Source organism: Tenacibaculum sp. (assembly GCF_050290165.1).
Lineage (GTDB): Bacteria > Bacteroidota > Bacteroidia > Flavobacteriales > Flavobacteriaceae > Polaribacter.
Window position 1 is genome coordinate 1 of record NZ_JBNKHD010000016.1, and the last position, 57,671, is coordinate 57,671.

General features: G+C 32.8%; 59 protein-coding genes and 2 riboswitches (1 of these 61 running past the window's edge). Of the genes, 25 read left to right on the forward strand and 34 right to left on the reverse strand.

All coding sequences use genetic code 11. The annotated features are described in order from the left end of the window. Positions 1-285 precede the first annotated feature (285 nt). From dsrP to ACQY6M_RS14105, 6 genes are read right to left on the reverse strand one after another with little or no spacing between them, the layout of a single operon-like run. Positions 286-1,503 carry a sulfate reduction electron transfer complex DsrMKJOP subunit DsrP gene (dsrP, locus tag ACQY6M_RS14080; protein WP_428741180.1) on the reverse strand — a complete coding sequence of 406 codons (1,218 nt, stop codon included), beginning with the start codon at positions 1,501-1,503 and terminating at the stop codon, positions 286-288. Between the two features lie 10 nt (positions 1,504-1,513). After that, positions 1,514-2,641, reverse strand: coding sequence for a 4Fe-4S dicluster domain-containing protein (locus tag ACQY6M_RS14085; protein ID WP_428741179.1), 1,128 nt, complete (start codon positions 2,639-2,641; stop codon positions 1,514-1,516). A gap of 6 nt (positions 2,642-2,647) precedes the next feature. Beyond that, a complete protein-coding gene (locus ACQY6M_RS14090) occupies positions 2,648-3,274 on the reverse strand; it encodes a cytochrome c3 family protein (RefSeq protein ID WP_428741178.1) in 627 nt (208 codons plus the stop codon). Further along, positions 3,274-3,963 carry a nitrate reductase cytochrome c-type subunit gene (locus ACQY6M_RS14095; protein ID WP_428741177.1) on the reverse strand — a complete coding sequence of 230 codons (690 nt, stop codon included), beginning with the start codon at positions 3,961-3,963 and terminating at the stop codon, positions 3,274-3,276. Before ACQY6M_RS14095 ends, ACQY6M_RS14090 begins: the two co-directional genes overlap by 1 nt. A gap of 3 nt (positions 3,964-3,966) precedes the next feature. Next, positions 3,967-6,252, reverse strand: a complete 2,286-nt coding sequence (locus ACQY6M_RS14100; RefSeq protein WP_428741176.1) for a molybdopterin-dependent oxidoreductase — start codon at positions 6,250-6,252, stop codon at positions 3,967-3,969. A gap of 45 nt (positions 6,253-6,297) precedes the next feature. Beyond that, entirely contained in the window at positions 6,298-6,612 is a 315-nt protein-coding gene (locus ACQY6M_RS14105; RefSeq protein WP_428744966.1) for a hypothetical protein, read from the reverse strand. A 200-nt stretch (positions 6,613-6,812) separates the two neighbouring features. Here ACQY6M_RS14105 and ACQY6M_RS14110 point away from each other — a divergent pair, with 200 nt between their 5' ends. The 4 genes from ACQY6M_RS14110 to nadB all read left to right on the forward strand — a co-directional run bounded on the left by ACQY6M_RS14110 (position 6,813) and on the right by nadB (position 11,206). Next, positions 6,813-7,163 (forward strand): winged helix-turn-helix domain-containing protein, encoded by a 351-nt coding sequence (locus ACQY6M_RS14110; RefSeq protein ID WP_428741174.1) that lies wholly within the window; start codon positions 6,813-6,815, stop codon positions 7,161-7,163. Between the two features lie 91 nt (positions 7,164-7,254). Next, on the forward strand, positions 7,255-8,520 hold the full coding sequence (locus ACQY6M_RS14115; protein WP_428741183.1) for an acetyl-CoA hydrolase/transferase family protein: 1,266 nt from the start codon (positions 7,255-7,257) through the stop codon (positions 8,518-8,520). Positions 8,521-8,694: 174 nt separating this feature from the next. After that, positions 8,695-9,621, forward strand: a complete 927-nt coding sequence (gene nadA, locus ACQY6M_RS14120) for a quinolinate synthase NadA (RefSeq protein WP_428741173.1) — start codon at positions 8,695-8,697, stop codon at positions 9,619-9,621. A 1-nt stretch (position 9,622) separates the two neighbouring features. Then, a complete protein-coding gene (gene nadB / locus ACQY6M_RS14125) occupies positions 9,623-11,206 on the forward strand; it encodes an L-aspartate oxidase (RefSeq protein ID WP_428741172.1) in 1,584 nt (527 codons plus the stop codon). 100 nt (positions 11,207-11,306) lie between these two features. Here nadB and ric read toward each other — a convergent pair whose 3' ends face one another. After that, positions 11,307-12,026, reverse strand: a complete 720-nt coding sequence (gene ric, locus ACQY6M_RS14130) for an iron-sulfur cluster repair di-iron protein (protein WP_428741171.1) — start codon at positions 12,024-12,026, stop codon at positions 11,307-11,309. A 6-nt stretch (positions 12,027-12,032) separates the two neighbouring features. Beyond that, entirely contained in the window at positions 12,033-13,268 is a 1,236-nt protein-coding gene (locus ACQY6M_RS14135) for an alginate export family protein (RefSeq protein ID WP_428741170.1), read from the reverse strand. 165 nt (positions 13,269-13,433) lie between these two features. Between ACQY6M_RS14135 and msrB the strand changes: the two genes are divergently transcribed. The 19 genes from msrB (at position 13,434) to cysM (ending at position 33,261) form a co-directional block, all read left to right on the forward strand. Beyond that, positions 13,434-13,880 (forward strand): peptide-methionine (R)-S-oxide reductase MsrB, encoded by a 447-nt coding sequence (gene msrB, locus ACQY6M_RS14140; protein WP_428741182.1) that lies wholly within the window; start codon positions 13,434-13,436, stop codon positions 13,878-13,880. Positions 13,881-13,894: 14 nt separating this feature from the next. Beyond that, on the forward strand, positions 13,895-14,443 hold the full coding sequence (msrA, locus tag ACQY6M_RS14145) for a peptide-methionine (S)-S-oxide reductase MsrA (protein ID WP_428741169.1): 549 nt from the start codon (positions 13,895-13,897) through the stop codon (positions 14,441-14,443). 8 nt (positions 14,444-14,451) lie between these two features. Beyond that, positions 14,452-16,020, forward strand: coding sequence for a protein adenylyltransferase SelO (locus ACQY6M_RS14150; RefSeq protein ID WP_428741168.1), 1,569 nt, complete (start codon positions 14,452-14,454; stop codon positions 16,018-16,020). Between the two features lie 184 nt (positions 16,021-16,204). After that, positions 16,205-16,317, forward strand: a riboswitch (SAM riboswitch). 130 nt (positions 16,318-16,447) lie between these two features. After that, complete coding sequence (locus ACQY6M_RS14155; protein ID WP_428741167.1) at positions 16,448-17,740, forward strand: O-acetylhomoserine aminocarboxypropyltransferase/cysteine synthase family protein; 1,293 nt, start codon at positions 16,448-16,450, stop codon at positions 17,738-17,740. 56 nt (positions 17,741-17,796) lie between these two features. Further along, complete coding sequence (gene thrA, locus ACQY6M_RS14160) at positions 17,797-21,195, forward strand: bifunctional aspartate kinase/homoserine dehydrogenase I (protein ID WP_428741166.1); 3,399 nt, start codon at positions 17,797-17,799, stop codon at positions 21,193-21,195. A gap of 110 nt (positions 21,196-21,305) precedes the next feature. After that, positions 21,306-22,472, forward strand: a complete 1,167-nt coding sequence (locus ACQY6M_RS14165; protein WP_428741165.1) for a trans-sulfuration enzyme family protein — start codon at positions 21,306-21,308, stop codon at positions 22,470-22,472. A 23-nt stretch (positions 22,473-22,495) separates the two neighbouring features. Further along, positions 22,496-22,903 (forward strand): RrF2 family transcriptional regulator, encoded by a 408-nt coding sequence (locus ACQY6M_RS14170; protein ID WP_428741164.1) that lies wholly within the window; start codon positions 22,496-22,498, stop codon positions 22,901-22,903. A 116-nt stretch (positions 22,904-23,019) separates the two neighbouring features. Then, positions 23,020-23,274, forward strand: coding sequence for a DUF2061 domain-containing protein (locus tag ACQY6M_RS14175; RefSeq protein WP_428741163.1), 255 nt, complete (start codon positions 23,020-23,022; stop codon positions 23,272-23,274). An 11-nt stretch (positions 23,275-23,285) separates the two neighbouring features. Beyond that, positions 23,286-23,894: a phosphoadenosine phosphosulfate reductase family protein gene (locus ACQY6M_RS14180; RefSeq protein WP_428741181.1), complete on the forward strand. Its 609-nt coding sequence runs from the start codon at positions 23,286-23,288 to the stop codon at positions 23,892-23,894. An 11-nt stretch (positions 23,895-23,905) separates the two neighbouring features. After that, positions 23,906-24,811 (forward strand): sulfate adenylyltransferase subunit CysD, encoded by a 906-nt coding sequence (cysD, locus tag ACQY6M_RS14185; RefSeq protein ID WP_428741162.1) that lies wholly within the window; start codon positions 23,906-23,908, stop codon positions 24,809-24,811. A 38-nt stretch (positions 24,812-24,849) separates the two neighbouring features. Next, a complete protein-coding gene (locus tag ACQY6M_RS14190) occupies positions 24,850-26,100 on the forward strand; it encodes a sulfate adenylyltransferase subunit 1 (protein WP_428741161.1) in 1,251 nt (416 codons plus the stop codon). 12 nt (positions 26,101-26,112) lie between these two features. Further along, positions 26,113-26,463, forward strand: a complete 351-nt coding sequence (locus ACQY6M_RS14195) for a 4Fe-4S dicluster domain-containing protein (protein ID WP_428741160.1) — start codon at positions 26,113-26,115, stop codon at positions 26,461-26,463. Between the two features lie 37 nt (positions 26,464-26,500). After that, positions 26,501-28,603, forward strand: coding sequence for a nitrite reductase (locus ACQY6M_RS14200; RefSeq protein ID WP_428741159.1), 2,103 nt, complete (start codon positions 26,501-26,503; stop codon positions 28,601-28,603). Between the two features lie 13 nt (positions 28,604-28,616). Further along, positions 28,617-29,384 carry a uroporphyrinogen-III C-methyltransferase gene (cobA, locus tag ACQY6M_RS14205; protein ID WP_428741158.1) on the forward strand — a complete coding sequence of 256 codons (768 nt, stop codon included), beginning with the start codon at positions 28,617-28,619 and terminating at the stop codon, positions 29,382-29,384. Next, positions 29,384-29,959, forward strand: coding sequence for a precorrin-2 dehydrogenase/sirohydrochlorin ferrochelatase family protein (locus tag ACQY6M_RS14210; RefSeq protein ID WP_428741157.1), 576 nt, complete (start codon positions 29,384-29,386; stop codon positions 29,957-29,959). The genes cobA and ACQY6M_RS14210 overlap by 1 nt, the downstream gene beginning before the upstream one ends. 98 nt (positions 29,960-30,057) lie before the next feature. Further along, positions 30,058-31,113, forward strand: coding sequence for an NAD(P)/FAD-dependent oxidoreductase (locus ACQY6M_RS14215; RefSeq protein WP_428741156.1), 1,056 nt, complete (start codon positions 30,058-30,060; stop codon positions 31,111-31,113). Between the two features lie 136 nt (positions 31,114-31,249). Then, positions 31,250-31,585 (forward strand): ferredoxin, encoded by a 336-nt coding sequence (locus ACQY6M_RS14220; protein ID WP_428741155.1) that lies wholly within the window; start codon positions 31,250-31,252, stop codon positions 31,583-31,585. Positions 31,586-31,610: 25 nt separating this feature from the next. Beyond that, on the forward strand, positions 31,611-32,354 hold the full coding sequence (gene epsC, locus ACQY6M_RS14225; protein ID WP_428741153.1) for a serine O-acetyltransferase EpsC: 744 nt from the start codon (positions 31,611-31,613) through the stop codon (positions 32,352-32,354). A 19-nt stretch (positions 32,355-32,373) separates the two neighbouring features. Next, positions 32,374-33,261 (forward strand): cysteine synthase CysM, encoded by an 888-nt coding sequence (cysM, locus tag ACQY6M_RS14230; RefSeq protein ID WP_428741152.1) that lies wholly within the window; start codon positions 32,374-32,376, stop codon positions 33,259-33,261. Positions 33,262-33,483: 222 nt separating this feature from the next. Here the strand turns inward: cysM and ACQY6M_RS14235 are convergent, their stop codons facing one another. The 26 genes from ACQY6M_RS14235 to ACQY6M_RS14360 all read right to left on the reverse strand — a co-directional run bounded on the left by ACQY6M_RS14235 (position 33,484) and on the right by ACQY6M_RS14360 (position 54,004). After that, positions 33,484-34,077 carry an NAD(P)H-dependent oxidoreductase gene (locus tag ACQY6M_RS14235; RefSeq protein ID WP_428741151.1) on the reverse strand — a complete coding sequence of 198 codons (594 nt, stop codon included), beginning with the start codon at positions 34,075-34,077 and terminating at the stop codon, positions 33,484-33,486. A gap of 78 nt (positions 34,078-34,155) precedes the next feature. Beyond that, positions 34,156-34,695 (reverse strand): Crp/Fnr family transcriptional regulator, encoded by a 540-nt coding sequence (locus ACQY6M_RS14240; protein WP_428741150.1) that lies wholly within the window; start codon positions 34,693-34,695, stop codon positions 34,156-34,158. Positions 34,696-34,884: 189 nt separating this feature from the next. Then, positions 34,885-35,592 (reverse strand): SDR family oxidoreductase, encoded by a 708-nt coding sequence (locus ACQY6M_RS14245; RefSeq protein ID WP_428741149.1) that lies wholly within the window; start codon positions 35,590-35,592, stop codon positions 34,885-34,887. Positions 35,593-35,609: 17 nt separating this feature from the next. After that, positions 35,610-36,692 carry a bestrophin family protein gene (locus ACQY6M_RS14250; RefSeq protein WP_428741148.1) on the reverse strand — a complete coding sequence of 361 codons (1,083 nt, stop codon included), beginning with the start codon at positions 36,690-36,692 and terminating at the stop codon, positions 35,610-35,612. A gap of 23 nt (positions 36,693-36,715) precedes the next feature. After that, positions 36,716-37,462, reverse strand: coding sequence for an SDR family NAD(P)-dependent oxidoreductase (locus ACQY6M_RS14255; protein WP_428741147.1), 747 nt, complete (start codon positions 37,460-37,462; stop codon positions 36,716-36,718). A 3-nt stretch (positions 37,463-37,465) separates the two neighbouring features. Then, complete coding sequence (locus ACQY6M_RS14260) at positions 37,466-38,059, reverse strand: NAD(P)H-dependent oxidoreductase (RefSeq protein WP_428741146.1); 594 nt, start codon at positions 38,057-38,059, stop codon at positions 37,466-37,468. An 85-nt stretch (positions 38,060-38,144) separates the two neighbouring features. Further along, positions 38,145-39,005: a helix-turn-helix domain-containing protein gene (locus ACQY6M_RS14265; protein ID WP_428741145.1), complete on the reverse strand. Its 861-nt coding sequence runs from the start codon at positions 39,003-39,005 to the stop codon at positions 38,145-38,147. Between the two features lie 258 nt (positions 39,006-39,263). Beyond that, a complete protein-coding gene (locus ACQY6M_RS14270; RefSeq protein WP_428741144.1) occupies positions 39,264-39,608 on the reverse strand; it encodes a hypothetical protein in 345 nt (114 codons plus the stop codon). 16 nt (positions 39,609-39,624) lie between these two features. Beyond that, positions 39,625-40,074: an SRPBCC domain-containing protein gene (locus tag ACQY6M_RS14275; RefSeq protein ID WP_428741143.1), complete on the reverse strand. Its 450-nt coding sequence runs from the start codon at positions 40,072-40,074 to the stop codon at positions 39,625-39,627. A gap of 57 nt (positions 40,075-40,131) precedes the next feature. Continuing rightward, entirely contained in the window at positions 40,132-40,965 is an 834-nt protein-coding gene (locus ACQY6M_RS14280) for an RHS repeat domain-containing protein (RefSeq protein ID WP_428741142.1), read from the reverse strand. A gap of 53 nt (positions 40,966-41,018) precedes the next feature. After that, on the reverse strand, positions 41,019-41,387 hold the full coding sequence (locus ACQY6M_RS14285; RefSeq protein WP_428741141.1) for a hypothetical protein: 369 nt from the start codon (positions 41,385-41,387) through the stop codon (positions 41,019-41,021). Positions 41,388-41,470: 83 nt separating this feature from the next. After that, positions 41,471-42,604: an ankyrin repeat domain-containing protein gene (locus ACQY6M_RS14290; protein ID WP_428741140.1), complete on the reverse strand. Its 1,134-nt coding sequence runs from the start codon at positions 42,602-42,604 to the stop codon at positions 41,471-41,473. A 99-nt stretch (positions 42,605-42,703) separates the two neighbouring features. Continuing rightward, entirely contained in the window at positions 42,704-43,333 is a 630-nt protein-coding gene (locus tag ACQY6M_RS14295; RefSeq protein WP_428741139.1) for a LysE family translocator, read from the reverse strand. 119 nt (positions 43,334-43,452) lie between these two features. Further along, positions 43,453-43,938, reverse strand: coding sequence for a cupin domain-containing protein (locus tag ACQY6M_RS14300; RefSeq protein WP_428741138.1), 486 nt, complete (start codon positions 43,936-43,938; stop codon positions 43,453-43,455). 133 nt (positions 43,939-44,071) lie between these two features. Then, entirely contained in the window at positions 44,072-44,506 is a 435-nt protein-coding gene (locus tag ACQY6M_RS14305) for an N-acetyltransferase family protein (RefSeq protein ID WP_428741137.1), read from the reverse strand. A 41-nt stretch (positions 44,507-44,547) separates the two neighbouring features. Continuing rightward, entirely contained in the window at positions 44,548-45,396 is an 849-nt protein-coding gene (locus tag ACQY6M_RS14310; protein WP_428741136.1) for a DUF6896 domain-containing protein, read from the reverse strand. 157 nt (positions 45,397-45,553) lie between these two features. Next, entirely contained in the window at positions 45,554-46,174 is a 621-nt protein-coding gene (locus tag ACQY6M_RS14315; RefSeq protein WP_428741135.1) for a Type 1 glutamine amidotransferase-like domain-containing protein, read from the reverse strand. 193 nt (positions 46,175-46,367) lie between these two features. Then, a complete protein-coding gene (locus tag ACQY6M_RS14320) occupies positions 46,368-46,925 on the reverse strand; it encodes a hypothetical protein (RefSeq protein ID WP_428741134.1) in 558 nt (185 codons plus the stop codon). 232 nt (positions 46,926-47,157) lie between these two features. Then, complete coding sequence (locus ACQY6M_RS14325) at positions 47,158-47,568, reverse strand: hypothetical protein (protein WP_428741133.1); 411 nt, start codon at positions 47,566-47,568, stop codon at positions 47,158-47,160. Between the two features lie 182 nt (positions 47,569-47,750). Beyond that, entirely contained in the window at positions 47,751-48,383 is a 633-nt protein-coding gene (locus ACQY6M_RS14330; RefSeq protein WP_428741132.1) for an NAD(P)H-dependent oxidoreductase, read from the reverse strand. Positions 48,384-48,522: 139 nt separating this feature from the next. After that, a complete protein-coding gene (rsgA, locus tag ACQY6M_RS14335) occupies positions 48,523-49,590 on the reverse strand; it encodes a ribosome small subunit-dependent GTPase A (RefSeq protein ID WP_428741131.1) in 1,068 nt (355 codons plus the stop codon). 434 nt (positions 49,591-50,024) lie between these two features. Next, the gene (locus ACQY6M_RS14340) at positions 50,025-50,393 is read right to left on the reverse strand and encodes a hypothetical protein (RefSeq protein WP_428741130.1); all 369 of its coding nucleotides are present in this window, start codon (positions 50,391-50,393) and stop codon (positions 50,025-50,027) included. 190 nt (positions 50,394-50,583) lie between these two features. Beyond that, on the reverse strand, positions 50,584-51,000 hold the full coding sequence (locus ACQY6M_RS14345; protein WP_428741129.1) for a hypothetical protein: 417 nt from the start codon (positions 50,998-51,000) through the stop codon (positions 50,584-50,586). Positions 51,001-51,088: 88 nt separating this feature from the next. Next, entirely contained in the window at positions 51,089-52,123 is a 1,035-nt protein-coding gene (locus ACQY6M_RS14350; RefSeq protein WP_428741128.1) for a hypothetical protein, read from the reverse strand. A gap of 161 nt (positions 52,124-52,284) precedes the next feature. Further along, entirely contained in the window at positions 52,285-53,043 is a 759-nt protein-coding gene (locus tag ACQY6M_RS14355) for a hypothetical protein (RefSeq protein ID WP_428741127.1), read from the reverse strand. 502 nt (positions 53,044-53,545) lie between these two features. Next, a complete protein-coding gene (locus ACQY6M_RS14360; protein WP_428741126.1) occupies positions 53,546-54,004 on the reverse strand; it encodes a hypothetical protein in 459 nt (152 codons plus the stop codon). A gap of 263 nt (positions 54,005-54,267) precedes the next feature. Further along, a riboswitch (SAM riboswitch) is annotated at positions 54,268-54,372 on the forward strand. Positions 54,373-54,425: 53 nt separating this feature from the next. On the opposite strand from ACQY6M_RS14360, the gene ACQY6M_RS14365 reads away from it, so the two are divergent. Then, positions 54,426-55,442, forward strand: coding sequence for a homocysteine S-methyltransferase family protein (locus ACQY6M_RS14365; RefSeq protein WP_428741125.1), 1,017 nt, complete (start codon positions 54,426-54,428; stop codon positions 55,440-55,442). Positions 55,443-55,445: 3 nt separating this feature from the next. Next, on the forward strand, positions 55,446-57,671 hold the 5' portion of the coding sequence (gene metH / locus ACQY6M_RS14370) for a methionine synthase (RefSeq protein WP_428741124.1). Its footprint extends 450 nt past the window's final position; only the first 2,226 of its 2,676 coding nucleotides appear in the window; it begins with the start codon at positions 55,446-55,448; its stop codon lies beyond the right edge, outside the window.

Genomic DNA, 57,671 nt, shown 5'->3' on the forward strand with positions numbered 1-57,671 from the left:
TCAGAGATGTCTCATCGTAGGTTTTAATCTTCTTTTAGCTACAGAATTTTAAGAGCTACTTAATAGTTAAGAATACATTGATACAACACGTTTAAAGTGTTTACCATACTCTTCAGCTAATGAGAGAGTATAAGCTTTATACATAGTTTTACTTTAAAGTTACTACTAATTATAGAAGATAATTACTTTATAATAGAGAAGATGTATTAAAAAGGAAGCATAAAAAAACTACAAAAGACTTGTCGTACAAGTTTTTGTAGTTTTACAATATAATATAGTAGTTGTCTATTTCTTATATCTCAATTTACCTGTTTCAATAGCAATAGCTGTTCTAGCTAACATAGTGAAAATTATTGCTCCCAATGCCCAAATACCTAAAGTTACTCCAATTTCAATACTAGTAGGAGTATATTCAGCAATTTTGCCATAAGGACCAGGAATGAATCCAGGAACAATTAATCCAAAACCTTTTTCTATCCAAATTGCAATAAATAATATGAAACAAGAAAAATACAGTACTTTGAGATTGTTTCTCAATTTATGGAAGGTTAACATAACCGTTGCTAATATATTTAAAGAAATAGCTGTCCATATCCAAGGTAATAAGGCTGTTTTACCATCCAATCCAAAAAATAAATAATAGGCACTTTCACTGTGATGTGTCGGGGCATAAAACTCTTTAAACAATTCAGAAACTAACATAATTATATTAATTTGAGCAGCTACAGTAACTACTAAGGCAATTTTCTTAATTGTTTTATCTTCTATTTTAAAGTCGGTAAACGTTCTAATAATAGCAAGAACTAGAATAATTAATGCAGGGCCCGCTGCGAATGCTGAAGCTAAAAATCTAGGCCCTAAAAGTGCATTATTCCAGAAAGGACGTGCTTGTAAACCTTGGTAAAGAAATGCTGTTACTAAGTGAATTCCTACAGCCCAAAATACTGATAAGAGTGCACCAGGTACGTAAACATTTTTTTTAGATTCTTTTCCTTGATAATGCCTAAAAAGTATATAAAAAGGTATGCTAATATTCAAAAAAAGGTAGCCATTTAACACAATAACATCCCAAGTAAGCATTGAATTAGGAAAGTTAAAAACTCCAAAACCGGGTATCATATGCCATAATACAGAAGGGCCTCCCATATCAGCTATCACAAATGCTAAACACATAATTAAGGCAGCAACGGCTAATCCTTCACCTATTAAAACAGCTTGCTGAAAATCTATATCTTTTAAAACATAGGTGGGCATTACTAACATAACGGCAGCAGCAGCAACTCCAACTAAAAAGGTGAAATTGGATATATACAATCCCCAACTTACTCTATCGGTCATACCCGTTACACTTAAACCGTGTTCTAGTTGAATAGAATAACAGTACATTCCAATTAACATTATCAGAGTTAAAAAAGCCATCCACAGATGATATTTTTTTGAACCTTTGGTGATAATATCTAAGCTGTCTTTAACTAAACTGGTAAAAACTTTAAGTCTTCTCATCGTATACGTTTTAATCCATAAAGTACCAGAATTTTGGTTCGGTACCTAAATCTTCTTTTAATCTGAATACTTTTTTATTTTCTAATACCCAACGAATGGTACTATTAGGATCTAATAGGTTTCCAAAAATACGAGCACCTGTAGGGCAGGCTTCTACACATGCTGGATTTTTACCAGCCCTAGAGCGCTGTACGCAAAAAGTACATTTTTCCATAACTCCTTTTTTACGCATTCGGTTTCCTAAATAATGTTGATTTTTGTTAATTTCTTCTTCAGGAACTTCTGGTTTACTCCAGTTGAAGCGCCTTCCATCATATGGACATGCAGCCATACAATAACGACAACCTACACACCAATCATAGTCTACTACAACCAATCCATCTTTTTCTCTCCAAGTTGCTTGTACAGGACATACCTCTACACATGGCGGATTATCACAATGAAAACATTGTGTTCCCATATAAAAGTGCCCTTCAGCTGGTACTTCGTGGTAATAATTATCATCTGCCTCATTGAAATTAAAACCTTTTCCGTCTTTCATTTCATGAATTCTGATGTATTGCATTTGCGAATTACGGTCTTGGTTATTTTCTTTTACACAAGCACTTACACAATCCATATAACCTTGACATTTAGATATGTTAAATGCATATCCAAAAAGAACATCTTCTTCAGCATTTTTAGAAGACATATTTATAGTTTTTCCTGTACGTAATTGATAGGAACGGACTAATCTATTAACAGTAGCTTCTTTTTCTTCATTGGTCATAAGTTTATAGTTCCCTTTAAACTGTTCTTCCCAATCTATCTGCGCTTTTTCTTTTGATTCATCGCTAGAAGTGATACTAGTACAAGAAGACATAGCTCCTGCACCAATAAGTAAGCTAGCAGTTAGTTTTTTAAAGGCAGATCTACGATCCATTTTTACATCAAATACTTGATCAAATCCATCTTTATATTTTTCTTCACCAATACTAGCATCTACAGCAGCTTCAAAGAATTCATTTTCAGATAATTCGTTTTTTGAATTATGAGAATCACACCCTCCAGAAGTTTTACCACATCCACAAGAACCAGATGTTTGTTTATGCCTACTGTTTAAGTTGAGTGTAAACCACTTTTTATTTTTATTATTCATGCCTGATTATTTTCGTTCTTTAATTTTCTGAGTATTAAATCGCGCTGGCCATTTAGTATCGAAGCTTGGAGAATGAGGGTTGTGACAGTTTACACATGTCATCGAAGCTCTAGGAGAGGCCCAACTTTTAATACGTTTACCATGGGCACCTCCTGTCCAATCTTTATACTGGTTTTGATGGCATTGACTGCATAATTTATAACTCATGTTAAAGTCAATAGAGTTGTTTGTAAGACTTCTTAAATTATCAGTATTATTACCATCATGACAGGTTGTACAGTTCATGGTGTTTTCATCAGCATGATTTATTTTGATATTCCAATGTGCCTTTTTTTTGTCGTCATTTTGCATTTGGTGTAGCGGTTTGTTATGACATTCGGTACAGGCATAGGATTTAATTTCTCCTTTTCTTTCAGGAATTAAAAAAGTTTGACCATTCTCGATAACTTCAACGGTTTTGATACCTTCAAGATATTTTTCTGAAGAAATAGAAATACCATGATAGTTTTTACTTTCTGCTTCTATTTTATCTGTAATGCTATGATACTCATCTTCTTTATGTTTACAAGAAACAATTAAAAAAGAGATCAAAAAGAAGTAGCTTATTAGTTTTATATGCTGATAGTAATTCATTAGTTTTCAATTTTTCGGATAAAACTTCCAATATCTTCAGTTACTTTATTATTAGGAATATGACATTGGCGACAATTCACTCGCTCTGGGTGTGTAACTCTAATTTCTTTAGGAGCACTTGGTCCTGCATGACAAGCCAAACAATTTTCTCGTAATTGTAATTGATGTGGAATTACAGGAGGACTACCAGCTAAAGCATTATTGATTCCTACAGTTGGAATAGTCCCTCTTTTAAAGTTAGTTTCTTTAAATAAGGTTTGTGTTTTTTGAGGCACATGACATTGGCGGCAGTTTACCATTTCTGGATGCGGTGTTACCGGAGCATATGCTTCAAATTTATCTACATAGCCACCATTTTCATGGCACTTTAAACAAGTATTTTCTCCCATACTACGCTCACTAGTAACTTCGTGAGGAATACTAGGAGGAGCTCCATAAAAAGCTCTATTATCGTAATACGTTTTCATGCTTCGTTGATGGTTTTCATCAATAGGCATGTTAGCATAATCTAAGGCAAACTCTGAACGTTGAAAGACACCTGTTTCAGAAGGGATTATAGGTATGGGGCGGTTATTTTCAATAGGAATATAAGCTTCCTCCTGTCCTTGATAATAACTATAATTCCAAATAGCAATAAATGCAATGCATAAGATTATAAATAATGATATGATACCTAAACGTTTCCTCATAATTTATGCTTTTTCTACTTTAACGGCACATTTTTTATAATCAGGCTCCTTAGAAATAGGACAGAAGGAGTCTAACGTAATATCATTAATGAGCATGTTTTCATCAAAGAAAGGAACAAATACTTGCATAGGCGCAGGTACACCTCTTTGATTTACAGATGCTGGTAAAACTATTTCACCTCTACGTGTTGTTAGTTTTACTTTATCTCCATTTTTTATTTGCATTCGTTTAGCATCTTCTGGGTTTAGTTCTACATACGAATGAGGCATAGCTTTGTGTAATACAGGGATGCGCCTTGTCATAGAACCAGTATGCCAATGTTCCACTACACGACCTGTATTTAACCAATATGGATATTCTGCATCAGGCTCTTCAGCAGCTGGTTCATATGGTCGTTGCCAAATCACAGCTTTTCCGTCAGGTTTCCCATAAAAATGAAAATCTTCTCCATTAGAACAAGCAGGATCGTATTTTGAATTAAATCGCCATTGTGTTGACTTTCCTTCTACGTATGGCCATTGCATTCCAGGATTTTCTTTAAGTACTTCTAATGGAGCCATATTGTGCTTTTTATTATCGTGATGTTTACGATATTCTGCATAAATTTCTTCAATATGTGTACCCTCATCATAGTAGAATTGCTTTTCATACCCTAATCTTTTCGCTACTTCTATCAATTGCCAAGTATCGCTCATAGCTTCACCAGGAGGTTGCACCATTTGTTCAAAATATTGGGTTCTTCTTTCTGAATTTCCATACATACCCTCACGTTCAATCCACATAGCAGAAGGTAAAATTACATCGGCGATATCAGTAGTTGGAGTAGGATAGATATCAGAAACCACAATAAAGCGCCCTTCTTTCTTAGCTCCATCTCTATAGCGTTTTAATTTAGGCATGGTTACCATTGGGTTGGTTACTTGAATCCACATAAAACGAATATCTCCTCTATCTAAAGCTCTAAACATTTCAACTGTATGATACGTTGGTTTAGGATCTATATTTTCCACAGGAACATTCCAAATTTTTGCAGCAAATTCACGATGTTCTTTATTTGTAACCACACCATGAGGTAATTTATGAGTTAAGGTTCCTACTTCCCTTACAGTCCCACAGGCAGAAGGTTGCCCCGTTAAAGAGAAAGGACTATTTCCCGGTGTAGATATTTTTCCAGTTAATAAGTGAATGTTATAAATTAAATTATTCATCCAGGTACCTCTACTATGCTGATTGGGACCCATACACCAAAGAGACATCACTTTTTTATTAGGATTACCATAATATGAAGCCATGTACTTGATATCTTTTGCTGAAACTCCTGAAATTTTTTCAACTTTTTCTGGTGTGTAATCATCTAAGAATTTTTTATAGTCTTGAAAACTAATTTTTTCAGGTTTGTCTTTAAACTTGTATTTATCTTCTAGACCATACCCCATATTAGTTAGTCCTTTACTGAAATTACAGTGTTTTTCAATAAATGATTTGTTAACCCAACCATTCTTTATTATTTCATAACATATTGCGTTGGCAACTGCTAAATCGGTTTGAGGTAAAAATAAAATAGATTTATCTGCAGCCATACTAGTACGTGTTGTACGAGTGGCAAAATCAATAATTTTCACACCTCTTTTTAGGCGTTGATCTAACAATCTAGAAAATAGCACAGGGTGCATCTCAGCCATATTGTTTCCCCATAAGACAAACACATCAGCATGATCGATATCTTCATAACATCCCATAGGTTCGTCAATTCCGAAAGAAGTTAAGAAACCAGTTACAGCACTAGCCATACATAAACGAGCATTGGCCTCAACATTATTAGTACCTATGCATCCTTTAAAAAGTTTTGAAGCTACGTATCCGTCAGGAATAGTCCATTGCCCTGACCCATAAATAGATACTGCATCTTTCCCGTAGTCTTTAATGGTTTCCTTCATTTTAGAAGCGATTAAGTCTAAAGCTTCTTTCATTGAGGTTTCTACATATTTACCATTCTTTTTAACTAGAGGTTTTGTTAAACGGTCTTTACCGTACATTGCCATTACTGAATGATATCCTTTAACACAGCATAGTCCTTTGTTAACTGGCGATTTTGGGTCTCCTTTTACAGCGACAGCTTTTCCGTTTTCAATCCCAACTAAAACTCCGCATCCTACACCACAAAATCTACAGGGAGCTTTTTTCCAGTCTAAATTTCCTCCTTTAGGTAAGTTTTTTTCTTGTTCTCCAGCAAACATAATTCCAGGAAACATGGTAGCGGCAGCTGTCATAGCAGATAATACTGCCATCTTTTTTATAAAATTTCTTCTGTTTGTTGTTGAAGTGTACATGGGCTAATTCTTTTTAGGTGTATTAAATCCTGAAACCATAGCCAATAGTTTTAAGCTACTTATGGTTTCTAGTTTCTGTTTTAAAATATCTTCTTCTGCGTTAGTTTCTGTTTCTGTAATAAGTACTAAAACATCTTTGTTTTCTGCAGGGATAACATCACAATGATTAAGGTTAGAAAGTGCTTGGATAAGCTCTTCTTTTTTGCCATCATGCGGATGGGCTAAATAACTTTTTATAGGCATAAAATAGTGGTATTTAATCTTTAACAAATTAATAAATATATCAATATAAGAAACATGATATTTATCATAACTCATGGTTTTTCAATACGTTATGTTTTTGTGTAAATAACGATTTATGCTCGAAATCAGATAATTAAAGACTTTAAAGTCTTTTTTACATTTAGAGTATGAGCCTTATTTATTTTCGATATAAATAAGTTGTAAGTTTATGATTAGCCTCATAAATTAAGAATAGGGTAACGTTTAATTTTAGTACTTAAATTAATTATAAGTTTATGTTATATAACATTAAAAGTAGAATTTGGATAGAGGCTAATGATAAAGTGTTTTTAGGAGAAGGAAGAATACAATTGTTGAAATCGATAGGAAAAACTCAATCGCTATCTAAGTCGGCTAAAGAGTTAAAAATGTCGTATAAGAAAGCATGGAATTTGATTGATTCAGTCAATAATAATGCTAAACAACCAGTCGTGGTTAAAACTACTGGAGGTAGTGGAGGTGGAGGCACTATGTTAACACCTTATGGAGAAAAACTTATATTGGTTTTTGATAATATAAATGAAAATTGCTGGAAGTATTTAGATAAACAACTTGAAAAACACGCTGCCTTTTTACAAGCAGACTAACTTAATATTATAACATGACTTTTGTCATTCATTAAGCTTGATTTTCTAAAGACCTTTGTGTTTTAAAGTAAGAGAATTTATGGCAAAAAGAATGCAAATTGTTACTGCTGAAGAAGCAGTAGCTTCAGTACAATCTAATAATAAAATATTTTTTCAAGGAGCAGCGATGACTCCTAATTTATTGATTGATAGTTTGTGTGATTGTTATCAAGAGTTATCAAATGTTGAAATTATACAAATTCATACTCATGGTAAAGCCAAGTATTTAGAAGAGCCTTATAGCAAATCGTTTAAACTGGTAAGTTGTTTTGTGGGGGATAATGTTAGAAAAGGAGTTAATACCAATAATGGTGATTATGTACCCATATTTTTAAGTGAGATTCATTGGCTATTCAGAAGAAATATTTATCCGTTAGATGTAGCTTTTATTCAAGTATCTCCTCCAGATAAACATGGGTATTGTTCATTAGGTACTTCGGTAGATATTACGCTTCCTGCTATTTTAACCGCAAAAAAAGTGATTGCTTTAGTAAATCCAAATGTACCAAGAACGCATGGAGATGGTATTATACATATGAGTCGTATAGATTATGCTGTAGAAGTTAATACTCCTATACATGAATCTATTTCAGGAACTCCTTCTGAAATTGAATCAAAAATAGGTAAGCATGTTGCAGAATTAATAGATAATGGTGCCACTTTGCAAATGGGAATAGGGAATATACCTAATGCAGTTTTACACAATTTGACAAATCATAAACGTTTAGGAATTCATACAGAAATGTTTTCTGATGGAATTCTTCCGCTAGTTGAACAAGGTATTATTACAGGAGAAGAAAAAGAAATAAAAACAGGAAAAATAGTAACTTGTTTTGCTGTTGGTTCTAAACAATTATATGATTTTATAGATGACAATCCAATAGTACATTTTAAAGAAGCAGGATATACAAATGATACTTCAATTATAAAATTAAATCCGAAAGTTACTGCTATTAATAGTGCGATTGAAATTGATATTACTGGTCAGGTTTGTGCTGATACTATAGGGCAATATCAGTATTCGGGTGTAGGAGGTCAAATGGATTTTATCAGAGGAGCGTCCCTTTCTAAAGAAGGGAAAGCTATTATTGCAATGCCTTCAATTACAACAAAAGGAATTTCTAAAATAACCCCGTTTTTAAAACAAGGAGCAGGGGTAACTACTACCAGAGCTCATGTACACTATGTTGCAACTGAATATGGGGTTGTAAACTTATTCGGTAAAAGTTTAAAACAACGAGCAAAAGCTTTAATATCCATAGCACATCCTAATTTTAGAGAAGAATTAGAAAAAGAAGCTTATAAAAGATTTCATTAGTTTAGGTTGGTTATAGAAACTATATAGTTTCACTTTTTTAAAAGCCTCTTTGTATGTCATATGAGGCTTTTATGTTTTATAAACTGTCCTATAAATAGGGGAATAAAGATGATTTAAATCATATTTTCCTTATATACTCAACGTTATTTTTGTTGCTGTTAAAAATAAAAACAGATGGACATTATAGAGGAGATACAAAGACTAAAAAAGGAAAAAAATGCTGTTATATTGGCACACTATTATCAAGAGCCAGCGATACAAGAAATAGCAGATTATGTAGGAGATAGTTTAGGTTTATCTCAAAAGGCAGCAGAAACGGATGCTGATATAATTGTTTTTGCAGGTGTTCATTTTATGGCTGAAACCGCTAAAATCTTAAATCCTACTAAAAAAGTATTATTACCCGATGTAACCGCCGGGTGTTCTTTAGCAGAATCGTGTCCGTCAGAAGCGTTTGAGGAATTTATAAAAGCATATCCAGATCATACAGTTATAACCTATGTTAATTGTAGTGCAGAGGTAAAAGCGTTAACTGATATAGTTTGTACTTCGTCAAATGCATTAAAAATAGTGGAATCTATTCCAGAAGAAATCCCAATTATTTTTGCTCCTGATAGAAATTTAGGAAAGTATATCATGCAAAAAACAGGAAGAGATATGGTGCTTTGGGACGGAAGCTGTGTGGTACATGAAGCTTTTTCGATAGAAAAACTAATTCAATTGCATAAAAAATATCCTGATTATAAAATTATAGCACACCCAGAATCAGAAGAACATATTTTAAAAACAGCTACTTATGTTGGTTCCACAGCAGGAATGATTAACTATGTTAAAGAGCATACAGATGAAAAATTTATAGTGGCTACCGAGGCAGGAATTTTACATAAAATGCAACAAGAAGTTCCGAATACAGAGTTGATTCCAGCTCCAGCTAAAGATGATAATACTTGTGCCTGTAGTGAATGTGCGTATATGAAAGTAAATACGATACAAAAGTTATATAATTGTCTGTTAAATGAAGCTCCACAGATAGAAGTACCAGAGAAAATACGTAAAAGAGCTTTGATTCCTATTGAACGAATGCTAGAACTTTCTAATTAAAATGATTACTACGGATTATTTAGTTATTGGCTCAGGAGTAGCTGGTTTAACTTTTGCAATTAAAATTGCTGAACATTTTCCCAACAAAAAGATACTGATTGTAACAAAAGGAGATAAAGATGAATCGAATACCAAGTATGCACAAGGAGGTGTAGCTGTGGTGATTGATAATTGTGAAGATTCTTTTCAAAAACACATTCAGGATACGTTAATTGCTGGTGATGGGCTTTGTGATAAAGCTGTTGTAAAGATGGTGGTAAAAGATGGTCCAAAAAGGTTACAGGAGTTGGTGTATTGGGGAGCTAATTTTGATACAAATCTTAATGGAAACTATGATTTAGGGAAGGAAGGAGGGCACTCAGAACATCGGGTGGTACATCATAAAGATATTACTGGGTACGAGATAGAACAAACATTACTAAGGCGTATACAACAACTAGAAAATATAACAGTATTATCGCATCATTTTGTTATAGATTTAATTACACAACATCATGTAAAAGCAGTTAAAGAGAAAGAGTTAGCATGTTATGGAGCGTATGTATTGAATGAAAAGAATGATACAATCAGTACCATACAAGCAACAAATACTTTATTGGCCTCAGGAGGCATAGGTAAGGTTTACGGACATACTACGAACCCAGTAATTGCTACAGGAGATGGAATTGCCATGGCATACAGAGCTAAAGCTCGTATAAGAGATATGGAGTTTATACAATTTCACCCAACAGCATTACACAATGAAGAAGGAGCCTCTTTATTTCTAATCTCTGAAGCTGTTAGAGGTTTTGGAGCTTATTTGCGAAACAAACAAGGGGATAGGTTTATGTTTGATTATGATGAAAGAGCTGAATTGGCATCTAGAGACATTGTATCGCAAAGTATTGATAAAGAGCTAAAAAAATATGGAGATACACACGTATTTTTAGATTGCACCCATTTAAACATCACAGAGTTTAAAAAGCATTTTCCTAATATTTATCAAAAATGTAAGGACTTACAAATTGATATTAGTAAAGATTGGATTCCTGTAGTACCAGCATCACATTATGTATGTGGTGGAATTGAGGTTGATATTTATGGAAGAACAAGTATTAATCACTTGTTTTCTTGTGGTGAATGTTCAAGAACGGGGTTACATGGTGCTAATAGGTTGGCTTCTAATTCTCTTTTAGAAGCGTTGGTATATTCACATAACATTTTTAAATACTTAACAAGTAATCCTGCAGTAAGTCATGAGGTAAAAATTCCCGAATGGATTGACAATGGGACAGAGGTGCCCAATAGAGATATATTAATACAATATAACTTAGAAGAGTTACAATCGCTTATGAGAAATTATGTAGGTATAGTTCGCAGTAATAATGAATTGCAAGAAGCCAAAATAAAACTCGATATTATATACCAAGAAGTGGAAGGGTTATACAAAACTTCTAAAGTAAATACAGCTCTTTGTGAATTACGAAATATGATAAATGTAGCGCATTTAATTATTAATCAATCCTTAGAGCGAAGAGAAAATAAAGGAGGCTATTTTAATATTGATAATAAGTACTGCGATATTGTAGTTAATAGTTATTTGTAACAACTGATAAAAGAAGTATTAAAAAAAACAGCGCAATAAAACTTTCTTATTTATAATTATTTTAGAAGTTTTATTACGCTGTTTTCTATTATAACATCAATTATAAAATGTTCTTTTCTAGTAAAATAGCTTTAGGATGTAAAATGTTATTTTCAAGATGTATATGTGTATGTAAATCTTGTTCAAATTCCTCTAATTTAGCATATAATGCTCTAAACGTATTACAAGCCCCTTCAGGTGGAGTGTAATTATTACTCAATTTAGCTATTTGCTTAAAGATATTACCTGCACTATCGTGTTCATACTCCATCATTTTTATAGGGTTGTTTACGGTTCCAAAAGGAGGAGTCACCTTATTAGTTCCTTCTTTTTTTGCTTGTACAAGCTGTTTTATGTAGGGAAAAAGGATTTGCTCTTCTTTTTGTAAATGGGCTATAAGCTCGTTTGCAACTTCATGAAATAATTGATTAATTTCTATCACTTCAGGATAATGATGCCCATGTACTTTTGCTACTTTATTAACGTATTGTGATATAATAGGTAAGCTTTCTCTTATGTACATATGATGAACATTTTCAATATAAATCATTAAAAAGTCTAATTCCCATTTATCATAATCTTCAATAATATCTTTTATAACATCAACTTCAGCAAGTTCTTTTTCTAAATCTGACTGATTCACCTTGTTTTTTTCACAAGCTCTTTCAACGGTTATTCCTCCACCACAACAAAAATCAATTCCGTATTTTTTAAATATGTGTGCTGTTTTAATGTTCTCAGTTACATATTCCGCGACTGTTTTGTTTTCTGATATTACCATGACTTTTTATTTTTTAGAGGTGAATAGGGTAGGATTTATAGTTACCATCATCCATCCCCAATTGTTAGTATTATCATCTGCATTTCCTTTTAATACTTCCATTCCTTCAGAAGTAAACATTTGAGAGTATCCTGCTTTAAAGCCTATTTCTTTGGTGAATTTGTATGCATAAACTAAATCAACTTCTGTACCTAACTGTTTTGAAACAGTAGCATTGATATCGGAAGCTGCAGAAAAATTATGTATAAATGCTGTTATATTTGATTTTGGGTTTAAAGAAAAGTTTGCCTTTGCATAAATATCGAATAAACCTACACTGTTCATATGATTTCCAACATAGAAGTAATCCATAAAACCGTTGAATTTATGGTTGGTTCCATAAAAAGGAGAAAAGGCTTTGTTTTCATCAGCAGAAGTATTGTAGTCGTTACCACTTTGTAATTCGGCTCCTAAACCAACTTTGGTAGTTTTAGATATCTTATAATTGGCTTCAATACCAAGTAAATAAGCACTTAGGTCTCTATTTAAAGCATCATTTCCAAATTGATAGTATAGATTAGCAGTAATATTTAAATTATCCTTTTTTCCTTTTAAATGTGTACCAACAGTTTGACTGTATTTAAGCCCATTTGGAGTAGACATTCCATTATTCAAGAATAAAAAACTACCAGAAAAATCATTCCAATCTTTATGCAACCATGCATATTGCATTGCTTTATAAGTATTAGGGGTAGTTAAATCTGTACCTGTTAAATTTTCACTAGATTGATTAAAAGCCAAACCAATATCAAACTTAAAATCATTTTTTTGATACTTTAGCATTGCCATATCATGGCTGCGAGCTTGTTGAGCCCAACCTACATTACCAAAAATTCTACTATCATCGTAAATAACCTCTTGACGTCCTAGTTTAACAGAAAAATTAGAGTCTAAGAGTATTTCTCCCCAAGCTTGATGTATACTTAAACCATTATTGTCTGCACTGTTTAGTTGCGGAACATCTCCCCAAACCCTTACATCTTGAAAACTGATATAAAAGTTTAATTTTTCTATGGAGTAACTAGTGTTTAACCGTGTTCTTTGCGAAACAAACATTGCTGGATCTGTATTGTCAGGAAATAATGTTTTAAATCCATGTCTATACTCAGCACGTGGACGTACCTCTGCATCAATTTTTAACTGAGCAAATGTTGTAGTAATAGCAAAAAGAAATAATGCTGTAGTAATTCTATATGTTCTCATAAAATTGTGTATTTCGTATTTTTACACAAATTACAGAGGTTCTTGCTTTAAAAAAGATGATAAAAATCATCCTTTATTAAAAAAGAGATAAAAACATCTTTTTTGTAAGTAATGTAAGTAAATAACTACTAATCAAATTAAAAGAACACATAAATGAATGATAAAATATTGACTTGGAAAGATGTTATTTATTTTGCAGTAAATGAAAATCCAATACCAGACAGTAGAGTAGAAAAGACTCCAGAAGAATGGAAAGCGGTTTTAACACCTGAACAGTTTAAAATTACAAGACAAAAAGGAACAGAACGTCCTAATTCTGGAGAATTGTGTAGTGTGTATGATGCTGGTAAATACAAATGTGTGTGTTGCGGTACACCATTATTTGATTCTTCTATCAAATTTAGCTCAGGTACAGGTTGGCCAAGTTTTACACAACCTATTAAAGAAAATGCTATTAAGTATGAAAAAGACACTACTTTTGGAATGGTGCGAGTAGAAGTGATGTGCAATACATGCGATGCTCATTTAGGACACGTGTTTCCTGATGGACCTGAACCTAGTGGATTACGTTATTGTATTAACTCAGCATCTATGGTTTTAGATACTGAATAAAATGTGTGAAATAAATGACAAAGAATAATAAAGAAGTATTAACTGTCGGTGGTGGTTGTTTTTGGTGTGTTGAAGCAGTCTTTAATCAAATAGAAGGAGTAGAAAAAGTAGTATCAGGATATATGGGAGGAACCGTTCCAGGAACACCAACCTATAGAGAAGTGTGTTCTGGATTAACAGGACATGCAGAAGTAATTCAAGTAACCTATAATCCTGATATTATAAGCTTTGAAGAGTTGTTAATAATTTTTATGACAAGTCATGATCCTACAACTTTAAATAGACAAGGAGCCGATGTAGGTACTCAATATCGATCAGTTATTTTTTATCATACTGATGAACAACGAGCAATAGCAGAGAAAGTAATAGAGGAATTAAAGCCTTATTTTGAAGAAACTATTGTAACTGAAGTAAGTGCTGCTTCAACATTTCATGCAGCAGAAGACTATCATCAAAACTACTATGAAAATAATAAGGAACAAATGTATTGTGCAGTAGTAATTTCGCCTAAGTTGTCTAAACTTAGAAAAATGTACGCAAATAAGTTAAAATCTGAAAATTAGAACTAAACGTGTTAGACTTTACCATAAAAGATATTTTTAATAAAGAATTGCCTGCGGATCCTGTTCAAGAGAACGCTCGAAGACAGGTTACTGAAGCTTGTTTTTCATTTGTAACACCTAAAAAGACATCCAATCCAAAGATGTTACATGTTTCAGATGAAATGGCGAAGTCGTTAGGACTTTCGGTAGAAAAAATAGCTTCAGAAGAATTTAAAAATGTTTTTACAGGAAACGAAGTACATTCCAATACCTCTCCTTACGCGATGTGTTATGGAGGACATCAGTTTGGACATTGGGCAGGTCAATTAGGAGATGGTAGGGCAATTAATTTGTTTGAAGTTCTTCACGATAACAAAAGATGGACTTTACAATTAAAAGGAGCTGGAGAAACTCCATATTCACGAACAGCAGACGGATTAGCAGTATTACGTTCTTCTATTCGCGAATATTTGTGTAGTGAGGCGATGTATCATTTGGGAGTTCCTACTACGAGGGCATTATCGTTGGCATTGTCGGGAGACCAAGTGTTACGAGACGTGATGTACGACGGAAATACTGCCTATGAAAAAGGAGCAATTGTATGTAGAACTGCCGAATCTTTTTTACGCTTTGGAAACTATCAGATTTTAGCAGCCAGAAGAGATGTAAAAACCTTGAAAATACTGGTAGATTATACCATTAAACATCACTTTTCTCATTTAGGAATACCTTCAAAAGAAACGTATATTTCCTTTTTTAAGGAAGTTACAGACCGTAGTTTAGAAATGGTAATTCATTGGCAACGTGTTGGGTTTGTACATGGAGTAATGAATACAGATAATATGTCTATTCTAGGTCTTACAATTGATTATGGACCTTATGGATGGTTAGAAGGTTATGACCATGGTTGGACGCCTAATACAACCGATAATACTCACAAACGTTATCGATATGGTACACAACCTGAGATTGTTTTGTGGAATTTGTATCAGTTAGCAAATACGTTATACCTTTTAATTGAAGAAGCGGAACCCTTAGAAGCTATTTTGGAATATTATCAAGAAAAGTTTCCTGAGGTTTACATGCAAATGATGCGAGAAAAATTAGGACTTTTTTCCTCAAAGGAAACAGATGAAAAATTGGTTTCAGACTTAGAAGAGGTACTCCAAAAATCAGAAACGGATATGACTATTTTTTTCAGATTGTTAGCAAATATCTCAAAAAAAGATACTGTCCAAAATGCCATCAAAAAAATAGAAAAAGCATTTTATACACCTTCAGAAATTGTTGATGAACTCAAATTATCTTGGGAAAATTGGTTTCAAAATTACTTGGAAAGATTGGAAGATGAAACTATTTCAGATGAAGATAAAAAGACAAAAATGAATGCTGTAAATCCGAAATATGTGCTTCGAAATTATATGGCTCAATTGGCAATTGATGATGCAGATAAAGGAAATTATACGCTTTTAAATGAGTTATATGAGCTGTTAAAAAATCCGTATGACGAGCAACCAAAACACGAAAAATGGTTTAGAAAACGACCAGAATGGGCTCGAAATAAGGTAGGATGTTCTATGTTATCCTGTAGTTCTTAGTGTATTTTTAATATTCAATTAATTGTTTAAATGAAAGATTTTAAAAATCTGGCTTTTAATTGTTTGTAATTTTATTTTATAGTACATTTAAACATTTGTTGTAATAAAAAATGTAAAAAAATTTGGATATTACATTTTTATAATTGAATATTTGTGCTCGTAAAAGTTCAAACACTTATTGACGATGTTATCAAGAAAGGTGGAGGGATTAGACCCTATGAAGCCTTAGCAACCCTTTGTGCAAACAAAGAAGGTGCTAAATTCTACCAGAGTGCAAAACTCGAGGATAGATAACCTAAAAGAAGTTTCAATAAAAACTACTGAGACTTCTTGTAATTTCTTAATAACATTTTTCTAGTAAGCAACATCTAAAAATAGATGTGTTTTGGCTTTTGGTTTAATTTTTATTAACTCAAAAACAAGAAAAATGAGTACACAAAAATTCGCAACAAATGCGTTGCACGCAGGTCACGATGTAACACAAACAAGTGGAACTAGAGCAGTTCCAATTTATCAAACTACGTCGTATGTTTTTAACGATGCAGAACATGCAGCAAATTTATTTTCGTTAAAAGAACTCGGGTTTATTTACACCCGATTAAATAATCCCACGAATCAAATTTTGCAAGATCGTTTGGCTGCTTTAGAAGGTGGTATTGGAGCTGTAGTTTTTGCTTCAGGTACTGCTGCTATTTCGACTGGATTGTTAACCTTATTAAAAGCAGGAGACCATATTGTCGCTTCTAGTAGTTTGTATGGTGGAACCTACAATTTATTAAATGTCACTTTACCAAGATTAGGAATCACTACTACGTTTGTAGATGCATCAAACCCAGATAGTTTTGCAGAAGCTGTACAAGAAAACACAAGAGCTTTTTTTGTAGAATCATTAGGAAATCCTAAGTTAGATGTGTTGGATTTAAAAGCCATATCTGCACATGCTAAAAAAGCAGAAGTGCCTTTTATTGTAGATAATACAGTGGCTACACCAGCATTATTAAACCCGATAGAACATGGAGCCGATATTGTAATTCACTCGTTAACAAAATACATTGGTGGACAAGGAAACTCATTAGGAGGAGCAATTATTGATGCAGGAACCTTTAACTGGGCAAATGGAAAGTTTCCTGAGTTTACAGAACCTTCAGCAGGATATCACGGATTGGTATACTATGAAGCTTTAGGAGCTGCATCGTATACGTTTAAACTGATTTTAGAAGGATTACGTGATTTTGGTGGCGCTTTAAGTCCAACAAATGCTTTTAACATTATTCAAGGATTAGAAACCTTAGAAGTACGAATTCAAAAGCATAGTGATAATGCATTGAAACTAGCAAAGTGGTTGCAAGAACAAGATGAAGTTGCTTGGGTAAACTATCCAGGTTTAGAAGGAAATACATACAAAACTTTAGCTGATGAATACTTACCAAAAGGTCAAAGTGGATTGGTAACCTTTGGTGTTAAAGGGGGCTACGAAGCAGCTAAAACTATTGCAGACAACACAAAACTCTTTTCATTATTAGCCAATATTGGAGATACTAAATCTTTAATTATCCATCCAGCGAGTACTACACACCAACAATTGAGTGATGAAGCGCAAGAAAGTACGGGAGTAACGAAAGACTTAATTCGTTTATCAGTTGGTTTGGAAAACATTGAAGATTTAAAAACCGATTTACAAGAAGCATTTGCTAAAATTTCTAAAGAAGTATTAGCATAATAAAACAAGCTACCAATTCTGAATTTACTTCAGGATAACATTAAACAATATCGGTAATGAAAAGTGATTTACAGCACATACATATTCTTAGTTATACCACAATAAGCGGTACGCAATTCGATACAATTCCGTTAAGCTACCAAGTTTTTGGAAAAACATTGGGTACCGCTCCTGTAGTACTTATTAACCATGCACTAACAGGAAACAGCAATGTTGCAGGAACTAATGGTTGGTGGCAAGATTTAATAGGAGATAACAAGGTTATAGACACTAAAGAATATACCATTTTGTGCTTTAACATACCAGGAAATGGGTATGACGATTTTTTAATTGATGATTATAAAAGTTTTGAAGCACGTGATATTGCAAACATTTTTCTACAAGGGCTAGAACAACTCAACATAACACAATTATTTGCGTTGATAGGAGGATCTTTAGGTGGTGGAATAGCATGGGAAATGGCTGTGTTGAATCCGAAAATTACCGAGCATTTAATTCCAGTAGCAACCGATTGGAAATCGACCGATTGGTTGATAGCGAATTGTCAAATACAAGAGCAATTTTTAATCAATTCTAGCAATCCTGTACACGATGCACGCATGCACGCAATGTTGTGTTATAGAACACCAGAGTCGTTTAAAAAACGTTTTCAGCGTTCGAAAAATGAAGAATCCACGCTTTTTAATGTAGAGAGTTGGTTGTTACATCATGGAAAAAAGTTACAAGAACGCTATCAATTAGCTTCTTACAAATTGATGAATCAGTTATTAAAAACCATTGATGTAACAAAAGGAAGAGAAGGGCTGGATGTATTGGAAACCATCGAAGCAGACATCCATATTGTTGGCGTAGATTCTGATTTGTTTTTTACTGCGGAAGAAAACAGAGAAACACACAAACAACTAGCATCTGCTCATGCGAATGTAACCTACAATGAAATTAATTCAGATCATGGGCATGATGCTTTCTTAATAGAATACAAGCAATTAGAAAAAATTATTGAACCGATATTCAATCAAAAATCAACAAATAAAAGAATGAAAATTTTAAAGTTTGGCGGAAAATCTTTGTCGAATGAAGGGATACAAAATGTAGTATCTATCATAGAGCAAAAAATTAATGAAGGAGAAAAGATAGCAGTGGTGGTATCAGCAAGAGGAAATGCCACAGATGAGTTAGAAGAACTCTTAGAAAGAGCCGCTAAAAATGAAGCTTTTAAAGAACAATTAGAAGCGTTTCGATTTGAGCAAACCAAATTAACTCCGTTGGTAGATTTTTCTACGGAATTTAATCGCTTAGAAAAGTTGTTTGAAGGGGTACATTTGTTAGGGGATTATAGCCAAAAGATAAAAGATGAAGTGTTGGCACAAGGTGAGTTGTTATCGATAAAAACGGTAACCGACTTGTTACAACAAAAAGGGATCAATGCACTAGCTACGGATTCGAGAGCGTTGTTGAAAACAGATGAAACTGTTGGGAAAGGACAATCAATTGTAGAGGTATCTAAAGAAAATGTGTTAAATCATTTTAAGCAGCATAACGGAACAACGGTTAATGTAGTAGCTGGCTTTATAGCATCAAACCTAAAAAACGAAACCACTACGTTGGGTAGAAATGGGAGTAATTACACAGCCTCGTTATTAGCGAACTATTTGGATGCTGAAGAGTTACAAAACTATACACATGTAGATGGAATCTTCACTGCCAATCCTGATTTGGTAGCAGATGCTAAGAAGATAGAAGTATTGTCATTTTCAGAGGCAAATGAATTGGCAAATTTCGGAGCGAATATCTTACATGCTAAAACCATTATTCCATTATTAGAGAAGAACATCAATCTTCGAATTTTAAATACTTTCAATCCTAATGATAATGGTACGTTGATTACAGCAAAATCAACTTTAAAAGGAATCAAATCCTTATCGGTTTTAGACAAGGTTGCTTTAATCAATTTTGAAGGAAGAGGCTTGTTAGGTAAAGTAGGAGTGGATGCACGTATCTTTAAAGCATTGAGCAATCACGGAATTAGTGTAAGTATCATTTCACAAGGTTCTTCTGAAAGAGGTATTGGTTTAGTAGTTGATAAATCGAATGCTACATCAGCTGTAAAAGCCTTAGAACAAGAGTTTGAAAATGATATACAAACGAAAGATGTCAATCAGATTTCGATTCAAGATGAAGTATCGGTAATTTCAATAATTGGTCAAGATTTAAGTGAGTTTCACCACCCATACAACGCTTTAATTAAGAACCAAATAGTTCCATTATTGTTTAACAATACCATTACAGGTAAAAATGTGAGCTTGGTAGTGAAGAAAGAGCAATTACACAAGGCGTTGAATGTTATTCATGGTCAAGTATTTGGAGTCGCTAAAAAGATTAACATCGCTGTTTTTGGTAAAGGTTTGGTAGGAGGAACGTTAATAGAGCAGGTTTTAGAAAACACAAAATCAATTTTAGAAAGACGCAAAATTCAATTAAACATTTTTGCGATTGCTAATTCAAAAAAAGTGTTTTTAGAAAAAAATGGAGTTGGAACTAATTGGTCGAAGGAGCTAGAGAAAAATGAAGAAAATCAGGATATAGCTAACAGTGTAATCAACTATGCGAAAGAGCATCACTTAGAGAATTTAATCGCAGTAGATAATACAGCTAGCTTAGATTTTATAGAGAATTACATTCCATTAGTCAATGCTGGATTCGACTTAGTTTCTTCTAACAAAATAGCAAATACAGTTTCGTATGATTTTTATAAAAAACTGCGCACAACCTTAGATAAAAATAAAAAGAGTTATCTCTATGAAACCAATGTTGGTGCAGGTTTACCATTGATTGATACGATTAAACTATTACACGATTCAGGAGAGAATATCACGAGAATTCGAGGTGTATTCTCAGGATCTTTAAGTTATTTGTTTAATAAGTTTTCTGCGGAAGATGTACCATTTTCAACAGTGTTACAAGAAGCCATTGATAAAGGATTTACAGAACCAGATCCTCGTGAAGATTTATGTGGAAATGATGTTGCCAGAAAGTTGTTGATTTTAGCTCGTGAATTGGATTTAGAAAATGAATTTGAGGATATTCAAATTGAAAACCTAATTCCATCAGCATTTAGAGAAATATCTTCTGACGAATTTTTATCAAGTTTAGAGAAGCTAGATACTACATTCCAACAACAAAAAGAGGCACAGGAAGAAAGTCATGTATTACGATATATTGGTGATTTGCATGGTGACTTACAACAGTCGAAAGGAGAATTGGATGTAAAATTAGTATCTGTACCAGAGAATTCACCCTTAGGAAGTTTAAAAGGTTCTGATGCCATTTTTGAAATTTATACGGAGTCTTATGGAGAACAACCTATTGTCATTCAAGGAGCAGGAGCAGGATCTAAAGTTACTGCAAGAGGCGTATTTGGAGACATTTTACGATTAGCAAAGAATAATAACTAGAATTAAGAACCCAGAAAATAGAGCAGAGAGAAAAGATATAAAGAGCTAAGACCCAAAAATCTTGATTCTTTTATCTGACAGCGAAGCGATCTAACATCTAAAAAAATAACATGAATCAACATTTCGAAACCCAAGCCATACGAACGCAAACAGAGCGTACTCAATTTTCAGAACATTCAACACCACTGTATTTAACATCAAGTTTTGTGTTTGATGATGCTGAAGATATGCGAGCATCTTTTGCTGAAGAAAAGGAGAAGAATTTATACAGTAGATTCTCAAATCCGAATACCACAGAATTTGTCGATAAAATAGTAACAATGGAAGGAGCAGAAGCAGGGTATGCTTTTGCAACAGGTATGGCAGCGGTGTTTTCTACTTTTGGAGCTTTGTTAAATGCGGGAGATCATATCGTGTCATGTCGTTCTGTTTTCGGGTCAACTCATACCTTGTTTACAAAGTATTTACCTAAATGGAATATAGACACAAGTTATTTTAAAATTACAGAAGTAGCTAAGATTGAAAGTTTGATTCAGCCGAATACAAAAATATTGTATGCAGAAACTCCAACCAATCCAGCAGTTGATATTTTAGATTTAGAGTTGTTAGGAAGCATTGCAAAGAAACATAATTTATTATTGGTGATAGATAATTGCTTTGCAACTCCATATTTACAGAATCCAATCAAATTTGGAGCAGATTTGGTAATTCACTCTGCAACGAAGCTGATAGATGGTCAAGGTCGTGTTTTAGGCGGTGTTGCAGTAGGAAAAGAAGAGTTGATAAGGGAGATTTATTTGTTTTCAAGAAATACAGGTCCTGCAATGTCACCATTCAATGCCTGGGTATTGTCTAAGAGCGTAGAAACTTTATCGATACGAGTGGAAAAGCATTGTGAAAATGCGTTGAAAGTAGCACAGTTTTTAGAAGAACACCCAAAAGTGAATTTGGTAAAGTATCCTTTTTTAACATCGCATCCACAGTATGAAATAGCAAAAAAGCAAATGCGATTGGGAGGAAACATTGTCGCTTTTGAAGTAAAAGGAGGAATTGAAGCTGGGCGCAAATTTTTGAATACTATAAAAGTATGCTCATTATCAGCAAATTTAGGAGATACACGAACGATTGTAACACACCCAGCATCAACCACTCATAGCAAATTAAGTGAAGAAGATCGTTTAGAAGTTGGAATTACAGACGGACTGGTACGATGTTCAGTAGGACTAGAAAATGTAGAAGATATAATTTACGATTTAAATCAAGCATTAAATAATTAGGAAGTAAAGCATATATTTGTGATATGCTTTCTAAGAAAACAAAATACGGAATTAAGGCACTTACTTTCATTGCAAGGCAAGAAAAAGGCACTATGGTACAAATCGCTACGATATCTGATAGTGAAAATATTTCGCATAAATTTCTAGAAAGCATATTACTTACCTTACGAAAATCAGGACTTTTAGGCGCCAAAAAAGGAAAGGGTGGAGGCTATTATTTGCTAAAGCCTGCGAACGAAATTAAAATGACTGATGTTATTAGAACACTCGAAGGTCCTATAGCTATGGTACCATGTGTTAGTTTGAATTATTACGAAAAATGTGATGACTGTCCAGATGAGGATGCCTGTTCAGTACACAAACTAATGATTCAAGTAAGAGATAATACGCTACAAGTACTTCGTGATAACACACTTGCAGATTTAGTGTAGTATTAACAAAATGTAAACTCTTGTTATTTTTTAAATTTCTCCTTGGAGAATTAAAATGAGTATGTATATTTGTCGACTTAAAACCTAGTATTCCGATAGGGTAAAGGTATTTTAAAATGATTGCAGAACAAATAATAGAAAATAAAGCGAATTATAGAGACGATAAACTTTCTGAAAAACCAGTAAGAAGCATTGTAAAATCAATAAGTTGGAGAGTAGTTGGAACTATTGACACGGTATTAATTTCATGGATAGTTACAGGTCAAATAAAAACAGCCTTTTCAATTGGAGCTATAGAATTGATCACTAAAATGCTATTGTATTTTTTTCATGAAAGAGTTTGGAACAGTATAAAATGGGGCAAAAAATGAGTATAGAAATAATGAATTTAGAATCGGTAAACGCAGAATTAAAAAATAAATCTCCAAAAGAGATTATTGTTTGGGCATTATTACAAGCTAATAAGGCAGTAGTAACCACGAATTTTCGTCCTTATGAAAGTGCCATTTTACACGCTGTATCGTCAGTTAAAAAGAATATAGAAGTTATTTGGTGCGATACAGGTTATAACACTCCTCAAACGTATAAGCATGCAGAAGAGTTAATCGATAAATTAGGTTTAAATATTCAATTATATGTGCCTAAACAAACGGTAGCACATAGGAACATTACTCTTGGATTACCAACAATAGATGATCCTAAGCATGCAGAGTTTACTGAGCAAGTAAAGTTAGAGCCTTTCAAAAGAGCAATGAGTGAGCATAAACCAGATGTTTGGTTTACCAACTTAAGAAAAGGACAGACTGCCTTTAGAGATAGCATTGATATTGTTTCAAAAAGTAAAGATGGTGTGTTAAAAGTAAGTCCGTTTTACCATTGGTCAGACGAAGAGCTAGATGCCTATTTACAAGAACATCAATTACCAAACGAGCTTAAATACTTTGATCCTACTAAGGTAGAAAGTAATAGAGAATGTGGTTTACATATTTAAAGAACATGATTATGAATACAGAAGTTATACAAGTAGGAGCTTTAGAAAGTGAAGCCATATATATATTAAGAGAAGTCGTCGCACAATTTGAAAAACCAGTGTTGCTGTTCTCAGGGGGAAAAGACAGTATAACACTGGTGCGACTGGCTCAAAAAGCTTTTTATCCAGCAAAAATTCCATTCCCTTTATTACATATCGATACGGGACATAATTTTCCAGAGACTATTGAATTTAGAGATCGATTGGTAGAAGAGTTAGGAGTAGAGTTAATCGTAAGAGAAGTACAAGATAATATTGATGCTGGTAAAGTAAAAGAAGAAACAGGAAAGTACGCGAGCCGAAACATGCTACAAACCGAAACGTTATTAGATGCCATTGAAGAATTTGGTTTCGATGCGTGTATCGGTGGTGCGCGTAGAGATGAAGAGAAGGCTAGAGCTAAAGAACGTATTTTCTCAGTGCGAGACGATTTTGGACAATGGGATGAAAAAAATCAACGACCAGAGTTGTTCGACATGTTGAACGGAAGAATTGATTTAGGGCAAAATGTACGTGTTTTCCCAATTTCTAACTGGACAGAATTAGATGTTTGGTCGTATATACAACAAGAACAAATTGAAATTCCATCCATCTATTTTGCTCACAAAAGAGCCACTTTTGTTAGAGACGGATTGATTTGGTCGGCAAATGATGAAGTAGTGTATAGAGAAAAGGAAGAAGAAGTACGCGAACGTATGGTTCGATTTAGAACCGTAGGAGATATGAGCTGTACCGCTGCCGTATTATCTGATGCAATCGATATTGATACGGTGGTAGATGAAATTAGAGAATCTACCATATCAGAAAGAGGTGCAAGGATTGATGATAAACGATCTGAAGCTGCAATGGAAAAACGCAAACAACAAGGATATTTTTAAAAAGGTATCAGCAATAAGCCTTAAAAAAGACATAAAATATGAACGTAGTAAAAATAGCAACAGCAGGAAGTGTAGATGATGGAAAGAGTACACTAATAGGGCGCATTTTATACGATACAAAGTCATTAACACAAGATAAATTAGAAGCTATAGAAGAGAAAAGTAAGCAACGCGGATTTGATTACTTGGATTTTTCTTTAGCAACAGATGGTTTGGTAGCAGAACGTGAACAAGGAATAACCATTGATGTAGCTCATATTTATTTTTCAACTCCTAAAACGAGTTTTATCATAGCCGATACTCCTGGTCATATAGAATATACCAGAAACATGGTTACTGGGGCATCTAACTCGCAAGCTTCTATCATATTGGTAGACGCAAGAAACGGTGTAGTAGAGCAAACCTACCGTCATTTCTTTATCAATAATTTATTGAGAGTGAAAGATGTAGTGGTAGCCGTGAATAAAATGGATTTGGTAGATTTTTCAGAAGAAAAGTTCAATCAAATCAAAGGAGAAATAGAGTATTTATCACAAAAAAGTGCCTATAAAAATCAAAACATCACGTTTATACCACTTTCAGCATTACACGGAGATAACGTAGTAGAATCTTCAGAAAAAATGTCTTGGTATCAAGGAGATACTTTATTGAGTCACTTAGAGAATTTAGAACCAGAAGATATTCAAGAAGAGTCAAAGGCACGTTTTCCTGTGCAAACGGTTATTCGACCTAAAACAGATGAATACCATGATTTTAGAGGATATGCTGGAAAATTATACGGAGGAGATTTAGCAGTAGGTGATGCAGTAACCGTATTACCATCAGCAACAAAATCTACGATAAAGAGCATTCAGTTTTTTGATAAAGAATATGCAAGAGCAAAGCGAGGAAGTTCGATAAACATCACTTTAGAAGATGATGTAAATGTGAGCAGAGGAGATATGTTGGTAAAAGAAGGAGAAGAACCATTCGTAGTAAAGCAATTAGAGGCTACGATTTGTTGGATGGACAAAACTCCGCTGCAAGCTTCAGAAAAATATTATATCAAACATGGAGTAAACGATGTACAAGCGAAGATAACAGAGTTAAAAACAATCATTCGTACCGATTTTTCTGGAGTAGAAGAAGCGCCTGCTAAGTTATCATTAAACGAAATAGGCGAAGTAAGTTTAAAAGTAAGTAAGTCTTTGTTTGTTGATTCATATGAAGAAAATAAGGCAAATGGAGCATTTATCATTATCAACCCTAAGACGAATAATACGTCAGGAGTTGGTTTTATCAAGTACTAAAATTTAAAAGTTATGGCAATAATTATTACAGATGAGTGCATCAACTGTGGGGCATGTGAACCAGAATGTCCAAATACAGCCATTTATGAAGGAGCAAGTGACTGGAAATATAGCGAAGGAACTTCTTTACAAGGAAATGTAACCTTATTGGATGGAACTTCGGTAAATGCAGATGAAGAGAATGCACCGGTATCAGATGAGTATTATTTTATAGTACCTGATAAATGTACCGAGTGTAAAGGGTTTCATGATGAGCCACAATGTGCGGCAGTATGTCCAGTAGATTGTTGCGTGCCAGATGATGCACATGTAGAAACAGAAGAACAATTGTTAGCAAAGCAAAAGTTCTTACATAACGAATAACAACGCTTTTATAAGCAAACAATTATTAAAAAACCACATGCAAAGTTTTAGATCAGAAATAGAAAATCCTGTTGTAGAAAAGGATATCCTAGAGTTAGAACGTAAGATACGTTTGTTTAACGAAGGAAAAATAGATGAAGAACGTTTTAGAAGCTTACGTTTAGCAAGGGGAATTTACGGTCAACGCCAATTTGGAGTACAAATGATTCGTATCAAGTTACCCTATGGTAAAGTTACGAGTGAACAGTTGCATAGAATAGCGAATGTTTCTGACGAATATTCTCGTGGTCGTTTACACATTACGACACGTCAAGATATTCAAATTCACCACGTAAGTTTAGACAGAACTCCTGAGTTATGGGCGCAGTTAGAGAAAGACGATATTACGTTACGAGAAGCATGTGGTAATGCCGTACGTAATGTAACGGCTTCAGAAACTGCGGGGATTGATTCGAAAGAACCGTTTGATGTAACACCGTATGCACATGCTACTTTTCAGTTTTTCTTACGCAATCCAATCTGTCAAGAAATGGGAAGAAAGTTCAAAATGTCTTTTTCGGCATCAGAAGAGGATACTGCGTTGAGTTTTATCCACGATTTAGGGTTTATTGCTAAAACGAAAACAGTAGATGGTAAAGTGGTAAAAGGTTTTAAAGTGTTGTTAGCTGGTGGATTAGGTTCACAACCGCGTCATGCAGATGTAATTTATGAGTTTTTAGAGGCGGAGTTGTTAATTCCTACTATTGAAGGTGTATTACGCGTGTTTGATCGTTACGGAGAGCGTGTAAAAAGAGCCAAAGCTCGTTTAAAATTCTTAGTGAAGGATTTAGGAGTGGATGCCTTTTTAGAACTAGTAGCTGCTGAAAGAAACGCATTGGCTTATAAAACTTATCCAATTAATACTGCTGATTTTGAGCAAGACATTGTTTTTGAAACCAACGAGGTTCCTTCAGTAGTGATAGAAGATGAAGAGGCATATCAAAACTGGAAAGAAACCAATGTAATTCAGCAAAAGCAAGAAGGATTGTATGCGATAGGGATTAAAGTTTTGTTAGGAGATTTTTATACTGATAAAGCACGTTTGTTGGCAGATTTAATCAAGAAATATGGAGCGAATGAGTTACGTTTTACCTTACGTCAAAACATCTTGATTCGTCACGTGAGAGCAGCGTTTTTACCTTTTTTCTATACAGAATTACAAAAGTTAGGCTTTGCAGAGGTAGGATATAACAGTTTAAACGATATCACAGCATGTCCTGGAACCGACACGTGTAATTTAGGTATTGCTAGTAGTACAGGAATTGCAGCAGAGTTAGAACGTGTGTTAAAAGCTGAATATCCACAGTATGTAAATAACAAAGACATCACTATCAAAATTAGTGGATGTATGAATGCTTGTGGACAACACAACATGGCACACATTGGTTTTCAAGGAATGTCAATAAAAGTAGGAAAGTTATTAGCACCTGCTTTACAAGTATTAGTTGGAGGAGGAGTTTTAGGTGGCGGAAATGGTCGTTTTGCAGATAAGTTGATTAAAATCCCAAGTAAAAGAGGACCAGAATCTTTACGAATCTTATTAAACGACTTCGAAAGCCATAAACAAGCAACAGAGGATTTCTTAAGCTATTATGATAGACAAGGAAAGAACTATTTCTATGAGTTATTGAAAGAATTATCAGACACCACCAATTTAACAGAAGATGATTTTATTGATTGGGGACACGATAAAAATTATGTAAAAGCCATAGGAGTAGGGGAATGTGCTGGAGTTGTAATTGATTTGGTAGCCACTTTATTATTTGAAAGTGAAGAAAAGTTAGATAATGCAACACAGGCTTATAACAACCAACAGTGGTCAGACAGTATTTATCACTCGTATGCCGCAATGATAAATACAGCCAAAGCATTGTTAATGGCCGAAGGAGCAAAAACCAATACACAAGCAGAGATCATCACCAATTTTGATGAAACCTTTGTAGCAACAAATAAAATAGAATTATCAAGTTCATTCTCAGAATTGATTTATCAAATTAACAAGAATGAACCTACGGAAGCTTTTACAAAAGCATATTTAGAAACTGCAACAGTATTTTATAAAACAGTAGATGTTTATAGAAAGGCAGCCGTAGAAAGTTAAAAAGGAGAGTCCAATGAAAAATCAACCGAAATTAACCGTAGTAGGTGCAGGACCAGGAGATGCTGATTTAATCACCTTAAAAGCCATCAAAGCATTAGAACAAGCAGATGTGGTATTGTACGATGCATTGGTGAATAACGAACTGTTAGGATATGTGAATCCGAATGCAGAATTAATTTTTGTAGGAAAACGTAGAGGATGCTATCGATATCAACAAGAACAAATCAATGAGTTGATTGTTGCTAGAGGATTTTCTCACGGACATGTAGTACGTTTAAAAGGAGGTGACCCTTTCATTTTTGGTAGAGGGGCAGAAGAAATGGAGTATGCAGCAAAACACGGATTAGAGGTTGCTGTAGTGCCAGGTATTTCTTCATCGTTAGCGGTACCAGCGTATCAGAATATTCCGTTGACAAAAAGAGGCAGTTCAGAAAGCTTTTGGGTAATTACAGGAACCACTAAACAACACCAATTATCAAACGATGTTGCCTTAGCAGCAAAATCGAGTGCAACGGTTGTTATTTTAATGGGAATGGGCAAACTTTCAGAAATTATTCAGCTTTTTAAAGCAGAAGGAAAGAATGAATTACCAGTAGCCATTATTCAAAACGGAACGACTCCTGAAGAAAAAATAGGAATTGGTACCGTAGATACTATAGAAGAAGTAGTGGCTAAAAATAACTTGAGTAACCCTGCTATTATTCTGTTAGGAGATGTGGTAAATCACAGAAAACAATTGTTACAAGTGCAACAAGAAGTAGCTTTAAAAGAGGTGGTATAATGGAAGAAAGAAATAATTTATATCCAATTTTTTTAAAGACTAAAGAATTGGAAGTGCTAATTGTAGGAGGAGGGTTTGTAGCAGAAGAAAAACTACGATTTTTATTAAAATCGAGTCCAGATGCAAAGGTAACAATGGTCGCTCCTTTTTTTAGAGATGAAACTGTTAAAGTAGCTCAAAAAGGTAAGGTGAGCATGATAGTAGATAGTTATAACGATACGTATTTACAAGAAAAACATTTGGTGATTGCAACTACAGATGTTCCAGAGGTAAATATGCAGGTGTATAAAGATTGTAGAAACCAAAATACCTTGGTGAATGTAGCTGATAATCCACCGTATTGTGATTTTTATATGGGCGGAATAGTTACCAAAGGAAATGTAAAAGTAGCTATTTCAACCAATGGTAAATCACCCACGACTGCTAAGAGATTACGTCAGTTTTTTGAGGAAGTGATTCCAGATGACATCAATCAATTAGTACAAAATTTAAATAGTTACAGAAAAACCATCAAAGGAAACTTTGAACAAAAAGTAGAAACATTAAATAAGCTAACAGAGAGCTTGGTAAAGTAACGTCATTGCGAACAAAGTGAAGCAATCTGTTAGTCGACAAACAGATTACTTCGTATTCCAATTCATTGGAATTCTCGTAATGACAAAATAAAGGGAACATGATACAAACAGATATATTAATTATTGGAGCGGGTCCAACAGGACTATTTACAGTTTTTGAAGCAGGATTATTAAAACTACGTTGTCATTTAATTGATGCCTTACCGCAACCAGGTGGGCAGTGTTCAGAAATTTATCCGAAGAAACCTATTTATGATATTCCTGCATATCCAGAGATTTTAGCAGGAGATTTAACCAAGAACCTGATGGAACAAATCAAACAATTTGAACCAGGGTTTACCTTAGGAGAGCGTGCGGATACTATTGAAAAGCAAGATGACGGAACGTTTATTGTAACTACCAATAAAGGAACCAAACACCAAGCACCTGTGGTAGCTATTGCAGGAGGGTTAGGAAGTTTTGAACCACGTAAGCCTATCATTCCAAACATTATTGATTTTGAAGATAAGGGAGTGGAGTACATGATTAAAGAACCAGAACTGTATCGTGATAAAGATGTAGTAATCGCAGGTGGAGGAGATTCTGCTTTAGATTGGTCTATTTTCTTAACAGACGTGGCTAAATCAGTAACCTTGATTCATCGAAGAAACGAGTTTAGAGGTGCGTTGGATTCTGTAGAAAAAGTTCAAGAATTAAAGAATTTAGGAAAAATCAATTTGATAACGCCTGCTGAGGTAAAAGCAGTATTAGGAAAAGAGCACGTAACTGGGGTGGTAGTAGAGGAAACAGGTAAAGAACCATTCATCATTGATACAGATCATTTCATTCCGCTATTTGGATTGGCACCAAAGTTAGGACCGATTGCCAATTGGGGATTAGAGATTGAGAAGAATGCCATTAAAGTAAATAATGCGTTAGACTATCAAACGAATGTAGAAGGTATTTATGCCATTGGTGATGTGAATACCTATCCAGGAAAATTAAAATTGATTTTATGTGGATTCCACGAAGCAACGTTAATGTGTCAGAGTGCTTACAAGCGTATTCATCCAGATAAAAAATATGTGATGAAGTATACAACAGTAGGAGGGGTAGATGGTTTTGATGGAACGCGAAAAGAAGCACCAAAAGCAGTAGTAAAAGCAATTGAGTAAAAGAATTTTAGGATGAAAGTAGTTAGGAGTTGGCATATAGGTTTGTTGTAATTATTTGTTTCAAGTAATTACCCTCTTCATCGATAAACCTTGTAATAGTTTTCCTAACTACTGATTCCTGTAAGAAATTGTAAAAATGGATAGTCAAGATATTACGATAAAAATAACAGACCGCGATGGTGTAATGCATGAGGTAGTTGCTCCGACAGATATGGCAATGAACTTAATGGAAGTGGTTCGTTCTTACGAACTTGCTCCAGAAGGAACTATTGGGATTTGTGGAGGAATGGCAATGTGTGCCTCTTGTCAATGTTATATAAAATCAAATCATGAATTGCCAGAGATGAATGACGATGAAGACGCAATGTTAGCAGAAGCTTTTCATGTAGAAGAAAATAGTCGTTTAGGGTGTCAAATTCACATAACTCCTGAATTAGAAGGGTTAGAAATAGAGTTAGCGCCTGAAAGTTAGTTATTTTTGTAATAAAAAATAGTAAATGCAATTCAAACAGTACGATTTATCATTAAAAGATGATGTAGAAGTTTTTACCAAACAATTATTTTATGCATTGTTTAGCGATGTATGCCAAGAAAAGGCAAATCATTTAAAAGAAAAGTTTGTAAAAATTTTAAATGGCTTAGCTATTGAAGATGCTTTGGAAGTATGGGCAGCATATCAACAAACGTTTTGCGAAATACGAGAAAAGTTAGATTTAGATGCCAAAGCATTTGAAAAGACAGATCCTGCCTGTAAAAGCTTAGGAGAAGTGTATTTAGCCTATCCGGGGTTTCATGCCATTGCCGTATATCGATTGAGTCATGAATTGTACAAAATGGAAGTTCCTATTTTACCAAGAATGATGAGCGAATATGCACATGGATTAACGGGAACTGATATTCACCCAGGAGCAACCATTGGCGATTCGTTTTTTATAGATCACGCTACGGGAATTGTCATAGGTGAAACCACGATTATTAAAGAGAACGTAAAAATATACCAAGGAGTCACTTTAGGAGGAATTCAAGTAAAAAAAGAATTGGCATCCACTAAAAGACATCCAACTATTGAAAGTAATGTAACCATTTATGCCAACGCCACTATCTTAGGGGGAGATGTAGTGATAGGTAGTGATAGTATTATTGGCGCTAATGTTTGCGTAATTACTTCTGTACCTGAAGGATCTATTGTAACCTATGAGTCAGAAAATAAAATAACCACTAGAAAATCCTATGTTAAATGATGTAGGTATAAAATTAACCATGAAAACTAAAACGATAATAGATACTATAGGGAATACGCCACTAATTGAAGTTTCCAACATTCTTCAAAAAGAAGGGGTGAAGCTATTGCTAAAATTAGAAGGAGATAACCCTGGCGGAAGTGTAAAAGATAGAGCCGCTTACAATATGATAGCTGAGGCTATCAAGAGAAAAAATATTCGTCCAGGAGATTATTTAGTAGAAGCTACTAGTGGAAACACAGGAATTGCATTAGCGCTCATGGCTAAAATATTAGGTGTAAACATGGTATTGGTAATGCCTGAAAATTCTACCGAAGAACGTGTAAAAACGATGCGAGCTTACGGAGCTGAGGTTATTTTAACAGATGCAGAAAAAGGAATTGAAGGTTCTAGAGATGTTGCCTTAGAACTACGTTATAAAAAAGGCTATTTTATGCTGAATCAGTTTGAAAATACCGATAACTGGAAGGCACACTATAAAACCACAGGTCCGGAAATTTGGAACGATACCGAAGGAGAAGTAACACATTTTGTCTCAGCGATGGGAACTACAGGAACCATTATGGGAGTTTCTACCTATTTGAAAGAACAAAATCCTGAGGTACAAATTATTGGAGCGCAACCTAAAGACGGAGCTAAAATTCCAGGAATTCGTAAGTGGACACCAGCTTATCAACCAAAATTCTTTAATAAAAGTAAGGTAGATCAAGTGGTTGAACTAGACGAAAACGATGCTAAAAATATGACGAGAAGGCTAGCACAAGAAGAAGGTGTTTTTGCAGGAATGAGTAGTGGAGGAGCGGTACATGCAGCATTAGAAATAGCCCAAACGATTGATAAAGGAGTGATTGTGGCAGTAATTTGTGACAGAGGAGACCGCTATTTATCTTCGGATTTGTTTCAATAAATAACCTTTACTTATTTTATAATATAGAAATTCCCGCTAAGGCGGGAATAGGAGTAAATAATTTTCATTTTTTGATTTATTTGGTAACGGTTTAGTGCATGAGTAGTAGCGGATTTCAAGCCACTAAACCGTAAGATGTCAAGATACTTAATTAAATGCGAAAACGGTTTAAGTATGCACTTAAACCGTTATTGCTTATACACAATGTTAGCTGTAGCCTTTTTATTTCAACTTCTCAAATTTCTGCTCAAGTCCAATTAACCATTTTTCACGTTTCTCTTTCGAGACCTGCTTCACTTGGTTGAAACTTATCCATTTTCTGTTTTTGAAACCGATTTTCCAAAAAGTTCCCATAACCATTGCCTTTTTAATGGCGTTTCCGAAAAGCAACCAATACAGCCAATTTGGTGTATTCATCGTTGTAATCATTGTCACGCCTTTTAAATTTTCCCAAAGAGGTTTCATTCGAGTATTTTCCCTGTTTGTATAATCGTATGCAACTCCGGGAAAAATCACTTTGTCCACAAATCCTTTGGTTAGTGCAGGCATTAGTTCCCACCATATTGGAAAAATGAAAATTAAATGGTCTGCATTTTTTATTCTTTGGCTGTATTCCAAAACTTTTGGATCAATCGTTTTTTTGTCTCGAAAACCTTTTAAATCTCCTGCTGTCATTATAGGATTAAAATTGTCGTTATCCAAGTGAATTAAATCTACTTCATGATTTACTTTCTTTAGTCCGTTGGTTACGGAATTGAGAATTGCATTGCAGAAACTTCTCTGATAGGGATGATTGAAAACTATTACTACTTTCATTTTTGTATCATTTAAAATTATGGTACAAAATTGGGTCGTTAGAAAACGGCAGACGATAACAATTGTAAATAAATGCTTTTATTGTCGGTTTCGTATTCGGCTCAAAGAAACGGATGTAATGCCCAAAAATGAAGCGATGTAATGTTGCGGGACTCTCAAAATTATTTCGGGATTGGTTTTCATTAATTCGGCATAACGCCTTTCTGGATTGTGTTTTATGCGTGACAAAAATAGTTTTTGGTAAAGTACCAATCGCTGAAATGTAAATTCTTCAACTTGTGTTTTTATGATCTCAGAGTTTTCTAATATAAATTGAAAATCTTTTTTTGTAATAGAATGAATTATGGAAGGTTCGATACTTTCAATCGTAAACATACTCAGTTGGTCTCCCAAAAAACTCTCGATTGACGAAACAAATTCGTTCTCGAAAAAGAATTGAAAAGTAATGTCTTTACCGTTGTTGTTGAAACAAAGACGCAAACAACCTTTCTCAATAAAGAATGCTTTTTTAGATTTTTCGTCTTCGTTTAATAAAATGGTTTTTGCAGGAATTTCTTGTCGCTGGAAAAGGTTTTCAAATTTTGTCCATTCAGAAAATTGATTTTTAAAAATTCCCATTTCTTTTGTTTTGTTGTGGCGGTCGCTTTGGTCGGGTTAAAGCTAACGTTTTTGTATATGAAAAGTAGCGGGTTTTACTAACGGACTTTTCGTTTTGGAGCTGCCTTAAATTTATAAAATTCATTTTCGATTAAGCACTTAAACCGCTATTTTTTATATACGGTGTTGTGTGCTGGTTTATTTATCTTTTTATTTCCTATTCGGATTAGTAGCCCAAACTTCGGCACTAGGTATGAAGCCAATATCACTTAAGGATAGCATTGCTAAAATAGTATGAGCTATTTCAGAAGGTTTAAGTTTATAAGTTGTGTTTTTCAATTCTAAGCCCGCTTTTTCAATAAAATCTGTTACTACTTCGCTAGGGTTTACTTGAGCTACTCTAATATTATGAGGGCGTAATTCTGCTCGCCAACATTCAGTTAAACCTGTTACTGCAAATTTGCTTGCTACGTAAGCAGAGCCAGTTTGAAAACCTCTAACAGCAGCAGTAGAACCTATATTTATAATATTTCCGTATTGTGACTTTATAAAATGTTTTGCAGCTTCTCTCCCTGCTAAAAACAAACCTTTGGTATTTACTTCCCATTGGTTTTGAAAATCCTTTAACGTGGTTTCTGTTAAAGGTGTAAGCGAGCCAATTCCTGCATTATTGATAAGTACATTTATAGTTCCCATACTTTTTATAGCAAAATCAAAAAGCGCTTTAATGTCTTCTTCTTTTGTAACATCTGCAACGAAACCTAAAGTGTCTAATTCTTTTATGGCTTTTTGAAGTTTAGCATCATTTCTACCAGAAATAACCACTTGTGCACCATGTTTCTTTAAAACTTTTGCTGTCTCATAACCAATACCACTTGTAGCACCTGTTATGATTACTTTTGCATCATTAATTTTCATAATATTTTATTTTAAAATTACATTTGAGTATCTGCATATATGGGATGTGGCATTGGGATATCCTCTTTTTTTTCTCCAATCATCTCGCGAATATCAATTTCAATACCTTTAGAAATGGTAGTAATAGGAACATCATTTCCTATGCCTTCAAAAGGATTTTCAGAAACATCACCAATTCTTTCCATGATAAAAAATATCCATGAAATAATTATGCTAAATGGAATTGTTAACCAAACAAAATTTTCGGCTATAAATTTATTAAAAGAGTTATTTTCTAAATGGTTTTCTAGAAGTGATTGCCCAATCAAATCAAACTCATTCATCAAACCAAAAGGCAACAAAAAAATAAAAATCCAAACAAAATAAAGATTTAATGTTGCAAATTGTCTTGGATATGGAAAGTTCTTAATTCTTTCAGCTTTTCCTTGTAAAGCAAAAAGTTCACCTATCATATTTTTGAATTCCATATGTCTAAAATCCTCAATTAATCCGTCCATTTTTAATTGCCTAAAATGTTTTGATTGAAGATTCAAACATGCATTCTGTTTACTTGTCATGTTAAGTATGTAATTCAACTCTTCATCAGAGACATATCCATTAAGTTCTTCCTTTAAAGTAGATTCATATTCTTTCACTCTTATTTGTTTCATATACTCTTGGTCTGACTTATTTGTTACAGATGTTTCCCAAGGTTTTTTAGTTCTTAGGGAATGTCTGAGCGATGTCATCCAAGCAATATGTCGATGGATTATAATCTTTTTAATCTCATAAAATTCATCTTCTGATAGTTTGTTTTTGGCATGTTCATTTGTGATGAAATCATTTACCATCGTAGCGAGCAACCTAGATGCATTAACAATACCTCCATAAATAATCCTAGCTTCCCAAAGTCGACCATATGAAGCATTATTTTTAAAACCAATTATAAAAGCAAGTGCTGTACCAACTAAGCTAATCGGTAACCAAGGAAGGTGAAGCCATTTCCATCCTAAAATGTCATATAAAATTACTGGAATTAAAGACACAAATAAGAAAAAGAAAATATATCTTCTTGTCCAACTTAACATTGTAGTCAATGAATAATTTTTCTTGATATACATAATTGATTTTTTATTTTAAAAAATTATATCACGGTTTCAAATGCTGGATCTTTTAAAACTAAATCTTTACCATTTTCAATAATTCCAACTATTTTATCACTTTTAAATAATGCATACGCATATTGAGCTAAAATTTCTGGTGATAAATAATCCTGTCCCATTTTAGGTTTATTACCTTCCTGTATATTTATATTATTTGCTAAATCAAAGAATTCTGTTGCTGTCCCAGCTGGAGCCAAAACCTTTGCCCTCATTGGTTTATTTTCCATGCTCAAGTTTTTTGATACTCCTTCAGTAAATGAAGAAACAAAAAACTTTGTTGCACAATAGGGAGTTGCTGTTGGATACATTTTATAGCCACCAGTAGAAGCAATGTTTATCAAAGTAGCATTTGTGTCTTTATAATCTCTTAAATAATTTAGAGAAATTTGAGTTAAAGCATGAATATTAAGGTTTAACATTGAATTAATTTTATCAAGGTTAACTTCCCATGCATTAGCAAAATCTCCAAAACCTGCGTTATTGATAACTACATCAATATCAAATTCTTTACAATCATCATATAATTTTTGACCGGAATTGAGTTCAGATAAATCAAAAACTTTTACTATAACATTAATATTATATTCACTTTCTAATTCAGATTTAAGTTTCATTAATCTGTCCTTTCTTCGTGCAACAATTATTAAATTATGTTGATTTTTCGCAAATTCTATTGCAATTGACCTCCCGATTCCGGAACTTGCTCCTGTTATTAAAGTATATTTCATATTTTAATTATTAATGACATATTCATTTAAATGTTTTTCATATCTCTTGAAATCTTCCTCTATAGTTGGGTTTTTCCAAACATCGTAACAAACAAAAGTTGGAAGTGCTGTCATCCCCAAAAACCTGAAGTTCATGTGTTGAGGGAAAAATAAATCGTCTACAGACTTTCCTTGAAACAAATACTCTTCTTCATTATTAAAGGCGCCTTCTGGTGCGTTAAACGTTAACGAAAGCATATATTTTGAATCTTTTAAGCTTCCACCAGTTCCGTAATTTATTTGTGGGTCTTCTTCATTTCTACCATCGTATAAACACAGTTTGCCTGTCATTCCTGAAGTAAAAACTTCATCCATATATTTTTTATAACCCCAAGTTATTCCCATCCAATTAACAGGTGTTTGCAACACTATTATATCTGCCCAAATGTGCTTGTCAACTTCCTCTTCAATAGCATAATCTTCCGATACAATCGTGGTTTTTACTTCAAAATTATTTGCTTCAAATTGTTGTTTTGCTTTTTCAACAAGGGATGCGTTAAGTTTGCCTTCTGAAAAAGGGTTAGGTTGGAAACCATTTATAATTAATACGTTTTTCATTGTAATCTACTTTATTAATACAAGGTAAAAGTAGAATACACGTTAACTGAAAGTACAATACATATTACTGTAAGAATGAAACATTTTACTTTTTTCTAAACTTAGAAGGTGTAAAACCTGTTTTGTTCTTGAAAAAGCGAGTGAAATATGTTGGATAATCAAATCCTAAACTATATCCTATTTCACTAATATTCAAATTAGAGTTAGCCAATTTAATTTTAGCTACTATTATTATTTGATCATGTATATGGTCTAATGGAGAGCGTCCTGTGAAGTGTTTAATTACATCACCGAAATAATTAGAAGATAAATTTACTTTTTCAGCAAAATAACTAACAGATGGTAATTTATAATTTTCATATTCTTCATTAAAATAGTCTTTTAAATCTTTTTTAAACTTAGAGACAATGTCATTATAAATTACTTGTCTAGTTTCAAATTGTCTTTTGTAAAATGTATGTATGTAAGATAAAATTAATTTAGAATATGATAGTAAAATCTCTTCAGAATAATCTATTTTAGAGAACTCATTATAGGCTTTTTCAAAGATATCTGTCAATAAATCTTCTTCCTCTTGATTAAGGAACAATGCTTCGTGTTTGTCATATCCAGAAAAATTATAGGCTCTGGCATAATCATTAAAAATTTTTTTATTTATTAATATATGATAGCCTTTCCATGGTTTTTTTAAATTCCATTCTGCAATTGTATCGGGTGCATCAAAATAAGCAAAAGAATATCTTCCATCATATAGAGTTTTTCCAAAGTCTTCTACAGATTCAAAATTTGTTTTTAATGCTAAAAAATAAAAATCTATTATAATAGGTTGAGAAGATAAAAGTAAATTATTATGTTCTTCATATTTAGTAATATGAATCATGTCACTTTTATAATTTTCTATATTGAAATACTTAAGAAAAGAAGCTATTTTAAACTTTGGAATCAAGATGAATAATTTTTACAAAGTTATAAATTGAAGATTTTAAACAATTATAGATTTTAAGGAAATGATGAAACAAATTACTTTTTTGTAAAACTTGCACACAACTAATTTATATACAGAATAAAATTACTATTATATTCCTTTTATGGCAGGATAGGCAGAAGTTTTTAGCAAATTTATTTTTTTATTTAAGTTTCTAATATAAATAAAAAATCACACAAAATACAGTGATCAAAAGAGTGATTGCTAACGACAAACACCTTATTTCTTTTCATCCCAATGAAACTTATGTATAATTCGGTGAATGATAGGACTTATTAATATCCCCAAAGAAACTATAAATACCAAACCAGCGTAAAGTCCATAGATACCAGCAAAAATATGTCCGTTTTGAGAACTAGGCTTTTCAATAAGTCCTAAGCCCGATAACATGATAGAGGAATGTAAAAAAGATTCACTCAACGTTAATTTTTCAAAAGTTGTAAACCCCAACATCCCAATTAACAAAGAAAAGAGAATTAGTAATAAAATACCCCCAAAGTGTTTTAACAGCCTGATGTAAAACCTTTTTTTGTTAATAGGAGCTTCAGTTCTTTTTTCGTACATGGTTTATGTTGCTGTTTTATTTTTCCGAAAGTTCTTTAAGTTTATTCAACGCTTTATCCCAAGTCGCATTAAAATAATCAATGTAGTCTTCCGCTGTATCGCATTCTACGGTTACTGTAGTGATTCCGTTATGCTCGTGAAATGAATAATTTTCCAAACAACCTGCCCATTTTTCAATTTCAGGACCTTCGGTAATTTCATTTTCACCGTCTAACATTCCGTTATGACGAATGGAAATAAACTGAAATGGAATATTGTCTACAATTTCAGAGACCATTCCACCTTTTTTACCATTTTCATCCGTTCCTACAAAATAGATTTTACTTCCCTTTTCCCAGCTTCCTTCATAAGTAGAGGTAGGGTTAAATTCGGCTGTCCATTGCTGGTAAGTTTCAATACCAATCATTGTATTGTACACCTTTTTAGCAGAGGCGTTAATGTCTTTTTTAAATTGTAGCTTTTTCATGATATATATTGGTTAAAGTTGTGTTTTTATCTTTAGAATATATTAGGTAGTTATTTTTTATTTGTAATATTCAATTTGTCTTTCCAAAACCATATTTAAAACACCATTTGAACTTCTTTTTTTGGTAATCCAATTTCCATTTTTATCGTAAACATATTCAAAAGACGTTTGGTGGGTTTGCTCATCTTTTTCATTATACCAATTTTGTAGGATTAAATTATTCATTTTATCATATTCAGAGACAAATTTTTTGTAACTACCATTAGGTTTGAACATAAATTGAATATTTTCATTTCCGTCTTTATCATAAGAATATGTTCTTCTCTCACTTAAGCTTCCATCGGGTCTGTATGTAAACTCTTCAATTTTTTTATTTTCAAGATTGTATTTGTCGACATATTTCCAACCCTTTCCATTTTCAGTACTTTTTAATAATGTTTCAATATTGTTTCCATTACTGTCATACTTGTTTGATTCTATATTAGTTAAATTGTTTTGAGAGTCATAAGTTTTGACCTCAATCATATTATTGTCAGAATCGTATTCGTAAGTCGAATAATTTTTTATTTCATTCAATGAGTTTTTTTTCATTGCTTTTATGATGTTTCCTTTTTCATTCCTTAGGTAGATTGTTTTTTCGAAAAGGGAACCATCTTTTTCATATCGTCCATTTTCTATTTCTTTTTCATTTTTGTCAAATGCCATAATTACATATGAAAAAATGTTAGAATTGAAAATATTTTCACGGCTTTTTAACTCACCATTCTTCGCTATATAAAGGATTTCTTTAACCTTTTTCATTTTTGGTTTGAGATTATCTGAAGCCGATTGAGCGATAAGATTTGTTCCAGAATGAATAATTAAAATTCCAAGTAGTAATATGTATTTCATTGTTTTATTTATATGTTACAGTTATATAATGTTGCTGTTGTACATTTTTATTTTCAATCCATTTTATTTACATATGAAAGTGTAATTCCTATCACAATCCCAGGAATAATTAGAGCCATTATATTCCAAACTCCCATTATTAATAAGACTACTTGATTCAAAGTAACAAATCCAGTATATGTATATGCAGCCCATTTTTTCATTTTCCAAAATCCAAGCATACAAGCTAATCCTATTATAGCTGAAAGACCTAAGTAAGGAGGGTACCAACTGCCTATTTGTCTAGCGGTATCAGAAAAAATCATAGGAATTGCAAAAACTGCTCCTATAAAACCGATTACACAAACTATTGTAATAACAATAGGTCTTTTTTTACTATCAACTCTATTGTTCATTTGATCTAAAATTTCCTGTTGTTCCATTTATTTAATTTTTATTAGATTAATTAAATGTTTGGTGTAAAAATGCATTAAAACACATTTTTACACTGTATTGTGAGCAGTTTTTATTCTAGCATTTCAATTATTTCTTTATTTTCTCTTGCTTTAGCTAGCGATAATGCAGTATGTCCTTCTGCTTCAATTTCTTTTTTAGCCCCATTGCGCAATAATTCTTTAACGATTTCAATGTGTCCCATTTCGGCAGCTCGATGTAATGCAGTAAATCCTCTATTATCTTGTTTGTTAACATCCGCTTTATTATTAATTAACATTTTTAGGTGTTCCATTTGATTTGATTGAACCGCATTCATTATAGGAGTTGCACCTTCAACCGATTCAATGTTTGGGTTTGCTCCATTTTTTAAAAGAAACTCAAGAATATCAGTTTTATTTCCAAGGCACCATTGAAGTGTTGAAAGTCCGTCACCTGCTAATGAATTAATATTTGCTCCTTTCTCTAATTCTTCTTTAATTTTATCTAATTCACCTCTTGCAATGGCAATATGCAATAATGAATGACTTCTAATTTTTGATTCTGTCGAATAAGTAATTGATTTTTCAAAATGCCCAAATTGAGCCATATTCCCAAAACTTGAAAAAGCCCATAAACCTGCATTATCTGTATTTTCTTTTAATTCAATCGGAATTGGAGCTGGGACAGTTTCTTTCAAAATATGACTGTGAATCAAAAACTTTAAAACTGATTCGGTGAATTCCTTCGTCTCATTATCTGTAAATTCACCGTTTATTTTTGTTACATTTAATTGGCTATTTTCTTCTGTAGTCTCAGCTACTACAAAAACTTCTCTTAACCAACTTCGAATAAAAAGCAACTTATTTTGGTGAAAATATATTGCCCATTTATTTTCCATTGATGATGGAATAAACAAAACACCATTTTCTAATGTTGAATCAATAGGAAAAGAAAGATTTGATTCGATTGATTTATTTGATTTTGGATTTTGATTTAAAAATATCAGTCCATCTTCTTGATTATACGAAATGGCATTTGAAGCCATTTTTGGGTCTTTCGATGAAGAAAGCATAGTTTGTGAAATTGGTCTTAAATCCAATAATTCAATATTCCAAGGATTTTGATTCGGTTGTATCCAACTCAAATCATATTGATTTTTCTTTTCTTCCTTATTTTCGGATTTATTATTTTTTTCTTTTCCAAAAAAATTGTTCCAAAATGTCATTTTTGATTGATTTTTCTTTTTTTACAATGAATGCTTAAGGTTTCGATTATGAGTAGGCGAGAACAAGCAATTACTTATAGTCATTATTGTGCAACCTTATTATTTTGCTTTTGTCAGTGCCATCTTCATAGCAAGTCCAGTCAATACTGAAGCCATAAACCATTTTTGAACTCTCAACCAGATAGGTTTTTTAGAGAACCAAGATGCCATTTTAGCCGCAAAAATAACAATCAATAGGTTTACTGTGAAACTTATAATTATTTGAACTATTCCTAATTGAAAACTCTGACTTAAAATAGAACCATTTTCAGGTTTTATGAATTGCGGAAAAAATGAAAGATAAAATACAGCCATTTTAGGATTTAGAACATTAGTCATAAGTCCTATATTGAAAAGTTTGATAGGCTTGTCGGGCTTTAAATTCTGTTTTGCAAAGATTTTATTTCCAGATTTGATTGAATTATACGCTAAGTACAGAAGATAACCAACACCAAGGAATTTTACCACAACAAAAGCATAGGGAATCGCAAAAAATATTGCAGTTAAACCGAATGAAACCATAAGGATGTGAAATAGAAAACCACACATTACACCAAAAAGAGATATTATTCCAGCATTTTTACCTTGGGATAGAGATCTTGAAATCAAGTAAATCATATTTGGTCCTGGCGAAAGCACCATTATTAAGGCTGCTAATCCAAATAAAAATAAGTCGTTAAGTGGTATCATATGGTTTTGATTTTAATTAAGGTTTCAAAATATTGTACAACGTTTTTATTAAACGTCTGTTGCAATTGTTTTGGGTGTATATTATTGAGGGTATACACTTTATACATAGTTGTGTGTTTTTATTTTAAATAAACCACTCCAAATTTTTCTTCAATTAAATCCAAGTCAATATTTCCAGATTTAACTTGTTTACTTGTTTCTGCCATAAAATCTTCAGCCCAATCTCCAGGAAAAATATAACTTATAAGTCGAACATCTGAATCTCCTATATTTTTCATAAAATGTGAAGTTCCTCTTGGACAATGTATGGTATCTCCAGCTCCAACTTGAACTATTTTGTCACCAATTTTAGCTTCAAGTTTTCCCGTTATTATATGAAAAGTTTGGTCTTCCCATTTATGATAATGATCAGGAACAAACCCTTCTGGCTCTATTATACCATCAGAAATTATGTATTCAGAATTGGTTTCCTCTTTACTGACGACTATGCCAGTATATTCTTTGTCTGTCATCCAATATTTTTTCCCTTCTCCAAATTTTCTGATAATGGTTAGTTTTTTTGAAGATTTTATTCGCTCATTCATATTTTGAGTTTTTAATGACATACAACGTGTTTGTATAAAATTTCGTGGTTTAAGCACCTAATTTAGCAAATACAAACCAAATAGAAAATCCGTGAAGATTTTAAAAAGTAGGCGAGAACAAGCAATTGTTTATAGCCATTGTTGTCAGTAGTTTTTAATTCAGTCGTTTGTTAAATATTTTCTGTTCTTTATTTATTTCAAATCCGATTTTCTCGTAAAATTTATGACTTTCCGTTCTTATCACATTGCATCTTACTCTGACTTTTCTGCAATTTTTGAATTCAGCCCATTCTATTACTTTATCCACTAATTTTTTACCGATTCCGTTTTTTCGAAAATTATCACTAACAACTAAACCTCCTATTTCTACAAAAAAATCAGATTCTACTCTCATTGAATAAAATCCGTGAATCCAACCAACTACTTTTTCATTTTGGGTTGCAACGTAAATACAATTCTCTGGATGCTCTGCAATTTTTTTCAGTCGATTTTGAATTTCTGCATTTACTGCCTCATAACCTAATTGATTTGAAAGTTCGGTTATTGATTCCGAATCTTTTATTTCTGCATTTCTAATTATAATTTCCATTTCGGTTTTTTTTCAATTACTGGAAACGGTCTTATGACGGTTTAAGACCATAAACTCTTCAACTTTGACCATAGTTTATTTTTGTTATTATCGTTTGTTTTAGAAGTTCTTCTACCATTATTTTTATACCTTGTTGTGCGTAGGCTTTCTTCTCCCAATTCTATTTTTGGATTATAAACCTCTACTTTAACTTTATCTCTGTCAGTTACAACAATTCCTTTCTGATTTGGCCAATTAGAATTCACATATTCAAATTTTCCAATTTTTATCATTTTTTCTAAAATTCTCAAGCCATCTGCATAATCACAATATATTGGAACGGGTAAAGGCTGATATTCTTTAGTCGACTTAATAAATCCAGTAAAAAAATAAGGGTCAAGTTGTCCGAATTCCAATCCGTAAGTCAGAGGAATTTCAATTCGTTGTCCAGTTTTATTATTGGTTAATCCGCAATGTATTCCGTGAAATGCGTATTTCCATCCGTTCATTTCTCCAACTGACTTATATCCAAACTTTTCAGTATGACCTAAAGTATTCATTGGATAATTAGGGTCAATTTTCACATTATGTTTTTCGGCGAATTCATTTATTAGTTCATTTGCTAAATTCCGATAATCTTTCGCGCATTTTTCAAAGAAACCTTGGTGTTCCTCAATTTCTTTGTCAGTAATTAACTTGACAATATTTATTTCTGGTTCAATTGTATGAACGGCAATACGAAATTCAGGATGTTCAAATTTCCATTGTTTTCCAATTTTTTCTCTTTTGAGTTTAATTTTATTGGTAAAAACAATTTTCCATTCAATTCCTCTATCAAGTGATTTAATGGATTTAAAGTTTGGGATGTCATCCAAACTATTACAAACTTGTATTTTTGATATTAAGTCCAATGTTTTTTTAAGCTTGTGCACAACGGTTCGTATAACAGTCAGTTATCGGTTTAGTTTACTTTATTTTTCGGTTTGGCACTGACGTTAGTAATTTCGAGTGGATTCGGGCATAGTCAAATCCGCCGTAATTGTGGTTATACATTGTTGTGAGCAGTTTTTATTTATTTCCAATAATTGATGTTTTATTTCCTTCTACTTGAATGACTTGGGTATTGCTAATGGGAATTAGTTCAATTTGATTTTTGTATTGATTAAGAATTTGCTCTACAGAGTTTTTAAAAGGTTCGTTTGTATGATGCGGTAAAGTGTAAAAGTTAACAATATTTAATGCATTATCGTCTGTTAAGTCTTTTGCTTTTGTTTTATCATCCATTTTCTCTATGTATTTTATGTTTTTCGACATAATTATAGAACCTGCGGAAGCTCCTATGTAAACTTTCCCTTTCTCAATTTCAGAAATTATAATTTTATCAGCTCCTGATTTTTTGAGTTCTTGAAGTAAATAAAATGTGTTTCCTCCAGATACGTAGATAAAATCATTTTTTTCAATCGTTTCTTTTACTGCTTTTCGAGAAGCAGTTGAAACCTCTAGCTCTTTTACTATTAGTCCAAGTTTTTCAAATGCTTTTCTATCGTTTTCTACGTAGCCTTTATATTCTTCAGGAATGCTTGCAGTCGGAATAAAAGTAATTGTTTTATCTTTTATTTTTTCACCTAAAAAAGGTTCTAAAAATTCTGCAACATCAACAAATGAAGATGATAAAAAAAGTTTATTCATTAGTATTATTTCTTAACTTTTAGTTTTTGAATTGTCGTTTCTCAAATTGCCTACAACATATTTGTATATGATTTTTTTGCGGGAAAAGGACGCGAGTCATTTTCCGACGTTGCGGAAAGATAATTAATAAGATTGAATTTCCGTTGAGGAAATTCAGCCGCAATTAATTATACACGGTGTTGTAAGTAGTTTTTCATTTCAACTTACTATCTTTTATTTTTATTCCAATTATTTTTCCAGTCAAATCAGTTTCGATTTCTCTAATGATTTTTTGAGGATATTTAGGAGCTTCATAAAAAGTATCTTGATAATTAGAACTAAAAAGTTCATTTAACTTGAAGTTATAGATTGAATCATCTGAGTTCAATAATTCAACTCCAAAGTCATCTCCAATTCTTCCAAGATTTGATTTGTTTTTTTTATTTAAAATTAAGAAGGTTTCTACAAAATTTAATCCTCTATCAAATGTAAAAATTGTATCATTTCTTTTCCCAATATAAATAGAATCATAGAAAGACAAATTCAGTTTGTAAAATTCTAAGTCTTTATAAAATCTTACATCTTTTATTTTTTCAAGAGTATCTATTTTAAATTCAAAATGTGTTAATTCTCCGTTTTGATTTTCAGCTTTTGAAAAGTGAAAACTGTATTTTAATCCGTTTGAGAATGATTCAATATTTTTTTCAGTTTTTATTTCTTTTTTACAAGAAGTTAAAATTCCAAATATTAATATTAGAATTAGGTTTTTCATAGGCTTTCACTAATTATTTACAAAGGTTTGGTTATGCGCAGTGTGGGATTGAAAAGACGAAACTTTCAATCTTGCACAAACGGTAACCAAAGCTGCGTTTTGTGTTTTTAAATTTATTCAACAAAACGTCAAAGCGAAGCTTTGACGGGCTAAAAGCACCGACCTTTCGATTATCTCGTCAATCCGCATTGCGTATAGATGTTGTTGTAGCACGTTTTTATTTTTTTCTTTCTTATTTCCATGTCATAGTCACTGTTAAAATTCCGAGAACTGCAAACATTGGAAATGCAATCAAAGTCAGTCGAAAATAAGTTCGGTAATATGAGAGACTTGTTTTTATGTCATCCGATATATTTTCAATTTTTTTTCGGTGTTGTAAAAGTGCAAATATGTCAACTGTCTGCTTGAATTGATTGTCATGGAAGCTAATCTTTAAATCTTTCAGTTCAGGTTTGTGTTCAGTTATTAGTTTTTTACTCAAGTTCATCCAAGTGTTCCAAAACCTAAATCCGTGAAATCCAAAGCCCAAAAGCCCCCAAACAACAGGGATATAATTTCTTGTCGGTGGACTGAGCGTCAATATCAAAAGAACACAACCAACTAAAAGAGTCAGAAAGAAAATGTTATGTTGCTTTTCGGTCATTTTTTTAATGTGCTGCAACTAGTTTATATACAGAATAAAATTACTAGTATACTCCTTTTTTGGTAGGATAAGCAGGAGTTTTAAGCAATTTTATTCTTCTTTTTTCAAGTGTCTAATATAAAACAAAATAAAAAAACCGTACAAAAATGTACGGTAGTAATATTGTGCTCTAAATATGGTAATTACTGATGCTCTATAAAAAGATTCTCCATAGGTTTTCTCACTTTGCTTGTATTTTGAGAATTATCTTGCTCTGAACGATAACCAACAGCAGCAATTACAGCGGCATTTAAACCTAATTTATCCAAGCCTAATATTTTGTTATAAGCGTTCGTATCAAACCCCTCCATAGGGCAAGCATCTATTTTAAGTTCTGAGCAAGCATTTAGCAAGTTCCCCAAAGCAAGGTAAGTTTGGTTAGAAGTCCATTGGTTTTTCTCATTCAAAGTTCTACTGTTAACATCGGTTTTAATAAAATCAGAATATCCTTTAAAATCTGAAATATCAACCTGTTCTATTTGAGATTTTAATGAAAAATAAGCATCTATATCTTCATCGGTAACTTTTACACAGTTACAAAACACAAATACATGAGAAGCATCAGTAATTTGACTTTGTCCGTAAGAAACAGCTTTTAGTCGTTCTTTTATGGTACTGTCTTCTATAATCAAAATTTTATACAATTGAAGACCATAAGAAGAAGGTGATAATTGAATCGCTCTTTTTAAAAGTTCTATATGCTGTGCTGAAACTTTTTTAGAAGAATCAAATTTTTTAGTAGCATACCGCCACTCAAGGTTGTCTATTAAAGTCATACTATTATTGTTTATGAATACAACAAATGTAAAAGGGGAGTAGCTATAAAGCCTTTACCTATGTTGATTCAGCAGTTTTTTACATAAAATAGCGGTTTGAAATGGAATCCAAACCGCTATTGTTTATACATGTTGTTGTTTAGTACTTACGAGACTTTTTTAATCTTTTAAAATGCTTCACCATTTTTCCAAAATCTTTTTCTTTTTTCCTTTTTTCAGCTACAGTAGCCTCAAAATGCTCTTTTTCTTTTTCCATTTTTAAATAGTTTTGGTAAGACAATGCATCAATCTCTCCAATTTCAACGGCTTTAATAACCGCACAATCAATTTCTATAGTATGCGTACAATCTTTAAACTTGCAATGTTTAGAATGTTCAAAAATTATTTCGAATGTTTTTTCTAAACCATACGATGTATCAGTGATTCCAACTTCTCTCATTCCAGGATTGTCAATTAAAATTCCACCATCATCAAGAATTATGAGTTCGCGATGAGTGGTGGTGTGCTGACCTTTTTTAGAAAAAAGACTCACATTTTTAGTAATCATGAATTGTTTGTTTGCCAGTGTGTTTACAAGTGTTGATTTACCAACCCCAGAGGAACCTAAAAGACAATAGGTTTTGCCTTTTAATATCACTTCTTTTAGTGTTTCATAACCTTGTTTAGAGGCATTACTGATGGCAAATATGGGTACATTGTTGATTCTTTTTTTTAGGGTAGCGATCAATTCATTTAACAGTATTTCGCTTATCAGATCAATTTTATTCAGGATAATAATTGGTTGAACGTTTGAGGTGTTACAAATTGTAAGATATCTTTCGATTCTATTAATACTGAAATCTCTATCAACTGCCTGCATAATAAAGGCGTAATCTATATTTGTCGCAATTATTTGTAAATCGCCAAATTGACCAACTGCCTTTCTTGAAATAATTGAATTTCGAGGCAGTACCTTATGGATTATTGAGCTATATGAATCGTAAATTACTAGGGCAACCCAGTCTCCCACAGCAGGGAAATCTTCACGAGTATTTGCCGTATATCTTAAGTTTCCTGTAATTTCTGCATCAAATTCGCCTTTTTCTGTTTTAACAACATATCGTTCCTTATGCTCCGAAATAATTCTTCCTATTTCAAAACCTTCTAGGTTATGTTCAATCTTTAGTTTATCTATGTTATCGTTATATCCGAAATCTTCTAGTTTCATATTTTAAGTATTTTAAAATATAGCAAACACTTAAATTATTCATTAATGAAATGAATTTAAATATATAAGCGTTCACAATTCATGTGTTTATATGTAAAATGTAAATAAATAGGAATGCTCCAGATGATTATCTGAAGTAAAAGGTGGTGATAGCCTTAAGAAAATTGACTATCTATTTTACAATATCCGAATACGATACAGATGTAATAGACATAAAATATAATTAGCGTACAAAATTACAAATTTCTCTTATAAAGTTTAAATAAAGCAGGGTGTTTTTGTATTAAGTATAACGGTTACATATAACCGTTAGTTATCGGCTTAAATATACCTTAATTTTCGGCTAAGAACTAGCGTTAGTAATTACCGAGTGAATTTGGATGTAGTCGAATCCGCCGTAATTGCGGTTATATTTTGTTGTAAAACGTTTTTATTCAATTTCCTGTCAGGTATTTATTTTCAGAATAATATTTTTCTTTTCCTTTTATATTATCAAAATCCAACTTAATTATTGTATCGAGGTTTTTCCTCTTAAGGTTTATTGATAAAGATTTATTTTCTTTAGTAATGGTATCCCCAATATTGATAATGTCAAAAAGTTTAGAACTTTGAAAAAAAAAGTCCATTTCCTTATCACCAAAAATTTGATGTCGGATTATAATTATTGGTCTTGCGTGATTATGTTTGTCAATATATTTGTTCGTAACGATTCCCTCATAATTTGAGTGATATTCATCATAAACTATTTTATCGAAAAATTCTTTTTGAGTCAGATTATCACAAGAATTTAGTCCAATTGTCATAAGAAGTAATGTAATAATATTTCGAAGAGTCAATTTTCGTTTTTTAATGTTCTTAACGTATTTGTGTATGATTTTTTGCAGGAAAAGTACGCGAGTCATTTTCCATTGTTTCGGAAAGATAATTAATAAGATTGAATTTCCGTTGAGGAAATTCAGCCGTAATTAATTATATACTGTGCTAGTGACAGTTTTATTTCTCTATTTTCTTTAGTTTGAGTAGATTTTTAATTTTCTCTGACAATCGATTTAGATAATCTCTTGCTATTTCTTCTGTTCCATATAAGTTATGAAATTCAGTAAGTTTCCGTTTCGGATTAGTCAATTCGTTATCTATATCCTCAAGGAATACCTTTAAATATCTTTTATCATAGTCAATAAAGATCGACGCAATTTGATTTATTCTTTCATTAGATACTTTTTTATTTTCAAAAATTATAGAGTAAAGAGGAATTGTTAATGAAGAATCTCTTCTGCTTTCAATTAGTGTTTTACCTTTTTCTCTGCCATAACCTTGTCCGCATTTTTCACATTCACTAGACAGAATATTATTTGAATCTTTTAAAAAGATTAGTGTAGTTCCACATTTAAAGCAAAAGTCTTTTTCCATGGTTTTTTGTAATTACCTACAACGTTTAGTATATGCAGCGTAGTATCCCACAGGGTGCTATAATTTCATATACAGTGTTAGGTGTGTTTTACTTTTCAATGAATTCAAAAGAATCAAAGAAACTATTCATAGATTCATTATCATCATTATTTGGTATAGTCATCACTTGAATCCCTATTTGTAAATTCCCTTTAAGAAAGGTTCTTTGTTTGATAACTATCTGCCGACCTTTAAAACTCTCCTTAACTTCAATTCCAGAAATTCCGTTTTCAGATATTTTTTTTTGACTAATTAAAGTTGATTGTCTTGCATTTAAGGCAGTCTGAATAATATTAGAATAATAATCATCTAAATCAAAATTATCCGTAAGAGTTATATCTTCTGGATATTTAAGTGTAGTGACCATATAAATCAAATTATCATCGTTGACTAGTTTCGGTTGATATAATTCCGCAACTATCTTTGCATTGCCATATTCAGTAGGGGTTTCCATTTCTCTGATTTCCGTTTCTTTAGGAAATTTGATTTTAAAAACTTTGTCTACATTCTCAGATGCTATTTGGTCATTAGGGTTAGGTTTTGTGTCAATAAGTTCAAATGATTCAAAGAACTGATTAATGCTTACATTAAAGTTATTTTCTTCTTCGGTGTTCACGGCAAGGATATACATCCTGTTGTTGACCATATAGAATCTAACTCTTGAAAACTTATTTGTTTTAATATCCTGCCATCTAAATTCTCTACCTATATATCCTAAAATATTGTGATTAAATGTCCCTATGAGTTGAACATTATCGGATTTTATATTGGACGTTTGAGAACCATTAAATAAAGCATAAATATTTTCTGTGCTTAGAGTGTCTGTAAATTCTTTAGGGTAATTAAGGTAATGAACTTCATATGAAAGATTGTCGTCATCTTCTGGTTTAGCTTTAAATGAATATGTCGTTATTTCTCCATATTTCGTAACACCAAACTGTTGAGTTATTTCTGGTTCGATTGGAAAGGATATTTTGAATTTACCTTTCTCATCCTTGAAATCAATTTTGCTTTTTTGTGCTTGACCGCAAGAAGTAAATAATACCAACCAAACTACAAACAGCGAATATGTTTTTATCTTCATTCTAATCTTTTTTAATTACACCTAACGTTTATATATATGAAAAGTTGCGTGTTTGCGAGCGAGGATTTTCCGAAGGAAAATCAGAAGCTAGCAAATGAGCAACTAACTTTGGTTTAGCTAAAACTAGCCATTTTTTATATACGGTGTTGGGTGCAGTTTTTTTATTCAAATGTATAATTCGTTATTGAATCTTCTTTGCTAAAACTTCCTCTCCAACTTTCTTTAATTAATAATTCATTTTTGTCATATTCATAATTTGTAGTTGATTTAACTCCATTGCTTGATTGGTCAACTAATTTTGTTAATTTTCCTTTTTCGTTATAAATATATTTCCAAGTCATTGTTGAATTGCTAAAATAATATTTTGTCTTTTTAATTGATAAACGACCATTTTCGTCATACTTGAAGCTTGTTTTACTTTCTTTTCCGATTGTTTTGCTAATTACAAACGTTTCAACAAGTTTAGCGTTTTCGTATTTAAATTCAGTTGTAGAGTTTGTAGCAGTTTCAGATTTTACAATTTCTCTGATTAACTCATTATTATCATTATACTCAAATGTCCAAAAAATATTAATTTCTCCGTCAGAATCAGTCAATTCTTTTTTATTTAATTGATTTTTAGAATTATAATAAAAGTTAATTGAATTATGGATTTTTCCGTTGGAATTATATCTTATTTCTTTTAATAATTGTTTTTTGTCGTTATAAATAAATTCTTTTTGAATTTTTTCTTCTCCGTCAAATGCTTTGAGTAAATCTCCATTTTTATTAAATGTTTTAATGTTTTCCAGATTTCCTTCTCCGTCAAATGATTTGATTTTTGATATTTCAAATTCAATAATTTCATTTTTTGAAATTTCTTGACTTAAAATAAGGTTTGTTTGAAGTAGTATTATAATTATTAAAGATATCTTTTTCATTTTTAGGTAATTGCAACCAACGGTCTCGTATAACCGTCAGTTACGGGTTAAATTAGCGATTATTTTCGGTTAAGCACTGAGGCTCGCAATTCCGAGTGGATTCGGACGTAGTCGAATCCACCGTAATTGCGGTTATACAGAGTGTTATGTGCTGACTTTTATTATTCAATTCTAAAAGTCATAGGTTTTGTTAAATAATTTCCAGAGATCCTAACGATAGTTGATTTTGAAACTTTTAGTTTAAACGTTGGTCTTCCTGCGTCAATTAAGGAATAAACCAATCTTGCAGTTTTACCATCTGGACTTATCTTTTTTGAATCTTTTCCAGAACTAAATGAGCCTCCTTTAGTATCTGGCCAAAAATCTAATATTTTTGAAGAGTTATTATTTTCAATTTCAGCATAGAATGCTATAAGTCCTAGTGTTTCATTTTTTGAAGGTGTGAATTGTAATATTAATGATTTACTATCATTGTCTTTTTGAATTTCTCTTCCAGAAAGAATTAGGGAAGGTGGTTAGCAAGTTTTTTTGTAATAGCAATGTCTTGAGCTAATTTATTTAACGCAGAATTTTTGTCTTTAGTTGGATATTTTCTTAAAGCTATACTTACAAATGGTTCCAACTTCTCATTTAATTCATTAATTTTTTTTAACATTTCAATTTCTTGTTTACCTCTGTTTTGTATTCCATTTTCAATTGTAGAATGTAAACTGTCTAACTTGATACTCAATAATGAATTTTCTATTCTTAAAGAATCTATATTATTTTTCTGTTTTAGCGAAAGTTCTTTGGAATCATTATCGTCCTTATTCAAAATGAATAACCCAATAATAAATGAAAATATAAGTAATCCATTTACAGTATATTTTAACGATTTTTTTTTATCTATTTGGTCAGAATATATACTTTGTATTAAAGCGATTATTAAAACTACTAATGGAGCTAAGATTTTTAAAAACATAGTTTAAAGTTTCTTATCGATTTTTTAGTTTGCACATAACTTGTTATAAAAGAACTAAAACTTCTTTTATCCGTGTGTTTAACTATGATAAGTGAAATATTTAGCAATTTTATTCTTCTTGTTTCGAGTACACAAGATAAAACAAAATTATTTTCTTAGCTAGAAGCAGCATGTTCTTTTTCATTAAGTTATTTAATAATGAAAATAAAAATTGGGTAAATAAAAAATAATACTATAACTTTGCCCCGTTCATTAACGTATTGATGTTATCAAGAAAGGTGGAGGGAATAGACCCTTTGAAACCTTAGCAACCCTTTGTGGAAACAAAGAAGGTGCTACATTCTACTGCTTTGGCAGAGAGATAACGAAAAGAATTTTTACTTCCTCTTTTCCTGATAACATTATATAGTAAATATCAGGAATGTCAAACATTTATCAAGAAATACAAAAACGAATTCTCGTGCTCGATGGCGCTATGGGAACCATGCTTCAGGAATATAAGTTTACTGAAGAAGATTTTCGTGGAGAACGTTTTAAAGAGTACCCAACACCGTTGCAAGGAAACAACGATTTGTTGTCCATTACACAACCCGAAGCTGTAAAAGAAGTACACAGAAAGTACTTTGCGGCTGGAGCAGACATTGTAGAAACCAATACCTTTTCAGGAACTACCATTGCCATGGCAGACTACCAAATGGAAGATTTGGTATACGAGTTAAATTACCAATCTGCCAAAATAGCCAAAGAAGTCGCTGAAGAGTTTACGGCAAAAGAACCACACAAACCTCGTTTTGTAGCAGGGTCTATTGGGCCCACAAACCGTACGGCAAGCATGTCTCCCGACGTAAACGATCCAGGGTACAGAGCCGTAACTTTTGACGAGTTACTCACTGCCTACAAACAACAAGTAGAAGCTTTGTTAGATGGTGGTTCAGATATTTTATTGGTAGAAACCGTATTCGATACCCTAAATGCCAAAGCGGCTTTATTTGCCATTGAAGAGGTAAAAGCTGAGCGTAATATAGAAGTACCTATCATGGTTTCGGGAACCATTACAGATGCTTCAGGGAGAACTTTGTCTGGACAAACAGCCGAAGCTTTTCTGATTTCTATCTCGCACATTCAGTTGTTATCAGTAGGATTTAATTGCGCTTTAGGAGCCAATTTATTACAACCTCACTTAGAAGCGATTGCTTCTAAAACAGAGTTTGCTATTTCTGCACATCCGAATGCAGGATTGCCTAATGCCTTTGGTGAGTATGATGAAACACCAGAAGAAACCGCCAATCAGATAGAAGAATATTTGAAGAAAAATTTAATCAATATCATAGGTGGATGTTGCGGTACCACGCCTAAACATATTAAAGCCATTGCAGAGGTAGCAGCGAAGTACAAACCACGTCACGCTGAATTTATTTCGGTATCACAAAAGAGTTAGTAAATGAGTGAGGAAAGAAGATACATGAAATTATCGGGGTTAGAACCGTTAATTATTACACCCGAAAGTAATTTTATCAATGTAGGTGAGCGTACAAACGTAGCAGGATCTCGTAAGTTTCTTAGATTGATAAAAGAAGAAAAGTTTGATGAGGCCTTAGCGATAGCACGTCATCAGGTAGATGGAGGAGCGCAAATCATCGATATTAATATGGATGATGGTTTGATTGAGGGAAAAGAAGCGATGGTGCGCTTTTTAAACTTAATTGCTTCCGAACCCGATATTTCTAGAGTTCCTATCATGATTGATAGTTCCAAATGGGAAATCATTGAAGCAGGATTGCAAGTAGTACAAGGAAAATCGGTAGTAAACTCTATTTCTTTAAAAGAAGGGGAAGAAAAATTTATTTGGGAAGCTACGCAGATTAAACGATACGGAGCTGCAGTAATTATCATGGCTTTTGATGAAGTAGGACAAGCAGATACTTATGAACGTAGAATCGAAATTGCAGAACGTTCATATAGGCTGTTAGTAGACACCGTTCACTTTCCACCAGAAGATATCATTTTCGATTTAAACATTTTTCCTGTAGCTACGGGAATGGAAGAGCACAGAAAAAATGCGTTAGATTTTATAGAAGCTACCAGATGGGTACGCGAAAACTTACCGCATGTAAGTGTGAGTGGAGGAGTGAGTAACGTGTCGTTTTCTTTTAGGGGAAACAATGTGGTACGTGAAGCAATGCACTCGGTATTCTTATACTATGCTATCAAAGCAGGGATGAATATGGGAATTGTGAATCCGACAATGTTAGAAGTCTACGATGATATTCCGAAGGATTTATTAGAACATATTGAAGATGTTGTTTTAGATAGAAGAGATGATGCTACCGAACGCTTATTAGAGTTTGCCGAAACGGTAAAAGGAAATAAAAAAGAAAGTAACGAGCAGGTTTTAGAATGGAGAACACTTCCGTTACAAGATCGTATTACACATTCTTTAGTAAAAGGAATAGATGCTTTTATAGAAGAAGATGCAGAAGAAGCACGCTTAAGTGTTGCAAAACCGCTACATGTAATTGAAGGACATTTAATGACTGGAATGAATGTGGTAGGAGACTTGTTTGGTGAAGGAAAAATGTTTTTACCGCAAGTTGTAAAATCTGCCCGAGTAATGAAAAAAGCCGTGGCGTATTTGAATCCGTTTATTGAAGCAGAGAAAAGTGAGGAGCAAAAAGCCATCGGAAAAATATTAATGGCAACCGTAAAAGGAGATGTGCATGATATTGGTAAAAATATCGTATCAGTAGTGTTAGGCTGTAACAATTATGAGATTGTCGATTTAGGAGTAATGGTGCCTCCAGAAAAAATCATTGAAACGGCGAAAAAAGAGAACGTAGATGCCATCGGTTTAAGTGGACTGATAACGCCTTCGTTAGATGAAATGGTGTATTTAGCCAAAGAAATGGAACGTCAAAATCTGGAGATTCCTTTATTAATAGGAGGTGCAACGACCTCGAAAGCGCATACTGCTGTAAAAATAGATACGCAGTATAAAAACGCAGTAGTACACGTAAACGATGCTTCAAGAGCAGTAACTGTAGTAGGAGATTTATTGAATAAAGAAACCTCTAATGAATATGTTGCCAAATTGAAGCAAGATTATGAGGAGTTTCGTGATAAGTTTTTGAAACGAGGAAAACAGAAGCACTACATTTCTATTGAAGAAGCAAGAGAACGAAAGTTTACAATAGATTGGGACACCACTAATATTATTAAACCTAAAGAATTAGGAGTGCAAAAATTAGAACAGGTAAGTTTAAAAGAACTCGTGCCTTATTTTGATTGGAGTCCTTTTTTCCGTTCGTGGGATTTACACGGAAAGTTTCCAGATATTTTAGAAGACGAAGTAGTAGGTACAGAAGCAACTAACTTGCATGAAGATGCTCAAAAAATGTTGCAACTCATCATAGAAAAACAAGCGTTAAAACCTAAAGCAATCTTTGGGTTATTTGAAGCGAATACTATTAATAACGATGACATTTCTGTACAAAAGAAAGGAAAGGAAGTTGCTGTTTTCAGAACCTTACGTCAGCAATTAAAAAAGAGAGATGGTAAACCAAGTTTTGCCTTGGCTGATTTTATCGCTCCAAAGGAAACTCAAAAACAAGATTATATAGGAGCTTTTTGTACGGCCATTTTTGGTGCCGATGAGTTGGCATTACAATAC

Excerpts from the sequence above, each read along its gene's own strand:
- dsrP (WP_428741180.1), bottom strand. The coding sequence starts at position 1,503 with ATGAGAAGACTTAAAGTTTTTACCAGTTTAGTTAAAGACAGCTTAGAT.
- ACQY6M_RS14085 (WP_428741179.1), bottom strand. The coding sequence starts at position 2,641 with ATGAATAATAAAAATAAAAAGTGGTTTACACTCAACTTAAACAGTAGG.
- ACQY6M_RS14090 (WP_428741178.1), bottom strand. The coding sequence starts at position 3,274 with ATGAATTACTATCAGCATATAAAACTAATAAGCTACTTCTTTTTGATC.
- ACQY6M_RS14095 (WP_428741177.1), bottom strand. The coding sequence starts at position 3,963 with ATGAGGAAACGTTTAGGTATCATATCATTATTTATAATCTTATGCATT.
- ACQY6M_RS14100 (WP_428741176.1), bottom strand. The coding sequence starts at position 6,252 with ATGGCAGTATTATCTGCTATGACAGCTGCCGCTACCATGTTTCCTGGA.
- ACQY6M_RS14105 (WP_428744966.1), bottom strand. The coding sequence starts at position 6,612 with ATGAGTTATGATAAATATCATGTTTCTTATATTGATATATTTATTAAT.
- ACQY6M_RS14110 (WP_428741174.1), top strand. The coding sequence starts at position 6,813 with ATGTTATATAACATTAAAAGTAGAATTTGGATAGAGGCTAATGATAAA.
- ACQY6M_RS14115 (WP_428741183.1), top strand. The coding sequence starts at position 7,255 with ATGCAAATTGTTACTGCTGAAGAAGCAGTAGCTTCAGTACAATCTAAT.
- nadA (WP_428741173.1), top strand. The coding sequence starts at position 8,695 with ATGGACATTATAGAGGAGATACAAAGACTAAAAAAGGAAAAAAATGCT.
- nadB (WP_428741172.1), top strand. The coding sequence starts at position 9,623 with ATGATTACTACGGATTATTTAGTTATTGGCTCAGGAGTAGCTGGTTTA.
- ric (WP_428741171.1), bottom strand. The coding sequence starts at position 12,026 with ATGGTAATATCAGAAAACAAAACAGTCGCGGAATATGTAACTGAGAAC.
- ACQY6M_RS14135 (WP_428741170.1), bottom strand. The coding sequence starts at position 13,268 with ATGAGAACATATAGAATTACTACAGCATTATTTCTTTTTGCTATTACT.
- msrA (WP_428741169.1), top strand. The coding sequence starts at position 13,895 with ATGACAAAGAATAATAAAGAAGTATTAACTGTCGGTGGTGGTTGTTTT.
- ACQY6M_RS14155 (WP_428741167.1), top strand. The coding sequence starts at position 16,448 with ATGAGTACACAAAAATTCGCAACAAATGCGTTGCACGCAGGTCACGAT.
- thrA (WP_428741166.1), top strand. The coding sequence starts at position 17,797 with ATGAAAAGTGATTTACAGCACATACATATTCTTAGTTATACCACAATA.
- ACQY6M_RS14165 (WP_428741165.1), top strand. The coding sequence starts at position 21,306 with ATGAATCAACATTTCGAAACCCAAGCCATACGAACGCAAACAGAGCGT.
- ACQY6M_RS14170 (WP_428741164.1), top strand. The coding sequence starts at position 22,496 with ATGCTTTCTAAGAAAACAAAATACGGAATTAAGGCACTTACTTTCATT.
- ACQY6M_RS14175 (WP_428741163.1), top strand. The coding sequence starts at position 23,020 with ATGATTGCAGAACAAATAATAGAAAATAAAGCGAATTATAGAGACGAT.
- ACQY6M_RS14180 (WP_428741181.1), top strand. The coding sequence starts at position 23,286 with ATGAATTTAGAATCGGTAAACGCAGAATTAAAAAATAAATCTCCAAAA.
- cysD (WP_428741162.1), top strand. The coding sequence starts at position 23,906 with ATGAATACAGAAGTTATACAAGTAGGAGCTTTAGAAAGTGAAGCCATA.
- ACQY6M_RS14190 (WP_428741161.1), top strand. The coding sequence starts at position 24,850 with ATGAACGTAGTAAAAATAGCAACAGCAGGAAGTGTAGATGATGGAAAG.
- ACQY6M_RS14195 (WP_428741160.1), top strand. The coding sequence starts at position 26,113 with ATGGCAATAATTATTACAGATGAGTGCATCAACTGTGGGGCATGTGAA.
- ACQY6M_RS14200 (WP_428741159.1), top strand. The coding sequence starts at position 26,501 with ATGCAAAGTTTTAGATCAGAAATAGAAAATCCTGTTGTAGAAAAGGAT.
- cobA (WP_428741158.1), top strand. The coding sequence starts at position 28,617 with ATGAAAAATCAACCGAAATTAACCGTAGTAGGTGCAGGACCAGGAGAT.
- ACQY6M_RS14210 (WP_428741157.1), top strand. The coding sequence starts at position 29,384 with ATGGAAGAAAGAAATAATTTATATCCAATTTTTTTAAAGACTAAAGAA.
- ACQY6M_RS14215 (WP_428741156.1), top strand. The coding sequence starts at position 30,058 with ATGATACAAACAGATATATTAATTATTGGAGCGGGTCCAACAGGACTA.
- ACQY6M_RS14220 (WP_428741155.1), top strand. The coding sequence starts at position 31,250 with ATGGATAGTCAAGATATTACGATAAAAATAACAGACCGCGATGGTGTA.
- epsC (WP_428741153.1), top strand. The coding sequence starts at position 31,611 with ATGCAATTCAAACAGTACGATTTATCATTAAAAGATGATGTAGAAGTT.
- cysM (WP_428741152.1), top strand. The coding sequence starts at position 32,374 with ATGAAAACTAAAACGATAATAGATACTATAGGGAATACGCCACTAATT.
- ACQY6M_RS14235 (WP_428741151.1), bottom strand. The coding sequence starts at position 34,077 with ATGAAAGTAGTAATAGTTTTCAATCATCCCTATCAGAGAAGTTTCTGC.
- ACQY6M_RS14240 (WP_428741150.1), bottom strand. The coding sequence starts at position 34,695 with ATGGGAATTTTTAAAAATCAATTTTCTGAATGGACAAAATTTGAAAAC.
- ACQY6M_RS14245 (WP_428741149.1), bottom strand. The coding sequence starts at position 35,592 with ATGAAAATTAATGATGCAAAAGTAATCATAACAGGTGCTACAAGTGGT.
- ACQY6M_RS14250 (WP_428741148.1), bottom strand. The coding sequence starts at position 36,692 with ATGTATATCAAGAAAAATTATTCATTGACTACAATGTTAAGTTGGACA.
- ACQY6M_RS14255 (WP_428741147.1), bottom strand. The coding sequence starts at position 37,462 with ATGAAATATACTTTAATAACAGGAGCAAGTTCCGGAATCGGGAGGTCA.
- ACQY6M_RS14260 (WP_428741146.1), bottom strand. The coding sequence starts at position 38,059 with ATGAAAAACGTATTAATTATAAATGGTTTCCAACCTAACCCTTTTTCA.
- ACQY6M_RS14270 (WP_428741144.1), bottom strand. The coding sequence starts at position 39,608 with ATGTACGAAAAAAGAACTGAAGCTCCTATTAACAAAAAAAGGTTTTAC.
- ACQY6M_RS14275 (WP_428741143.1), bottom strand. The coding sequence starts at position 40,074 with ATGAAAAAGCTACAATTTAAAAAAGACATTAACGCCTCTGCTAAAAAG.
- ACQY6M_RS14280 (WP_428741142.1), bottom strand. The coding sequence starts at position 40,965 with ATGAAATACATATTACTACTTGGAATTTTAATTATTCATTCTGGAACA.
- ACQY6M_RS14285 (WP_428741141.1), bottom strand. The coding sequence starts at position 41,387 with ATGGAACAACAGGAAATTTTAGATCAAATGAACAATAGAGTTGATAGT.
- ACQY6M_RS14290 (WP_428741140.1), bottom strand. The coding sequence starts at position 42,604 with ATGACATTTTGGAACAATTTTTTTGGAAAAGAAAAAAATAATAAATCC.
- ACQY6M_RS14295 (WP_428741139.1), bottom strand. The coding sequence starts at position 43,333 with ATGATACCACTTAACGACTTATTTTTATTTGGATTAGCAGCCTTAATA.
- ACQY6M_RS14300 (WP_428741138.1), bottom strand. The coding sequence starts at position 43,938 with ATGTCATTAAAAACTCAAAATATGAATGAGCGAATAAAATCTTCAAAA.
- ACQY6M_RS14305 (WP_428741137.1), bottom strand. The coding sequence starts at position 44,506 with ATGGAAATTATAATTAGAAATGCAGAAATAAAAGATTCGGAATCAATA.
- ACQY6M_RS14315 (WP_428741135.1), bottom strand. The coding sequence starts at position 46,174 with ATGAATAAACTTTTTTTATCATCTTCATTTGTTGATGTTGCAGAATTT.
- ACQY6M_RS14320 (WP_428741134.1), bottom strand. The coding sequence starts at position 46,925 with ATGAAAAACCTAATTCTAATATTAATATTTGGAATTTTAACTTCTTGT.
- ACQY6M_RS14325 (WP_428741133.1), bottom strand. The coding sequence starts at position 47,568 with ATGACCGAAAAGCAACATAACATTTTCTTTCTGACTCTTTTAGTTGGT.
- ACQY6M_RS14330 (WP_428741132.1), bottom strand. The coding sequence starts at position 48,383 with ATGACTTTAATAGACAACCTTGAGTGGCGGTATGCTACTAAAAAATTT.
- rsgA (WP_428741131.1), bottom strand. The coding sequence starts at position 49,590 with ATGAAACTAGAAGATTTCGGATATAACGATAACATAGATAAACTAAAG.
- ACQY6M_RS14340 (WP_428741130.1), bottom strand. The coding sequence starts at position 50,393 with ATGACAATTGGACTAAATTCTTGTGATAATCTGACTCAAAAAGAATTT.
- ACQY6M_RS14345 (WP_428741129.1), bottom strand. The coding sequence starts at position 51,000 with ATGGAAAAAGACTTTTGCTTTAAATGTGGAACTACACTAATCTTTTTA.
- ACQY6M_RS14350 (WP_428741128.1), bottom strand. The coding sequence starts at position 52,123 with ATGAAGATAAAAACATATTCGCTGTTTGTAGTTTGGTTGGTATTATTT.
- ACQY6M_RS14355 (WP_428741127.1), bottom strand. The coding sequence starts at position 53,043 with ATGAAAAAGATATCTTTAATAATTATAATACTACTTCAAACAAACCTT.
- ACQY6M_RS14360 (WP_428741126.1), bottom strand. The coding sequence starts at position 54,004 with ATGTTTTTAAAAATCTTAGCTCCATTAGTAGTTTTAATAATCGCTTTA.
- ACQY6M_RS14365 (WP_428741125.1), top strand. The coding sequence starts at position 54,426 with ATGTCAAACATTTATCAAGAAATACAAAAACGAATTCTCGTGCTCGAT.